Raw genomic sequence first — 56,298 nt, 5'->3', positions numbered from 1 at the left:
GAACAACTCATACTAACGTCACCAACTCCCTAACTTTCTCTATCAAAAAAGAAGTTTCTCGTATATGATGCTCATGTAATTTATTGTATCGCTCTGCCCACGATAGAGTATCATCATCTACAAACTTTGGCACTTTTATCCACTTGTAGGTATTTAATATGATGTCTTTTTCTTCTTCGCTTATCATAATTAAAGATACATGTTAATAAATTCAAATGCCTCTTCTCAAAAGTCTTTGCCCTTCGCGTCCGGGCAGCACGCATCGCCAAAAATTGAATTAAGCAAATCAAATACCGATACTTTGGGTATTTTTAGCCATGCCAACAATAGAGTTTACGGCCTTAGTTAAAGACATTATTAAATCGTCGGGTAAACTGGCGATGCAATATGGGGAAGAATATATTGGTGCGGAACATTTACTATTAGCAATCATTGACGAATCGTTAAAGCAAACCAATAAAAGCGAGCAAATCCTGAAGATTTTCAAGCGATTTAAACTCGATGTATTTGCATTGATAGAAGATATTGAAGCATCTTTTGACCATGACAAACCCGGGCTATATTTAGACCAAGTGCCATTGTCGAGCTCTGCAGAAATTTGCCTCAAGTATTCTTATCTCGAAGCTAAAGCATGTAACAGCGATATGATCGATGCGGAGCACGTACTACTGGCATACTTGCGCCAGGAAAATAGTTTCTATAATCAAGTGCTGCTGCCTAAACATAAACTAGCTTATCAAGATGTAAAAAAGTTTATCGAACAAAAAAATTAAACCCTTTGCGTCTTCGCGCCTTTGTGAGAAAACAAATCGGTGTATCATTAAAATAACAAATTCCTAACCTAATCTTAACCCACACAAACAAATTACAATCCACCTATAAATTACCCCAACATTTTCGCAAAAAATCCGTTTTAAAATTACATTTTTGCCAAAATTTTAATAAATGCAGAGTTACCAGGAATTTCTTGACTTAAGCGTTGGGTTCCCTCAGGATGGTTTCGAGATCATAGAGGACGAACTTTACTTTCAGGACCTAAATTTAATGGAGATGATAGAAACGTACGGCACGCCCTTACGCTTCACTTATCTGCCCATGATTACTAAAAAGATACAGCAGGCAAAACTATTATTTCAGCAGGCCATCATCAAGAATGATTACCGCGGCAGCTATAAATATTGCTATTGTACCAAAAGCTCGCACTTTAAGCACATTGTAGAAGAGGCGCTGAAGAACGAAATCCATCTGGAGACATCATCGGCTTTCGATATGCCGATGATAGATGCGCTGGAGAAAAAGGGCGCGCTCAATAAGGAGGTGACCGTAATTTGTAACGGCTTCAAAACCTTTCAGTACAAGCAGTACATTATAGATATGTTGCACGATGGGTTCACCAATATTATCCCCGTGCTGGATAACAAAGAAGAATTCAACCTGTACGACGACGAAATTGATATAGACACCCCCTGCAACCTGGGTATACGCATAGCGGCCGAGGAACAGCCCGATTCGCAGTTCTACACCTCCCGGCTTGGCGTGCGCATGGAGGATGTGATTGATTTTTACCATAACAAAATTGAAGACAACCCCAATTTCCAGGTAAAATTGCTGCATTTCTTCATCAACTCGGGTATTTCTGATACGCCATACTACTGGAACGAGCTGGAAAAATACGTTACCCTGTACTGCAAGTTCAAAAAGGTGAACCCTGCTCTGGATACGCTGGACATTGGCGGCGGCATGCCTTTTAAAGATTCGCTGGTGTTCGATTTCGATTACGAGTACATGATCAACGAGATCGTGAGCCGTATAAAAGAAATCTGCGCCGAGCACGATACCATGGAGCCGGATATCATCACCGAATTTGGCAAGTACACCGTGGCCGAGGCTTCGGGCATATTATACAAAGTATTGGGCCGCAAGCAGCAGAACGACCGCGAACGCTGGCTGATGCTGGATGGCAGCTTCATTACTAACCTGCCCGATGTTTGGGCATTGAATCAAAAATACATCCTTTTGCCGGTTAACAACTGGGATAGCGAGTACGAGCGCGTAAACCTTGGCGGCATCACCTGCGACGGGCAGGACTACTACAACCAGGAAGCGCACATGAACAGCGTATTTATGCCAAAAACGCGTAAGGTGCAATACCTCGGCTTCTTTAATACTGGTGCCTACCAGGAAGTATTGAGCGGCTACGGCGGCATACACCACTGCCTGCTGCCCTCGCCAAAGCATGTCATCATCCGGCGCAACCGCGACGAAACCTTCAACTTCGAGGTATTCGGCGAGGAGCAGAACAGCAAGCAGGTATTGAAGATACTGGGCTACACAACGTAATAGTTTTCCGTTTAATATTTGGAAAGCACTGCTGCAAGGCGGTGCTTTTTTGTTTTGCATGCGGCAGGTATGCCTTTGGCGACACGAGGGATTACGCCAAAATAGGCTTTAAGTTTAAAGCCCGCCCCGCTTTATATACCGTACCAATAAATTGCGTTTACCTGCATTGATTATTTGCCGGTATAATTATATTTAGGCAAATAAATAATTGATGAAAACTTATAAAAGCCTAACCTTATTAGCGGTATTTATCCTATTGACTATCAGCTTAAAAGCGCAACCACCAGCCTTTCGGGGAGATTTGAACCGCATGTTCGCAAACCAAGACATGCAGATGCGCACGCAGATGCAGATGAATATGGCCATGATGGGCAGGTATTACGACTATATACCGGATAACTTTAAATACGACTTTAAGGTAAGGTTGAAAGATAGCACCACAAAAGAAGTTTCCTCCAAGATTTATTTGGATACCACGCTACACCAAAACTATCTGATGTTCGAAAACAAAAAGCTGCCAAAAAATGATTCGCTGCGTAAGCAACGCATTTACCCCGGGCAAACTATAAGCATTTCAAGGGATGGTATCGAACCTTTTTACAAATCCACCTACACCGCAACCGGCATGGCAACAGATAGCTGCTGGATGTTTAAGGTAATTGGTGGCGCAAGCATCAACGTATTCTCATTTTTGAGCACGCGCGAGGGCGGCGATTTTTCGCCTGTAACGATAGTTGCTATCCAAAAAGGCGACGGGCCTATCGTAAAGCTTAGTGCCGAAAATGTAACCGCCATGGTAGCAGGCGATGCGGATGCTTTAAAGGCCATCGAAAAGAAAAACTACCTAAAGGCGATAAAGGTATATAACAAGAATTTCCTGAAAGCAAATAAAACAGCAGGCAGTGGCGCCCGGCAGTAATATATGTACACCCAGCTAAAGCAATTCCTTGCTCACAACATGGCTGCCGATGAAGCCACTTTAGATGCCTTTTGCCAAAAATTCAGGCTGAAGAAAACGGGGAGGAACGAGCTGCTCCTTTCTGCCGGGGAGGTTTGTCCGTACATCTACTTCGTCAACTCGGGCTGCCTGCGTATTTATATGATGGATGTGAACGGTAAAGAATCTACCCGTTTTTTGGTAACAGAGGGCCGGTTCGGTACGGCGTTTCCTAGTTTTACCTTGCAGGAACCCTCGCTGGCCTATATCCAAAGTATCGAACCAACCGAGGCGCTTTACATCAACCACAAAGATTTTAAGGCTTTGCTGGATGAAGTTCCCGGCTGGGAGCGTGTTTACCGCATCAACCTGGAGCGGGATTATATCGCATCCATCAAGCGTATCGAAAGTCTGATTACTATGGATGCCACGCAGCGTTACCGGCAGCTGATGGAAACCAACCCCACGCTTATCCAAAGGCTGCCTAATAAAATCATCGCTGAGTACCTGGGCATCTCCCAGGAAACCCTGAGCCGACTGAAATCGAAAAAAAGTTAATTATTTGACATTTGTCAAATTTCAGCCGGATACTTATCGCTTGCTTTGCTTTATGAAACATACAGCCTCGCACAAAAACATCATAACCATCCTAGCGCTCCTGTTACCCCTGCTAGCAAGCGCGCAGATAAGAATAGGCCAGCGCACCATCAGGTTTAACGATACCGCCCGGCAACGCCCGCTGGTTACCGAAATTTGGTACCCTACCAATGATAGCCGCGAACCATTCGTTATCCCCCACTACCCTTTTGTACATATCTCCACTATACGTGACGCCAAATTACCGCAGGGCAAACATCCGCTCATTATGCTTTCGCACGGCACGGGCGGCGGCCGCATCACACTGGAATGGCTGGCCGATGCACTGGTGCAGAAAGGCTTCATCGTAGCATCGGTAGACCATTGGGGCAACACCTACGATAATAAGATAGCCATCAACTTCGTAACGCCATGGCAGCGCCCACAGGATATCAGCTTCGTGCTGACGGGTTTATTGAACGATAAAGATTTCGGCGGGGTGATAGATGTCGGCCGTATCGGCGCGGCGGGTTTCTCCATCGGTGGCTACACAGTGATTGCCCTTGCCGGCGGAAAACTTGATCTCGACGCATTAGACAAATTCACCAAGACAACTGAAGGCAAAAAAGAGATAACCTTGCCCGAGTTCCCCAACCTGGCCGACCAAATAGACGATAAAGCAGTGGCAGCATCATTCCGTACCAGTCCCGATTTGATGGACAAGCGTATCAAAGCCTTCTTCGCCGTTTGCCCCGCCATAGGCCAGGGCTTTATCAGCAGGCAGCAGCTAAAACGCGTAACCGCCCCCATGTACATCGTAGGCGCGCAAAGTGATAGCATTGCTCCCGTTATCACCAATGCCAAAACTTTCCATAAACTAATACCTAAAAGCAAGCTGCTCATCATCCCCGGAAAAACCGGCCACTATGTTTTCCTGAACGAAGGCTCGGCAGAGATGAAGCCGACGGGCGGCATATATTTCAACGATGATGCTGCGATTGACCGTGCGGTCATCCATCAGCAGGTTGGGGATGTGGCTGCGAAATTTTTTGTGGGTGCCTTAAATGCCAGCAAATAGCAGCCCCGCACTTTATCTTCCTGCACCTGTTCCGCTGCAAGTATTCCATTAACGCAATATTTGCAGCGGTACATCAAGTTTTTCCTTACATTTACCTCAATACAAACTTTGTAACGCCTTGAGCCATGTAATCGCTTGCCCATAAATTATTTATGGTCTTTCCCATCTCCGGGAAGGAAGCGAGTTTTTATTTTCTAATTTTAATCATGAAAACATGGCTATATCACAAAATATGGTCGTACTTATCATTATCCGTTTTCGCCGGGCACAACCAGCGACGACAGGATAGCGCACGACTATTGGGAACACCTACAGGGCATCACGCAAATAATACATACAGAAAAACTAGACGGCGAGAATAACTGCCTCTCCAAACTGGGCGTTTTTGCCCGCTAGCATACCGCGCCAACAACCTCGCCCTGGACAGAAACCCTGCGCCGTTTTTGGCAGATGGTGAAATACGATCTGGGGGACCTGGAAATATTCGGGGAGAACCTATACGCAATCCGCTCCATTGCATATCGCAAACTGGAGCATCATTTTTATGTTTTCGGCATACGCGAGCACAACCGCTGGCTAAGCTGGGAAGAAATGCAGTTTTACGCCAACATGCTCGAATTGCCTACCGTACCACTGGTTAAAACCGAGGCCGCGCCGCAAGACAGACAGTTGTTCGAGTCCGAATTACTGGCCCTGGTAAAAGGCCCGGGGGCTTTTGAGTCCTACGATGTAGCAACCACTATGGAAAGCATCGTAACCCGTAATGCCAATGGCTGTCCGGTGGATGCATTTGCGCAAAATGTATTCAAATACGTGCGCAAAAGGCACGTAAAAACCGATGAGCACTGGACCCCGCACCTGGAAAAGGGCACCATTATTAAATGAAGGAGGTAACCATGTGGGCCTTTAGCGATGATAAAAATGGGTGTATTTAGCAGAGCGGTTTGAATGGCACCCCGTATGCAGGATGTACAGCAAGAGCTGCGCTATCATGCCGAAGGCAACGTAGCCATACATACCCAAATGGTGCTGGCTGCACTGGAGGGTGAACCAACCTACCTCGCCCTATCCGCGCAGGAGAAGGAAATGCTGTGGGCCGCTGCTTTGCTTCACTACGTGGAGAAATATAGCACCACGGTTTTTGAGCCCGATGGCAGCATCACCTCCAACGGGCATGCACGCAAGGGCGCGCAATTTGCACGGCAGTTGCTTTACATGGTTGAGCCTGCACCCTTTGCTATCCGCGAGCAGATAGTTGGGCTGGTGAGGTATCATGGCTTACCCATATGGCTGTTCGACAAACCCGACCCACTGAAGGCCCTGGTAAAGGCAAGCATGGAGGTAAACACGGCTTGCTGGCCTTGCTGGCTCACGCAGATATGCTTGGCCGCGTTTGTGCTGATTTGGATGATATAGGATAGGTGGTTTGATGATTCGACAATTGGAGGTCAAAGATACCTAGTAGGGATGCTTTTTCCTGAAAAACTGACCTATTCTGAGGGGGATGTCGAACCACTAAAATGAACGAGGCTGCGTCTGTAATATATATGAAAAACAAGGAGTTATAGACAAAAAAAATGGGGCAAAAATCTATTTTAAAGACCTTGCCCCATAAAGGGTAAATGATGGGGCTCGAACCCACGACCCTCGGTACCACAAACCGATGCTCTAACCAACTGAGCTACATCTACCGTGTTGGAGGCTGCAAAAATAGGAATTCAACCGTAATTTGCAAAGCTTTTTTAAAATTACAATTGCCTTACCTTAATTATTTAGAACAATTCTACTTAATGGGTAAATTTGTACATCATGGCAGAGCAACTGGTTGAATTGAACGTTACGGGCATGCATTGCAATAACTGCGCAATGAGCATCCATAAGTTATTGGAAAAGAAAGGGCTGGATAATATCCTGGTGAGCTTTGCTTCCGAAGAAGTAAAATTTTCTACTACCGACCAGTCTGTAGTCCCTGGAATTATCACAGATATCGAAAATTTGGGTTTCCATGTTATTGACGATATTGCTACCCATAAAACGCCTTTTTACGATAAGGTAGAGAATAAATTCATCTTCTGCGCCGCGTTTACGGCCCCGCTCCTGCTGCATATGGTACTGCCATGGCATTTCCTACATCACCCTATGGTGCAATTGTTGCTTTGCCTGCCAGTGTTTTTGGTGGGTTGCCTGCATTTCGGTAAAAGCGCTTACAGCTCCATAAAAGGCGGCGTGCCCAATATGGATGTGCTGATTTTCATCGGTTCGTCGTCTGCGTTTATATACAGCCTGGTGGGCACTATACAAAACCTGGGCGAGCAATACCTTTTTTACGAAACCTGTGCTACCATTATCACCCTGGTACTGCTGGGCAATGTGCTGGAGAAGCGTAGTGTAAACCAAACCACCTCGGCTGTAAAAGATCTGATGAAATTTCAGCAAGTGAACGCTAACCGTGTAATTAAGGATGGTATTGAAGTAATCAGCGCCAAGGATGTAGTAAGCGGCGATATCCTGTTGGTGAATGAAGGCGGGCAGGTACCTGTAGATGGCGAAATACTATCGGGCGAGGCATCTATCAACGAGGCCATGATTACCGGCGAGAGCATCCCGGTACAAAAAAAGAAATACGATACGGTTATAGGCGGTACTATAGTGCAGGAAGGCAATATCAAAATAATGGCCACCAAAGTAGGCAGCAACAGTACCCTCGCCCAAATCATCGATCTGATGAAGAAGGCACAGGCAGCCAAGCCGCCGGTGCAAAAACTGGGCGATAAGGTGGCAGCGATATTTGTGCCGGTTGTGATACTGATTGCACTTATCACCTTTGTGGTAACCTATTTTGCTACCGATACCGGCCTGCAGCGCAGCATGATGCATGCTATAGCTGTGCTGGTAATCTCTTGCCCCTGCGCCATGGGCCTGGCCACCCCTACTGCCGTAATGGTTGGTTTGGGCCGCGCCGCAAAAAATGGCATTTTGATAAAAGGAGGCGACACCATCGAAGCTGTGGCTAACACTAAGTACGTGATATTCGATAAAACGGGCACGCTTACCACCGGCAAATTCAGCATAAAGGATATTAAAGCAGAGCCCGGACACGAACTAGAAAGCATCCGCGGGGCTATCGCAGCTATTGAGGAGCGTTCTAACCACCCTATTGCTAAATCCCTGGTAAAAGGCCTTAATGGCTTATCCAAACAAAAGGTGATACTGAAATCAGTAGTGGAGGAAAAAGGCCTGGGTATGCGCGCGGAGGATGTGCAAGGCAATAACTATTTCCTGGGCACCGCAAAGCTAAGCACCGATAACGACTACAACCTTTCGCTGTATAAAAACCAGGTGCTGGTGGCGCAGATAGCCATTGAAGATACCATAAAACCCGATGCTGCAGGTTTGATAGCTGCACTGATAAAAGCGGGCATAAAGCCGGTGCTATTGAGCGGCGATAAGGCCAGCCGCTGCGCATCTGTAGCCAAAACATTAGGTATTACAGATGTGCACGCTGAGAAGCTGCCCGAAGAGAAACTGAGCGTGGTGGATATTTACCGAAAAAAAGGCAAAACCATTATGATAGGCGATGGCATTAACGATGCCCCTGCCCTCACCCAGGCCGATGTAGGCGTATCTATGAACGATGCCAGCCACATAGCTATCCAATCTGCCAAAGTCATCCTGCTGAATACTGATCTGCAATCCGTAGTGAAATTTCTGCAGATAAGCAGGCACACCTTGCTTACCATCAAACAAAACCTCTTCTGGGCATTCGCCTACAATGTTATTGCTATACCGATTGCTGCTTTTGGCTTTTTAAACCCAATGGTTGGCGCTTTGACAATGGCTTTTAGCGATGTGATTGTGATTGGTAATTCTTTAAGGTTGAAGGTTAAGAAACTGCATTAACGGCTACCGCATATTCATTAATTGAACGCACAGTGGTATCAAGGCCAGCGATACCGCAACAAAAATACCTACACGCAGATAATTAAGGTGCTTCCAGCGTTGCATGCGGGCTAAAAGGTTGTCGCCTTGTGGAGCCTCGCCGTTTACGATCTTCTGAAATTCGATAATATTTGGCGCAAAATAGCTTATCGTCCATACCCGCACGGCAAAATGGATCACGAACAATATCAATAACGCATTCCTTATCCCACCTATCTGCCAGCAAAAACCGATGGCTGCAATAAAAGTAACTTCGTGCAGAGAGTGCATCACAATCCAAAAGGTTTTCAAGTCTGCTGCATACTTACCTTTAAAAATTTGGAGCGACTCGGGCGGATTGGCAGTCCATTTGGGTACCAGTACCATCGTTTCAAACAACTGGGCACCGTTCATTAAAAAATAGAAGAGCGTGGTGGTAAACAGCCAAATTTCGGCCTGAGTAACGTAATCTGAGGATAGCGTTTGCATCAATTTAAATTTTATTTTGGTTAAGGCCTTGCGTAAAATCATTCATCACCTCCATGGCAGCGCGCAAGTATTGCTCAATGAGTTGTTGTTGTTCTACCGTGTAGGAAGCTACTAATTCAACCATTCGGCTTTGCAATAATGCGGAGGTTGGGGCGAGGAGTTTGGCGGCATTATCCAGATGGGGCACCACTACAATTTTGCGGCGGTCGTGCTCGTCAAATGCGCGCTTTACCAATTGCTTGTGTTCCAATCGGTCAATAACGCCCGTTACCGCACCGGTAGTTAAGCCGGTGCGTTTTGCCAGTTCGCCCGCCGTCATGGCACCATACTGCATCAATAACCCGAGGTATTTATGGTCGGTACCGGTTAAGCCCGCCCGCCGGGCAATAGCCTCGTGCATTAATATTGTTGCATCAGAAAACTGCCTGCCCAGTTCACTTATTTGTTTGATTTGGCTGTCGGATAATTTCATAATTAATCTTACACAATAAGTATCTTAGTTGCAAAGATAATATTTCTATTGAATATTAAAACAGAGAAATTGCCCACATTCCGCGCTTTGCCGGATTTTGTTATTTTTGTTCCCCGCTAACCAGCGGGGTAACGGTGGCTTATGATAGAAATTTACACAGACGGTTCATCGAGCGGTAACCCGGGGCCGGGCGGTTACGGGGTCATATTACGCTCGGGGCAGCATTACAAAGAGTTATCGGGCGGGTTTCGCAAAACTACCAATAACCGAATGGAGCTTTTGGCGGTTATCACGGGGCTTGAAGCCATCAAGACCCCTAACCAGCAGGTTACCATCTATTCCGACAGTAAATACGTTATCGATTCTATCGAAAAACGCTGGCTGCAAGGCTGGGTTGCCAAAGGTTTCGCAGGCAAAAAGAACAAGGACTTATGGCTGAGGTATCTCGCCATCAGCAAACTACACCAGATAAAATTCGTGTGGGTACGCGGCCATAACGGCCACCCCGAAAACGAACGCTGCGATGTTTTAGCTGTAGCCGCCGGCAAACAAAAAGATTTACTGATAGATTCCGTTTTTGAGGCAGAGGCGGGAAAATAAGTCCATAGTCGATGGACTAAAAACTACTTCCCTCCCAGCTCAATCACATCCAGGCCATGTATCTTATCGTCGGTGATACTGAAACGGAGCAACGTACGCACCTTTTGCCAGCCTTGTTTGCCTGCCGCGCCGGGGTTTAGGTGCAGGCAGCTTATTTTTTTGTCGTAAATAACTTTGAGGATATGCGAGTGCCCGCTGATGAACAGCATGGGCGGGTTTAGGTAGATATCTTTACGCACGGCCGGGCTATACTTATCCGGGTAACCGCCTATGTGCGTCATCCAAACATCAACTGCCTCGCACTTAAAGCGCAGGTGCTCGGGATATACCGGGCGGATATCTGCCCCATCTATATTGCCGTAAACGCCCTTCAGTGGCTTGAAGGCTGCCAGCTTATCCGCAAGTTCAAGTGTGCCGAAATCTCCCGCGTGCCATATCTCGTCGCAGGCATCAAAATGCTTGAATACGGCATCGTCTAAAAAACTATGAGTATCTGATATAAGGCCTATACGGGTCATACGCTAAACATTGCCCCAGCCGTGTGCCAGTACATCGGCTATATGGATGGTTTTGATGGGCAGGCTGTTCATATCTATATAGCCCTGCAATTGTAGCAGGCAGGAGGCATCGGTAGAGATGATGTAATCAGCATTTGCCTCTAATGCGTTATCGACCTTCTGCTGCGCCATAGCTGCAGATATAGCATCGAACTTTACCGCAAAGGTACCGCCGAAGCCACAGCAGGTTTCGTTATCCTTTAGCTCAACCAATTCCAGGCCATGCACTTGGGCCAGCAATTGACGGGGTTCGCCCTTTATCTTGCATTCGCGTAAACCAGCGCAACTATCGTGATAAACGGCGCGGCCCTCCAATTCGGCGCCGAAGTAATCTACCTGCAATATGTTCACCAGAAAATCGCTGAGTTCGTAGATATTGCTTTGGATATTTCGGCATTTGTTGTGCGAGGTGGTATTGGTAAAAAGGTCGTTATAATAGTTGCGCACCATTCCCGTGCAGGATGCCGATGGCGATACGATAACGCTGTCTTCGCGGAAATCATTCAGGAATTTACTGCCGATGGCTTTGGCATCGTCCCAAAAACCGGCGTTGAATGCGGGCTGCCCGCAGCAGGTTTGCTCGGGATTATAGCTAACCACACAACCTGCTTTCTCCAGCACTTTTACGGTATTAAAGGCCGTTTCGGGGTACAACTGATCTATAAAACAAGGAATAAACAGCTCAACATTCATCGGCACATAGTTAGAGTGCGCTAAATTCCGAATTTTCCCTGAACTTTCTTCTCCGTGCCGAGCAAAGAAAACAAAAACAATAAACCGACCACGAAAAAGCCACATAGTGCCAGGGTTGAATTGCGCATACTGCCGGTAAGCTCCTGTATATAACCAAAGCTGAACAAACCCGCTACGATGGCTAGTTTCTCGGTAACATCGTAAAAGCTAAAAAAGGAAGCCGTATCGGGGATACCCTGCGGCAGGTATTTAGAGTACGTAGAGCGCGAAAGCGATTGTATACCGCCCATTACCAAACCAACCACAACGGCTATGATGTAAAACTCGGTCTTGGTTTTAGTAAAATATGCGGCGATGCACACCCCTATCCATATAAATACCACGAAAATCAATACCCGTATGTTGCCGTATTTATCAGACAGGCGCGACATAACGGTAGCACCGGCAATGGCGATTACTTGTATGATGAGGATAATCTTTATCAACTCGGGCGTGTCCATATGCAACTCCTGTGCCGCAAATGCCGTGGCCACCAGCATAATGGTTTGTACACCCATGGAGTAAAAAAAGAATGCCGGTAGGTAGCCTTTCAACATCGGCATGCCTTTTATCTTGGTCCATACCTTGCCTAGCTCTATAAAGCCGCCTTTGATAATATTGTGCTGGCTGCTATGTGCGTTGGGACTGCCCTTAGGTAAAACTTTAAAAGGTATCATGGCGAAACCAATCCACCAGATGCCCACCATTAAGAAAGATAGTTGTGCCGCGCTGCCCTTGGTCATGCCGAAGGTATCCGGCATCAGCACAAATACGAAACAAATCAGCTGCAGCAATACGCTGCCTACGTAGCCATAAGTGAAACCTTTGGCACTCACCTTGTCCTGCATATCAAGCGTGGCAATTTCGGGCAGGTAAGAGTTATAGAACACGAAACCACCGCTGTAACCTATAGCTGCAACGGCGAAGCAAATGATACCCCATTCCAGATGAGTCTTATCGAAAAAATAGAGGCCGCAGCAGGCCAGCGAGCCCATCAGCGTAAAAAACTGCATGAATACTTTCTTGCTCCCCCTGTAATCGGCAATGGAAGTGAGGATGGGCAGCAGCAGTACCATAATAAGGTAAGCGAACGACAGGGAATAAACCTGCAACGCGGTATTGATGAAGGTATGGCCAAAGAAAGTTACCCGGTTGCCATTGGCTGCATTATCAGTAATAGCCACATAATACGAGGGGAATATGGTGGTAGTAATAACCAGGTTATAGGCAGAGTTTGCCCAATCGAACATGGCCCAGGCCCGGATAGTTTTCTTATTGTTTTTTTCTTGCATTGCGTTTTAAAAGTATGCAAAATAATCAAAGTAAAGCATCAACCCAAAGCAAATTCTACGGCAGCGGCAGAGTGTATAGCCGCAGTATCGAACAGCATCATGTCGGTATCGGCAGGCTGTATCAGAAGGGGGATTTCGGTGCAGCCTAAAATCACGCCCTCGGCACCCTGTTGCCTTAGTTTATCGATAATCTGCAGGTAAGCGGCCTTGGTTTCGGGCCTAAAGATGCCCTTGCCCATTTCCCGCAACAAGGTTTCGTGGATAAAATCGCGGTCGGCTTTATCGGGTGTAAGCGCGGCAATGCCGGCGGCTTGCAGCTTATCCGTAAAGAAATGATGCTCCATGGTAAAACGCGTACCCAACAAAGCTATCGTTTTAAACTCCTGCTTTTTGATGGCCGCAGCGGCGGATTCCGCAATGTGGATAATAGGCAGGCCTATCTGTTGCTGTGCCTCTGCCGCTACCAGATGGGTAGTATTGCCGCACAATACGATGGCTTCCGCGCCGCTGTTCTTAAGCCCCGTGCCTGCATCTACGATCATTTTCAATATGGTCTCCCAGTTGTTGGTATCGAGGTTTTTTACGATGTCGGCGTAATTGAACGAATGCAACAGCAGCCGTGCCGCATTCACGCCGCCAAGCTTGTCATTGATACCCTGGTTGATGAAGCGATAATAATCGATAGTAGATACCCAACTGGTACCGCCGATAAGGCCTAAAGTTTTCATGAACGTAAATGTAGCATAAAACAAAATTACAAGCCTTCGTGCTAAAGTATTTTTTGTTTATTCGCATTAACCCGGTAGGCAAAACATGCCTAAATAAGTGTCGAGGGTGGCGTTTATGTGCCCGTGGCGTGTGGGTATATGGCATTGACGGAGTAACTTGGGGGTCTCCCTAAAACAACCCCAAAAACTTCTTCTTTTTCTTCTTCTTTGGTTTTTCCTGCGGGATGGTTACCGAATCGGTCTTACGTTTAGCAACGGCTATGGCAGCCCTAGCCTTCAGCACCGAATCCCGTAAATGCGCCTCCCTGATTTTTTTTACGCTGTCGAAATTATAGGACTTGACGAATAGTACAGATTTGTATCGCTTTACCGTAGCGTCGGCGGCAATGGGGTCATACGGTTTTTCGGATGTGTTTTTACTCAGCGCCGACCAGGCGAACAGGCCCATAAACAATAGGGCTAAAAACAGCAGGCCATTGAAAACCGACTTTTGCAGATGCACAACGCCTCCATCCATCTTCAGGATGCCTATTTTATCGGGATCGCTGCGCTCTTGTAACTGCGTTTGCAGTTTTTCGTTTTCGTTCAAAAGCGTTGCCGGGCCTACCGAGTTAAGGTCGCCACCGGTTGCAAGGCTACCGGTGATGATGGCGTTATGCAATTCGTTACCGTCGGCAAAACGGCTTTCCGGAGATTTTTGCAGGCATTTGTCAATTAAATTCAGCAACCAGGCTGGCACCTGCATCTCCAATGCCTTTTTATCGGCATCCCAGGCATCGGGCAGGTTGGCTTTGCGCAATTTCATGCCATCGGGAACCGGCGCTTCGGAGTGGCTGATCATTACGTTATTGCGCCCGGTATCGCCATTGCCCTGCAGCGGAAACGGTACCTGTCCAGCGAGCAGTTCGTAAAGGATAATGCCATAGCTATACACGTCGGTCTGCATCAGCATCTTACCTTCATGCTGCTCGGGTGCCATAAATTCTATGGCTCCGGCGTTACGTATGCTGCTTCGGCGCTGCTCCTCGCTCATTATCGCCAGGCCAAAATCCAACAACACATAATTGCCGGTATGTATATTATATTTTACGTTATTGCTTTTAATGTCGCCATGTTTTACGCCGACGGTATGGCAATGGGCAAGCGCGCAGGCCAGCTGGTCGGCAACTTTCAACAGTTCTTTCAGTGTGAAGATTTTTTCGTGCGGAGGTTGCAGCAGCTCGCTCAGGTCGGGTCCATCGATGTATTCCATCTCGATGAACGGGAACGAGCCGCTCTCGGCAATACCGAAGCTGAGTATCTTTACCACATTGGGATTGGGTATCTCGTTTACCTTTTGCAGCTTGGCTACCTCGTTCTGGAAATTGCGGTAGTTTTTATCGTCGCCGTTTTCGGCATAAACAGGCGTGGGTATTAGTTTTACTGCAGAGTAAATTACGCCCGTACGCCGGCCCTTGTACACCGATCCCTGCCCCCCGCTGCGCAGCGCACCCAGGTTCTCCAACCCTTCTGCTATGGTAAAAACTTTGCTCATTTATTTACTTAATGGCTTATAGCTGAATTCCAGCACGGCCGATTCACCTAAAATTACCTGGTCGCCTTCCTCCAGCGGATGGCCGATTGTAGTAGAATGCAGTTTGATTACGTTCTCGCTCTTTTCGGAGCGTATCTTCACTTTATTGCGCGGTGGCACGCCACCTTCATCGGCATACAGCACGAACCGCTGGCTCTCCACGTTCCAGCCAATGTGGGCGTGCTGGCGGCTTACGTATTTATTGGCAGCATCGCCACTTTCCGATGGGAAAGCAATGTGGTTGGTGCGAAAAAAACCATCGTCGCCCTGTGCTTTTTTGTCACGGCCGATGTTTAGCTTTTCGTTGCCCGATGCAAGGGTATATTCTTTTTCCTCCGTTTCGCCGTTCAATACCCGCAGGTAAGCGGTTGCGGTTTGTTTGATGAAATGCTTATTGGTTTTGATGAAGAAAGCTGCATCCAAACTGGGAAGCCGGGCAGCTTCATCGGGCACCTCAGCATCGAAAACCACGTCGAGCGTCCAGCGGTCGGGCAGGCCGAGGTCGAAATCGTCAGCAATCTTTTGTATCTCATCCTTAAACAATTCGGGTTGTTCGGCATACACCGCGGCCTCGTACATGTGCCTGTCGGTGGCCTCGCAGTTGAGGTACAAGCTTAGTCCTTTAATATGGCTACCCTCCCCCCCTTCGGCTTTCTGCAGTTCTTGTTTGGTGAATTGCAACAAAGCATGACGCAGGCTCTTCACATCATCGGGGCGGCCTTTTGCGTCGCTATTGAATAAATTAAATATCATGTTTGTACCCGTATAATTTTATGTGCGATGAACATTGCCGTTTTTTTATCCAACCCCGGCACTATTCGTTTGTTTGCGTAACGATGTTTTTAATGTAGCCCTTTTTCAACAAAAATGGTATTACGTGTTTCCCGGCCAGTTTCACCGCATCTGAGGAGCCCTTTGTTGATTCTATCCGTACGCACACGACGATATTACCAGTACCCTTTTGCTTAGGCGCGAAGAACACGTACCAGCCATCGTTTATCTGTTGTTTTTTCCAGATACGCTCAGGCGTACCGGTTTTACCTGCAACAGTTAGGCCCAGCGTAAAAGCCTTGGGTGCGCTCTGCTCTATCATATATTGCCGCAGCAGCTGTGCATACTTAACATCTTTCACCAGTGCTATGCCCCGCTTAACGGTAGTTGCCGAATCGCTGAACTTAAGCACATATCGGTTATTAGGCATGATGCCGCCGTTGGCTATACCCGCAGCCAGCCGCGCCACAGCAGCCGGCGTGGCAATCAGTTCGCCTTGCCCCCAGGCCATACCCGATATACCTTTGGCACGCGTGCGCCTGATGTTGTTCGGGTCGTACCGGGGTTTGGTGTTGAACTCGGTTTTGCGCCAAAATGCCCGCCATTTATCTTCCTGTACGGGGTTTAACTGCTGGCGACCGTAATAGTAGCCACCCACTCCATGCAAAAACATGCCGGTTTTAAGATAAAGCGTAGCCATTTCTTCCTCCAGGTGTTCCTGGTTGGCCAGTTTGATAAAGTACACGTTGTTCGATTTTACCAGGGCGCGTTCCAGGCTTATCAGGCCGGTTTCATCGGGTTCGATACCTTTTGTACGTATGCGTTCGAAATCACTCACCTGGAATTTCTTGTCTGCTGCCGCAAGCCCCAATTTATTGAATGAGGCCAGCGAGGTGATGAGTTTTGCGGTTGAACCCGGTTGCGAGGCGTAGGTGAAGCCAAGGTCGGTAGTGGTCATCCAGTTGCTGAGTTGGTTTTGGTCGGCAAGGCTCATGGTTAGCCGTTCCCAATCGTGCACAGGCGGCAGCGGGTAAACCGATGAGGCCAGTACATCGCCGGTGTTCGATTCCATCACTACTACCGATACGCGGTTATCCAGCAGCGAGGTATCTGTTTCCATCGACCGTTGTATGCTGGTTTGCAGGCCTGCGTCCAATGTGAGCTGCACATCGCGGTTGCGGTGCTTGAATGAATCTACCGCCATGCTATTAATGCCTGCCAACAGCATGTGCGCCAGCGCACTGTAGTCTTTCTTCACCACCGTCATCTCTTTTACGCCGCGCGGCAAAAAGCGATCTTCGCGATAACGGTTGGCGGTAACGTTATAGTTGGTTGTGGGCAGTTTAAAGCCGCGCAACTCGGCCGCATGTTCATATTCGGCAAAGTAGCCGTTGCTGCCGCCGGTGAATACGCCGGAATTTTCGTCGCCCGTCCAGAAGAACATCTGCTCCTCGAAGGGGTAATACCTGTCGAGCCGTTTATGCATCGCCGAATCGATGTTGTAGCCGCCAACGCCCGCGTCCGCCAGTTTGGCCATTTGTTTCTTTACCATTTCGGGCTTGCTGGTTGCCAGCAGGGTACCGTCGCGATCATATATCGAACCCGCCTGCAGTCTGTTCATCAATATGGCGATGCGTGGGTTATAGCTGAACATACGTGCGCCGCTTTTATCTGCCACCAGGGCAGGTTGCACCACCCATTTTTTATTATCGAACAGGTAACGCGATACGCTTACGGTAAGCAAGGTAACGCCCATCAAGGCCGCAATCAAAGCCGGTACCAGGTTTTTATCCTGTTGATTAGAGATGTATCTCATTTGCACCTGCGTGCCCCTCACCTGCGATGCCGATAACAAAAAGCCCGATGCCAGCAAGTTGGCCACCAGCGATGAGCCACCATAGCTTTGGAAAGGCAGCGACACCCCAGATAAGGGCAAGGCCCCTATTGAGCCGCCCGCTATGAGCAGGAACTGCACGAATGTTGACACCCCCACCCCGGCGCATAAATAAAACAGGAAAGGCGTGCCCGTTCGCCGCCCGATGATGATAGAGCGGTGGAGGAACAGCAGAAAAAGCACGAATATGCAGGTGATGCCCGTCCACCCGAATTCCTCGCCCATGGAAGGGAGTATCATATCGGTATGGGCCTCGGGGATGGTTTTGGCGAAACCCTCGCCTACTCCCTGACCGGATACCCCGCCGCTGCTCATGGCCCAAAGGCCGTTGGCTACCTGGTCGCCGCCGTACACTTCGTTGTTCCAGGGGTCCTGCCAAATGGCTTTCCTATCCACCAAACGCTGCACAGGGCCGGGGAACAGCTTGCCTAAATATGGTATCTGATCTATAGTGAGGAAGGCCGCCATAATTACCAACACCATAATGGCCGATTCGCTGAGTTTGCGGCGTTGGAAAAGCATCAGCAAAGCTACTACTACTGCAGTGGCCAAAGCCGACAACCAAACATTCTTCAATATCCAGGAGCAAAGTACGTAGATAACTACCGCTATGGCCATGAACATAAAATCGCCCCGCGAAAAGGAAAACAAGGCGATAAAGGTGAAGCAAACCACCATGGCGGGGCCCAAATCGCCCAGTAATAAAAACAGCAGCAGCGTAAACAAGATTGCTATTAAGGCAAAAGCGAAGAACGACCAGCGCTTGGTCCAGCTGGTGTATTCGCTGATAAGCTTTTCGTTCGCCGCAAAAAAACCGGCAAGGAAAAGGATGATGAGGTATTTCACAATTTCGCTGGGCTGGAAACCGAAAAGGTTCACCTTTACCCCGCTCCCCTCAGGGCCTGTACCGAATTTGATGGTCATGGCCAGCAAACCTGCGGCAATAACCACCCAAGGCCAGCCGTTTGCGGCACGAGCGTTATTTTTAAAGAAGACGAGCCTGTAAAACCAGGTATCGGCGGTAAAACGGCGCATCTTGATGAACAGCATCACCAGCATGGCTAAGATGCCGATGCCCAGGTAAAACAGCGAATCGCGGGCCAGGAAGCGGTCGCGCAGTGGGTCCTGCAAACTTAAAAGGGTAACAAACGATAAACCCGTCAATATCATCACTACCGGCAGGATAATCTGGTCGGCCATGGGAAAGCGCCAGGACAAAAACAGGTGCACAAAGAGGAATGCGCCCAGGAAACTACCTGCAATTATCCAGAACCAGTTGTTGAACTCAGTCGGCGTACGCACGATAAAAGATTTTTCTTTTTTGAGGATGTTGAAATCGCGCGTAGAAAGCAGCTTGACCGTATGTGGCGCCTGGCTAAAGTTGAACACGGCATCCTCATCCAAATCCTCCGTACCCTGCGATGTACCAAACTGGTAACCCGGCTGCAAGGGTAACACCCTAAAAGCTTTATTATCGGGCAGGTTTTTGAAATGGTACCGGCCGGCCGCATCCGTGCGGGCGTAAGCCGTTAGCTCCTGCAGTTTTGGTTTACCCGCGCTATCGGCATAAAATGTTTTTTTATAGCCATCGCCGCTTTCAGTCCTGGCTTTCACTTCGTCGGTTTCTTCGTCGCTGTACAGGCTATCCTGTGGCAATATCATATCCAGCCTTACCAATACGCCCGGCACACCTTCGCCTTTAGCGGCAATTGACCCACTGATGCTGTAATGGCCGGCCGCGATATCCGTTTCGACGGGGAGTTTCATTTGGGCAGTGCGTTCGCTCAGGAATAACGACGAATCGGCACCTGTGTAGCCCAGCAGTGAACGCGATGCCGCAACCCTGCTCTTGAACGACTCGCCACCTTTTTGGAAAGCATCATCGGCAACGATGTAGTATTTCTTCTTATTCAGCTCGCCTATGTTATCAATTTTTACGCCGGCCCCTATGTTCTTGCCAACGGTAGCGGTAATAAGGGCGATATCGCGCTTATCATCAAAATAATAGCCTTTCGTGAGCAGTTGATGTATCTCGCCTGCCGGGTCCTTATCGTTAAGGTTTACCATGGTGCCATCGGCAAGGCGCTTTTCCACATCGGCAAAGCGCGTTTGCAAAACCGTGTAAAGCCTGTAAAACAATACCGAAAACAGTATAACTACCAGTAGCAGGAACACCCGCTCTTTGGCCCTGCCAGGGATGGTTGCCTGCTCTTTATCGTTTTCCATTTGGTGTTGCTGTGGATTTACTAGCCGAATCGGCGTATAATATGGTTAGCGGGAAGCCCTCATTGATGGGCTTGGCCGCGGGTAGTGTGAAGCTGCGTACAATGGGCTGCCCGCAGTTTAGGAATTGTACATTCTTGAGGCGGAGGTCGGTATTATATGTGCTTATGCCCACCACGAAACCCTGTAGTTTAAGGTTCTCCAGCCCTATAGATTTTGCACCTTTGAACGCAGCGAAAGCAGGCCCTTTATAGGCCGTATCGCATAGCAATGTAATATTACCCTTCGCCCTGATGTACAGCCTGGGCTTGCTGATATCCAGCGTATCGCTGATGATGATGGGCTGTTTGAACAAGCTATCGATAAGCGTCACCGTATCGCCTTTTGCCATATTGATGGCATTCTGCAAAGCTATCTCCTGTGTGTTGCGGGGCGCTTTCTGGCGTAATGTGTCTGCGGCAAGGGTTTGCGGTTTGGCTGCTTTTTTGGCTTCCTTTTGCCATTGCATATAGCAATACGCTGCAGCTCCTAAAGCTACCAGACAAAGTATTGCAAGTATAGCTACGGCAAAACTGCTCTTTTTTTGGGGCATAACTTTCGATTTATCGGGGCTTATGGATGATTTTACGGCCTGGTATTCTTTCTTTGCCTCGGCGGCGGGTTCATCGTTTTTTTTTAACTCTACGGTTGGAGCTATTGCCGTGTGCTGTTGCGAGGCCTTATCGTTTTGTGCCAGTGCTACGGTAACATTATCGTGCCCGCCGTTTTTATTGGCAGCGCGAATAAGGCCTGCGGCCTTATCGTGCAAGGAGGCGGATTGCGTAATGATGGCCGTTATCTCCCGTTTGTCAACCATATCGGTAAGCCCATCGCTGCAGAGCAGCAGCATATCGCCCGGCAAAAATGGCGATTGCCCGGTTTCGATGAAGCTATCATCGGCATCTATATTCGTGCCGAAACCCAAAGCTTTGTTTATCTCGTTGCGTTTGGGGTGATCCATGGCTTCCCGCTCCGTCAGCCTGCCCGAATCCTCCAGGAAACCTACGAAAGAATGGTCCTTGGATATTTTTATCAGCGAGGCATCGCGCAGCAAATACAGGCGGGTATCGCCAACGTGCGCATAGTAGAACTGGTTGTTGGCAACATCAACCAGTGCGATAGTAGCTACGCAAGCCATGCTATCCAGTTCTTTCTCTTCGAGTTTTTTGGCAGCTATGGCATTATTGGCCAGCTTGAAGGCTTCTATCATGGCGGGGATGGGCTCTCCCTGCTTGCTCTCCAGGTAATCCAATATCTGTTCGCGGGCAATGGCTGCTGCCACTTCGCCCCCATTGTAACCGCCAACGCCATCTATAACCCCGGCCAATATAAGGCCACTGCCCAGCCGCTCGGCAATAAAGGTGTCCTCGTTATTGCTGCGTACCTTGCCGGTATCCGTCAGTCCAAAAAAGTTTTCAGCCATTGTTTTTACCGGAGTTTTTAATATCAATAAAATGTGTGGCCAGCAGGCATATTACCAATACCAATAAGCCGATGGATAATATCTGCGACATGCCTTTACGATTTAAACAGGTTTAAGCCAATAATACCATTGAGCAATATGCGCGAGTTTACCGGCAATTCTACCCATTTGGGCGCGTTGATGTCGCTGGTGGGTACGGCCATTTCGTTCAGCGTGGTCATCTCGCCGAAAGAGGCGAGGTAAAACTTGCCGTCCGCTTTGTTGAAACGCACCTGCAAATGAGGCGTGTTTACCCATTCGCTGGGTATCTTGAATATGTTCTGCTCATCGCGTTCCTCGTCGCTGCCCGATACGATGATATCGTCGTCCTTCATCAAATACTCAACCTTTTTGCCGGCGTATTGTTTATCGGGGATGATGGTCTCGAAGCGGGCGAGGCTCTTCTTATCTGTCTTGATAGCTTCTTTCTCGCTGTACTCCAAATCCTCCTGGTAAGGTATCTCAAAATAGCCCTCGCTGTAGTAGATGAAGCCCTTCAGGATATCCTGGTTCACGTCGAAAGTTTGGGCTATACCCGTTTGGCGCGGGATAAAGGTTACGCGCAGGTTTTCTTCTTTTTTGGCTGGCTGGCTGTTATCGGGCAATAGTTTACCCATAAAACCTTTATCTCCACGCTGATAATCGGGGTGCGACACCAGCCTGAACACCCATTTAGAACCTGATGGTTCTACCTTTTTGCCTGCCAGGCGGTATTCCTTCAATATCTCGTAAAACCTCTTTACGGTTTCCTGTACGATGAGGCCGAACAGGCCCTGCTTGTTTTCTACGAATTCCTTATAATCCTCCGCATTGAAGCTGATGATGAACTCATGGTAAAACACCACGCGCTCTCCGAAGGAAAGCTCCTGTATGGATTCCCTGAATTTTTCTACGATGTAAGCGTAAACGCTATTGGGCGTAAGCGGCGGTATCTTGCCCGCCACGCCGCTGCTTTCCTTTGTCAGGAACCAATCCTGTATGCCTATACGTTGCCAAAAATTTGGTTTTGATTCCATTTGTATGTAAGATTCGAATATGATTACTGAACATAAAATGTGTACGGATGTTTTTTATGTGCAGGTATAATTAAATGTTTTGTTTACTACGGTTTGGGCGTGTCTACACGTGGTGTATCCGTTGCTTGAAGCCCCTTATCTATAGTATTTTCAATAGTTGCGTTCCGCACACTGTCTTCAACGTGTTTGATAGAGTCCCTGATACGCTTTCTCTCGTACGCATCATTCGCGGGCAAATCGTTTTGCTGGTTAGTAGGGGTCTGAGAGGGAGTATCGGCAGGCTTTTTCAGCGAATCCTGCGTGGTTGTTTTAGGCAGGCGTGCATCCTTTTTATAAAACGCCGCATATACCGAGAAACCAACGAACAACACCAGCAGGGCCACTAAAGCATTGAAACCGAGTTTCGATACTGTTATTTTCGATTCGTTATCAGGTACTGCTAACGACCCATCCTCCTCCGGCTCGGCAGACAAGGCGGCTTGCAGCTCCGATACTTGTTGCTGAAGCTTTTTGTTCTCGGCCTTCAACGCATCGATATTGGCTTTAGATACACCCCCTATCCCGGTACCTACCGTGCCGGTAGATGCCGAAAGGCTTCCGGCAACGATGGCATCGTGTAGTTCCTGCCCATCGGCAAAGCGGTCTTCGGGTTTCTTTTGCAGACATTTGTTGATCAGTTTTACGAGCCAAGCCGGCACCTGCATTTCCTGCCGCATCTTTGCCTCGGGCCATTCCTCGGGCAGGTTCAGTTTACGGGCACGTATTGCATCGGGTACTTCTGCTTCCATATGGCCCAGCATTACGGCATTACGGCCGCTATCGCCCTCGCCGGTAAGCGGGAAGGGTACTTCGCCGGTCAGCAATTCATAAATAATGACCCCGTAACTGTAAACATCGGTCTGCAACAGCATCTTGCCCTCGTGCTGCTCTGGTGCCATAAACTCCACCGCGCCAGCGTGGCGTATGCTGCTCCGGCGTTGTTCCTCGCTCATAATAGCCAGGCCAAAATCAAGCAGTACGTAGTTGCCTGTGTGGATATTGTATTTTACATTGTTGCTTTTGATGTCGCCATGCTTTACGCCTACTTTATGGCAATGTGCCAGGGCGCAGGCCAGTTGGTCGGCCACTTTGAGCAATTCTTTCAGGGCGAATATCTTTTCGTGCGGCGGGGCCAGGAGTTCGTTGAGGTCGGGGCCATCGATGTATTCCATCTCAATGAAAGGGAAAGAGCCGCTCTCGGTAACGCCCGAGCTTAATATCTTTACGATGTTGGGGTTAGGTATCTCGTTTACCTTTTGCAGCTTAGCTACCTCGTTCTGGAAGTTGCGGTAATTCTTATCGTCGCCGCTTTCGGTGTGGATAGGTGTCGGTATCAGCTTTACTGCCGAATAGATGGTACCCGTTCGCTTGCCTTTATATACGGAGCCCTGCCCCCCGGTGCGCAACGCGCCAAGGTTTTCTAGCCCCTCTGCTATGGTAAATACTTTACTCATTTATGGTGTTAAGATTTCTGCCGACCGTATAACGGCAAGCCTGCTTTGAAATTACAATAAAACAGCCGCTTTGTTGTGTATAATGCAAAATTTTACGCCATGAAGATACGCTTTGGCTAATTACCCCCGCTTTGTTTCGTGCTAAAAAACAACCTGCGGCAAGTTTTTGTAAACTATTTTTTTGAAGCAAAAATGCTTCTTATAATAGTTAATACCAGGTTCATCAATTTAACGGCTGATGGGTTATGCCGGTACACCTGCCACAAAAATATGGTACTGAACAGCAATGCTCCAAGCGCGACCAAAATGCTGTAAAGCGCGCGCCTGGATATGTATATTTTAGATGGGTGCGCCAGCAGCTCGGTGGCCTGTAGCTTATCTATAGCCCCACGTATATCTTCGTTGGCTGTGCTTCGGTTCTTGCCATTGTCTCGCAGCAGGTCGTTAAGGCGGCTGTGGTGCAGTGTCACCTGGTCGTGCAGGTAGTAGGCTTTATTTTCATCGGCAAGGGCTTCGGGCGGGCGGGCATCGTAAAGCAGGATCATTTCAGATATCAACCTGTCCTGCAACTGGTTTTTGATCAGTTGCAGCTTTAATGCCCATTCCAGTTCGGCAGAGCTATCGGTTGCCGCGGCAACCGGCGCAATAGCGTCAACCCTGGTTTGGTGTATAGAGAGGGCATCGTACAGTTCCAGTGCATCGGCATACCTGTCGCTCGGTTTCTTTTGCAGGCATTTCTCTACCAGCTTTAGCAACCAGCCGGGTACCTGCATTTCCGCAGCCTTCTTCGAGTCCGACCATTCCTCCGGTAGGTTTCGTTTCCGTTTATCCAATACATCAGGCACGGGTGCTTCCATATGCATCAACATAATGGCGTTGCGGCCGTTCTCGCTGTTGCCCGATAATACGAATGGCACCTCGCCGGCCAGCAATTCGTACAGGATAATGCCGTAGCTGTAGATATCGCTTTGCAGCAGCATTTTGCCTTCGTACTGCTCTGGTGCCATAAACTCTACCGCACCTGCATTGTGCATGCTGCTGCGGCGCTGTTCTTCAGTCATGATAGCAAGACCAAAATCAAGCAGCACATAGTTGCCGGTATGGATATTATATTTTACGTTATTGCTTTTGAGGTCGCCATGTTTTACGCCAAGGCGATGGCAGTGTGCCAGGGCGCTGGCCAGCTGATCGGCTACTTTGAGTACCTCTTTTAGAGTGAAAAGCTTTGGATGGGGCGGCAACAGCAGTTCACTCAGATCTGGCCCGTCTATAAATTCCATCTCGATGAAGGGGAAGGAGCCGCTTTCGGTAAGGCCCGAGCTTAATATCTTTACGATATTGGGATTGGGTATCTCGTTTACCTTTTGCAGCTTGGCCACCTCGTTGCGGAAGTTGCGGTAATTCTTATCGTCTTCGTTTTCGGCATAGATGGGCGTTGGGATGAGCTTCACGGCCGAATAAATGGTACCCTGCCGCCGCCCCTTATAAACCGAGCCCTGCCCGCCGGTACGCAAGGCACCCAGATTCTCTAAACCCTCGGCAATGGTAAATACTTTGCTCATTTATGGTGCTAATATACTGAACGGATGGCTGTCTGAATCAGGATTTACAGAATTAGAGAATTTTCAGAATTAAAATTGCAATGTGGCTTTTCTCGACGTTTAGAGATGCTTAGTTATATTCTGTTCATTCTGAAATCCGGAAAACGGCGAAGCCTTCTTGAGCACCAATAAAAATCGATTACAGCGAAAACTTCTGATTCAGACAATTTATATTTGCCCCAATGAAGATACTGTTGATAGAAGACGAGGCCAGGCTGGTATCCATCATCCAACGCGATTTAAGCGCCGAGGGGCACGAACTGAGCGTTGCGCTCGACGGCACAACCGGCCTGCAAATGGCGCTAAAAGCAGATTTTCAACTCATCATATTGGATATTATGCTGCCCGGCATCAACGGTATCGAAGTTTGCCGGCAGCTACGACAGGCCAACACGCAGGCAGCTATTTTGATGCTTACCGCACTAGGTACTACCGAAAATATCGTAATCGGCCTGGATAGCGGTGCCGACGACTACATGGTAAAACCCTTTAGCCTGGCCGAACTGAACGCCCGCATACGCACCCTTGCCCGTCGTAACGGTGGCAACGCCCCCGCCCCCAACCTGCTGCAGGTGGACGATCTGGTTATCAATACCGACGAACGCTCGGTAACGCGCGCCGGTAAAACCATCGAACTCACGGCTACCGAATACCGCCTGCTGGAATTTCTGGTGAAGAATCGCAACCACATGCTGTCGCGCATTGAGATACTCGAGAACGTTTGGAACATCGATTTCAACATGGGTACCAACGTGGTAGATGTGTATATCAATTACCTGCGCAAAAAGGTGGATAAAGATCGTGAACCCAAACTGATACATACCGTGGTTGGCATGGGATATATCTTAAAATAACGTAAATGAGCATCCAACGGAAAGTAGCCCTTTTATTCCTGGCCCTTACGGTGGCCATCATATCCATACTGAGCGGGGCTATATTCTACTTCGCGCACCAATTTACCTTCGAGGATTTTTACAAGCGGTTGGAAGCGAGGGTAAACATCTCGGCGCAAATATACCGCCTTAACGACAAGGACAGCATCGGCGTTTATAAAGAAGTACGGCAACGTTACCTGGAAAAACTCACCTCCGAAAAACACTACATGCTAAAGCCCGCCGATTATACAAACGGCCATTCACTAAAAGGCGTACCAGCCGAACTGGTGAAGAGCATCATCGGCGATGGCCAAACCCGCTACAAAACCGACAATGTTTTTTACGCGGGTAACATCTTTAAATTTGCCGATGGGGATGTGATGATCATTGTATCGGCGACAGACCCCTATGGCTTAAATGAGCTGAACAACCTGGAACATGTATTACTAATAGGCTTCGTGTTATCGGTTGTTGTGGCCTATCTTATCGGCAAGCGTTTCTCTTACCTTACCTTTCAGCCGGTACGCAAGATCATCAAACGGGTAAATACCATTACGGCCAGCAACCTTCACCTGCGGCTGGAAGATTACGACGGCAAGGACGAGGTAGCCGAGCTTACCCAAACCTTCAATAACATGCTCGACCGGCTGGAGACCGCCTTCGAAACGCAGAATAACTTCGTCAGCAATGCTTCGCACGAATTACGCACGCCCCTGGCCGTGATAAAAGGCGAGGCAGAACTTGCCCTGAAAAGCCTGGAGAAACCCGGTGCCGACACCCGCAACACCCTAAGCGCGATACTCACCGGGGCGCAAAGCCTGCAGGATATCATTACCAGCCTGCTTGGCCTGGCCCAAACCGGTTTCGACGGTAAGAAGCAAAACTGGGAACTGATACGTGCCGATGAACTCATCTGGCTGATAAAAGAAGCCGTGGACCATATCATCCCCGATAATAAGCTTACCATCGATTTATCTGCGCTACCGGAAGAGGAAGAACGCCTTCTATTGATGGGCAACCCCAACCTGCTCAAGCTGGCCCTGAGCAATATTGCACTTAATGCTTGCAAATACTCCGAAAACAAACCCGTAAGCCTGAAACTAATCGCAGAGAACAAAAGCGTTGTCTTCAGCATACAGGATGAAGGTATCGGCATCCCTGAGGGTGACGTGCAGCATATCTTCGAGCCATTTTTCAGGGCCTCCAATACCGGCAAATTCGAAGGGCATGGTGTGGGGCTTCCTCTAGCCCTCAACATCGTGCGCCTGCATAAAGGCAGTATTGCTATCGCCTCTAAGGTTGATAAAGGCACGACCATCAGGGTGATGCTGCCGATGAATGTGGCCTAAAAAAACGTAGAGACGCAAAATTTTGCGTCTCTACAAGACTTTTTTTAAACTCTAATCAGTTTCTAATCCTCCTCTTAAACGGTTCTAATACCCGGTGCCGACTATTGTATCAAACAATAAAAAACATCGCTATGAAAACCACGAACATCCTAATCCCAACTGATTTCAGTTTAACATCGTTGCAAGCCATACCCGCTTTGATGCAGCGCCAGCCCGGCAAAAAGTTCAACATACTGCTGGTGAATTTTTTGGGACTGTCTGACTCCATCTCCGATTTGCTCATGCTATCGCGCCGCAGCCGCGAGTACGAACACATTACGCAAGAGTTTATGGACGAGTGCAACCGCCTGGCTGCTCAATACCCCAACCAAATAGACAGCCTGCAAACCGAGTTCTTTTACGGCAATACGGTAGCAGTATTCAAGAATTACCTGGAAGCAAGGGAGATTGACCAGATAGCCAAACTGAAAGATTATAACTGCACGCTGCTCACCTCAAACAGCTACGAGCCCACTCAACTGCTGGAGCGCAGCAAATACCCTGTATTAACCGTGCAGCCGTTTACGCCCTCGCCGCAGCGCGCCAAAGCAAAGGCCCTCCACACCATTGAAGAGCTGGAATGGCAGGAGTTTTAAGTCAGTCCAAACATTTATACATCATCTAACAAAAAACATTATGCTATTAAAAGATAATATCCCCGTTACCTACCTGGTAGGCAAAATAAAAAACGAATTACTGCTGATAGCGGCCTATGCCGTGGCTATCGCGGCATTCCACTACTTTTTTCCGCAGTTCCGTATCTCCATACCTATTGCGGTGCCGGCCATACTGGCTACTATAATATCGCTGCTACTGGCCTTCCGCTCTAACCAGGCTTATGACCGCTGGTGGGAAGCCCGTGGCCTGTGGGGTGCCATCGTGAATGACTCTCGCTCGCTTACGCGCCAGCTGATAACCTTTTTAGATGCCGGCAACGAGGAAGAAGAAAACTTCAAAACGCGTTTCGTGCGCAGACAGATAGCCTGGTGCTATGCGCTGAGCCAATCACTGCGCGGGCAAAACTGTTATATCCGCAGCATCGATTTTTTGGTGGATGAGGAGGTAAAATTCAGCCGACGCTATACCAACGTGCCCAACAGCCTGCTTAAGCTGCATGGCATGGATACCCAACTGGCCCATAAAAATGGCTGGCTGAACGATTATCAGCAGGTAGAGATAGACCGCACGCTCACCCGCCTGTGCGATGCCATGGGCAAATGCGAGCGGATAAAGAACACCATCTTCCCATCTACCTACAGCCTGTACATCCATTTTTGCCTGTACCTGTTTATTACGCTGCTGCCTTTCGGGCTTATCGAGTTCTTCGGCATATTCGAGGTGCCGTTGATTATCGCCATAGCCGCCGCGTTTTTACTGGTAGAGAAAATGGCCATCCACCTGCAGGATCCTTTCGAGAACAAGCCTACCGATACGCCCACCACGGCCATATCGCAAACCATTGAGCGCGACCTGAAAGAAATGCTGAACGACAGCCAAAAAGAAACTGTACCGCATCTGAAGCCCGCACGTGCCGAAGAGAAGGTGTTTTATATTTTGTAAATACCCTTCAGTAGTGACAGCTCTGCCGGCATCGGCGGGGCTGTTATTGTTTTATCTGCGTTTCGGCTTTAAGGGCATCACCTTTTTTGACGGTTTTAAAGTCGAAATTCATGAAGTCGCTGTCTTGCGGAATCTGTATATCGATGCCTTGCAGCACGGCAATCTCTACCTTTACTTTAGTGACTGCCATATCCGTCATGTGGCCGCCCTTTTTCATATCGGCAGATAGGAAATGGAAGTGGTAATCGGCAATGGTAACGCTGCTGAGGTATTGCGGCAGCTTAAAGCCGATGAGTGTTCCGCTAATATTAGGCATGGTAAAGAAGTGCTGCCGGTCTAAAATACTCGCGAGCGGCAAAAAAGGTTCTTTATCGGCTTTTGGAAAAGCACGCGTTTTCACCACGCTGAAATCTCCGCTAATGCGGATGGCGTAAAGGCCGTTGGTCTTGTGAAGATATTGGTCTATCTGGCCGAACACCGTTTTCTTATCCGCAGGCGAGTTGATGTAGAATGCCGTATCTGGCTTAAAATTGGTAGATAGCACCAGTGGTATGCGCGCGGTATCGGCCATCAGGGTAGTCTCGCCGGTGGCACGGGTTTGGTAGGCTTTGCACTTGTATATGATTAGTTCGCCATCCAGCACATCCGGTGCGCCAAGGCCGAAATCGCCATGAGGCAGCATCTCTTTTACGGGTAATGTTCCATGGTAAAGCCCGGCCAAAAAAGCATCGGCAATACCGTATTGATACATATAATTGTATTTTTTTTGCTGCGCGGAAACTTGCAGGGTAAGCAAAGCGCAAAACAAGAGGAAAAGGATTTTCATGGGCGGGTTTTTATGATTGCCCAATATATCCAAAATAGGTAAGGTTACGAAACGGTAAAAGGCCGGTGCGGAAGACTGTTTTTTTTTAAGTGTTCCACTTTAAATGTGAAACACTTATTTTTTAATTACAATGATAGTCAGCACTTTACGGTTTTTCATGGAACACTTTGGAACACCCATGCTCTTTAGATAAACTACACAATTATCTTATTATTAATAGGTTATAAATTTAGCATAAAAAATACATTTTAATGAAAGTGGAACACCTATAATTGACACACCCTATGCCGTCCTGTATCGGGTTTACCCTTCGGGTACTTAGTCCCATTACGGGTTTACATCCGGCGCCGCTGCCGGCTATCTCAAAAAAATCCATTTAAAACCTCCCTCTCTATTTCAGCCAGGCAGCCCTCCTGCCCAAAAAATCCTCTCAACTATCTTAATTAAGTAAGCCGAAAATATATTACTTTTGTTAAACCCTGCATGAGCGAGCACAACTACAAATACACCGACGAGCAACTTAACCTTAGCGAGGCTGCTGATTACAATTTGTTGTTACAGATTGACCCGCATAGTTTCAGCTATGCCATTGCCCACGATAAAAAATTACTGGCCTGGGCCGAAAACTGCCCGCTGGCCGAACTCGCCACGCCGCAGCGGTTACGCGAAGTGCTTACTGCCGACTATAAAAAAGTTGTAACCGGCTTAACCGCGGGCGGCTTTACGCTGATGCCCGAAAGCTTATTCGATAATGAATACGCCGCCAACGTTGCCCGCCTGCTGGATGTGCAGGAGAACGATATGGTGTACGCCCAACCACTGGACAGCAAGAACACCATTATTTATAAAGTAGAGGAAGCCGCAGCAGCATCTCGGGGTACTTTCAAAAACGAAACCATTGTTTACCGCGCCAAGGGATGGATTCAGGCTATTGCCAGCAACTACCCCACCAGTACAGATTTGTACCTGAACATAGAGAATGGCGTGGTCGAGATTTTGAACTTTACCTACAACGGGTTGCGTTTTTATAACACCTTTGCCTACAAGAGCCACGAGGAACTGGCGTACTTTGCCGCATTCGTTGCCGATGAACTGGGTCTGACGCCCGAAAAGCTAACCTTAGTGCTCAGCGGCGACATCAACGACTCCGACAAGAGCTTCACTTACCTGGCCGAATTTTTCGGCATTGTGCGCATCAATGATATCAAGGTGCTTGTGTTACCACAGCAGGTGATCCCGCATAAAATACTGAGCCTTGCCGCTTTATCGCTATGCGCATCATAGGCGGCCGATTAAAGGGCTTGCGGCTTAACCCGCCAAATAATCTGCCCGTACGCCCTACCACCGACCTGGCTAAAGAGGCGCTTTTCAACATCCTGCTTAATCAAATTGAATTTGAAGATATCACCGTGCTGGATCTTTTCAGCGGCACCGGCAATATATCTCTCGAGTTTGCTTCGCGAGGCGCAGCGCAGGTTACCAGTGTGGACCGCAGCCAGCAATGCGTTTTTTATTTAAAGGATACCAGCCGCCAACACGGCCTTACCCAGATACAGACTTTTAAGGCCGACGTATTCAAATATCTGGATATGGAGACCGAGCAGTACGACCTGGTATTTGCCGACCCACCTTACGACCTCAACAAAATCCCCGAGATACCCAAAATCGTTTTCGATAAGCAACTGCTGAAACCAGGCGGCCTGCTGATAGTAGAGCACCAGTCGCTGCAGAACCTAAGTAACCACCCCGCTTTTGTGGAGCAAAGAAAATACGGGCATTCCTCGTTTTCGTTTTTTAGGGCGGCGGAAGAATAAACTTATCCGTCATGCCGAACTTGTTTCGGTACCCCACACGGCAGGTAGCCATTATGCAAAATGGCTGTGCAAGGTCGCTACTTTTATGATGGGGTGTTGAAACGAGTTCAACATGACGTCTGACTATTACGCCGTCCGCAGCACCTTTACCCCTTGCTCTTCATACCCTTGCATCGCCTCTTCACCGGCGTTAGTAATAATGGCATCCACCATATCCAAACTGCCAAAGTTCAAGTATGTTTCGCGGCCTATCTTGCCGGCATCGCAAAGCAGGTAGGTGTATGCGCTATTGGCGGCAAAGGCGGTAGTAATGCCTGCTTCTTTTTCGCTGTTGGCGAACAGCCCGTTGAGGGAAATGCCATCTACCCCTAAAAAAGCTTTGGTGGCCCGGTAGCGGGCAATATGCTCGTTGGCTATGGTGCCATGCATGGCCCGGCGGGCATCGTCCAGTTCGCCGCCGATAATGTTGAGGCTAACCCCGCTATCCTGAAGTTCATAAATAACAGGCAGCGAATTTGTTATCACCTTTATCCTCTTGTTCCTGATGAACTGGCACAGCCGGAAAACCGTGCTGCCGCAATCCATAAAAATAATATCGCCGTCCTCTATCTGCGCGGCGGCTACCCGGCAAATGGCGTCTTTGACTTCAGCGTTCTGCGCGGCTTTATTGACGAAGGCATGCGGCCGCTCCTGCGGGTTAACCTTTACGGCCCCGCCGTGGGTACGGTACAACAGGCCATCGGCAGCGAGTTGGTTAAGGTCGCGCCGGGCGGTAATTTCGGATATGCCTAATTCGGTAGCCAGCTTTTTGATGTCTACCTCGCCCTGGGCATCCAGTTCTTCAAAAATTTTTTGCTTCCTTTTTTGAAAGTTCATTTTATTATTCGGTAATTTGTTCAAATATAATCATTATCAATCAAATTCGTTCAAATTAAAAATGGACAATATCAACATCCTTAAAACCGAGATACTCTCCAACAATTGGTACACCCTTAAAAAGGTAACCTTTGAAGGTACGCAAAAAGACGGCAGCGCCATAACCCAGGTACGCGAGGCTTACGACCGCGGCAATGGTTCGGTTATACTGCTATACAACCCTAAACAAGGCTCGGTAATACTTACCAGGCAGTTTAGGCTACCTACATATATCAATGGCAATGAGGATGGTATGCTGATAGAATGCTGTGCCGGCCTGCTGGACGATGACAACCCCGAGGAATGCATCCGCCGCGAAACGGAGGAGGAAACGGGCTACCAGATCCGGTCTGTACAAAAGGCATTCGAGCTGTACATGTCGCCCGGTTCGGTAACCGAAATTCTTTATTTTTTTGTGGCCGAGTACGATAGCGACATGAAAGTGAATGAAGGCGGCGGCGCGGCAGACGAGCATGAGAACATCGAAGTGATGGAACTACCCTTCTCCGATGCAATGGCTATGATTGCCAACGGCGAGATACGCGATGCCAAAACCGTTATCCTTTTACAATACGCACAAATCAATAAGCTCTTATCATGAAGAAAGCCTTAACCATCCTCATCGCCGGGCCATACCGCTCGGGCACTAACGACGACCCCATCCTGATGGCTCAAAACCTGCAGCGTATGGAAGAACCTGCATTGGCATTGTTCCGCGCCGGGCATATCCCAATCATTGGCGAGTGGTTCGCGCTGCCGCTTTTGAAACAGGCGGGCTGCAAATACGCTGGTGACGAAATTTACGAGGAGATATCCTACCCCATTGCCCGCCGGCTGATCACCCGATGCGATGCCATCCTAAGGATTGAAGGTGCATCAAAAGGTGCCGACGGCGACGTAGCCTTTGCAGAAAACCTGGGACTGAAAGTTTATTATGATTTGGAAGAATTGCTGTTGGATATAGAGAAAAATATCGAACACTGAATTTCGAATGATGAATAATGAAGGGGAAGGAGAGCTAAAAATGCTTCACGATTTGCCTGTTAAAGTTTTGACTGATAATATTTTATAAGGTTTATCTAAACATAGATACAGCGTCATACCGAACTTGTTTCGGCACCCCACGCGGCAGGTTACCACCATACAAGGCGACTTAGCATTTGGCTACTTTTGTGATGGGGTTCTGAAAAAAATTCAGAATGACGTTTCTATTAAAATTCAATACACCAATCGTCATGCCGAACTTGTTTCGGCACCCCACACGGCAAGTCAACGGCATGCAAGTGGGCTAGCCCAGTGGCCACTTTTATGATGGGGTTTTGAAACAAGTTCAAAATGACGTTTCCATTAAAATTCAATACACCGATCGTCATACCGAACTTGTTTCGGCACCCCACGCGGCAGGTGGGCGGCATACATAGCGGATAGGCATAGTGGCGACTTTTATGATGGGGTGCTGAAAAAATTTCAGCATGACGGGTGTTTTATTTTCCGTAACCCAAGCTCGAATCTTCATCATTCAAAATTCAGCGTTCGGTATTCGATATTCAAATAACCCTTCTACATCTCTATCGTCCCATCTGCCCGATGGCCGGTTATGCCTGCCTTTAGCATGGTGAACAGCACCACCATGCTGCTGCTATCGCTGTCCCAATACTCGGCATCGGTTGGCGTAATTTTCAGGAGGATGAGTGCCGGGTCGTCGAGTCCGCCCGGAAAGAAGGCGCTTACGAAGGGATTCCATAATTTTCCCATCAGTGGCCTATCGTCCACAAATTCGGCTTCGCCTATGATGCTGAGGTAGGTGTGGTTCTTCGGGTCGGAGTACGTAAGGGATATGGAGTTTTCTACGGATATCTCGCTGGCTTTCTCGGAGTGCTCGTTGGTGAAGAACCAGATATTGCCTTCGACATCTACATCTGCCGTGCCCATAGGGCGGCTATTGAAACCACGCCCCGCACTGTATGTGGTCAGCATGGCGATTTTGACTTCGTTGATCTCGTCGCGGAAGTACTTCAGGTTTTCGGTAGTAGGGTGTGTGCTCATCTCATTCAGCAATTGGATGAGGTATATACGCAGGAATGAGGTATTTGTTAGGGTTGTTCGTGAAAAATATCGGATTGCTGGTTTGCAGGGGTTTCCAACGGCCAAGGACTAAGCCCCCGCGCACCTGTACAGGCCCACAAAACGCCACCTAAGGCATCAAAAATCATTTAACAGCCACGAACACACCCGAACCACTTCCGCCCGCCACAGGCCTTAATTCACCACCTGGAGGAAATCTTATTTATTGGGCTTGCTCACAAAAGCATTCCCGCGCAAATAAAACCTGTACGGCAGCAGCGCATCATCCCCGGCGTAATCCACGCCGATACGGGGCCCTGCGGCCACCTCAGAGGTATCAAAATGCAATCCGCGATCTTCGACCCATATCATATCACTTTGTAGGCTACAGGCGTTTATTTTGCGCGATATACCCAGAGCCTTCGCAACAGAGCCGGGGCCGCGGGTGATATTGGGTTTCAGGTTATCCATATTGCGGCGTTGCATCATCTCATCCAGCCCGTCGGTAGGTACGATGGCACGGATGAGGATGGCATGGGGCTGGCCCGCTACCGAGGTTACGATGTTGAACATCTCGTGGATGCCGTAGCAAAGGTACACGTAAGCAATGCCGCCTTGCTCGAACATCGTTTTGGTGCGAGGCGTAATGCGGTTTCCGTACGAATGGGAAGCTTTATCTATGATGCCGTTATAGGCTTCTGTTTCAACAATGTATCCGCCGGTAGTTACACCATCGATACACGTGAAAAGATATTTGCCGATAAGGTCGCGGCTGAGGGCCACAACGTCGCTGCTTAAGTAATATTCCTCTGGTAGCTTCATGGTTTTTTCAGGATACCGGCCAGCAATTGGTTTATCTCATCCGCCCTATCAAACACCATGATGTGTGTGCCGCCCTTGATGATAGCCGTTGGGTTTTTGATTTTCTCCCAGGGGAACACCTGGTCCTTGTCGCCGATGATGTGGTATAAGTTGGCAATCGGCTCGGTATTGTTGAAATACAAGACCGCATGCATGGCCCATTTCAAAAAAACGGGCGAGGATTTACTCAGCATGCTGTTGAACAAACTCCGTTCATCGGCAGACATCTTGCCGAATATCGGCCCCGCCAAAAAACCAAGCTTATTGAACAGGGTGCCGGGGATGGGTTTGTAAATGGGCACATAGCGCAGGAAGTTAAAATACCAGGGCGCTTCATCGGCGGTCTTGATACTTGATATCAGGATCACCTTGGCGAGCTTTACCTCCTTGGCAATTTCCACTGCGATCATCCCACCCAGCGAATCGCCGATAACAATCGAGTCATCAGCGATAGCGTAGTGGCTTACAAGCTTTTGTGCGTAGGTGGTTAAAGTATCCATTTCCGCAGGCGCTATCCAATCGGCGGGTACAGCCTCGTAACCTTCGGGCAAAATAATATTTTGGTACAGGCGCGTATCCGCACCCAGGCCGGCAATCAAAAACACCTTCGCCATTAAAATTTAATCAGCTTTACAATTTCAGCCAGGTACTGCGCGTCGGTCTCGTCAAACTCCGCAAGTTCCGAACTATCCACGTCCAGCACCCCTACTACCTCGCCATCTTTAAACAGCGGTAACACGATCTCCGAGCGGGACAGCGAACTGCAGGCAATATGCCCGGGGAACTCCTCCACGTCGGGCACGATCAGCGTTTCAGCCTGTGCCCATGCCGCACCGCACACGCCCCTGCCCTTGCCTATCCGCGTACAGGCCACCGGCCCCTGGAACGGGCCAAGCACCAACTCATCGCCCTTCACCAAATAGAAGCCCACCCAAAACCATTTGAACTGTTCCTTTAGCGCGGCGCAAACATTCGCCAGGTTGGCCACCAGATCAGGCTCGCCAAAAAGCAAAGCTTCAATCTGCGGAATGAGCGATTTATATTGTTCGGCCTTATCTGCCGAGGCGGTTATTTTAAGGTCTTCTGCCATGGTGTAAAAGTAAGTAGCAAGGTGCAAAACTAAATAAGCCTAATCTCATATTTAATATTTTATTTCGCGGTAGATGATCGTTAGCCTCACCATTATACGTTACCGAAAAAGCTTCGTGCCCTTTGCCCTGCTGGCCATGGCCGTACATCGCCTGCCTATGGCTATGCAGGCCGGCTGCAGCTTTTGGAAACTGCTTGGCTCGGGCCGCAACGGCACCTTCGACCTGCAACCCGACTGGCAGCAATGGGGCCTTTTAGCCGTATGGGACACCCGCGAAGATTACGAGCAGTTCCGCCGAGAATCCTTCGTTTGCAAGTGGTGGAAAGTGCTGGGACGGGAACAATGGACGGTACTTTGCCGACCGGTGATGAGCCATGGAAAATGGGATGGCAAGGAGCCCTTCGGCAAACCGGACGCTAAACCAGGCACGGGGCCAATGGCCGTGCTTACCCGGGCTACCATCAAAACCAGTAGGCTGAAAAACTTCTGGAGCCATGTGGATGAGGTAGCACAACTGATGACGAAAGCACCAGGTTACATCACGTCCATCGGCGTGGGCGAGGCGCCTGTTTACCGGCAAGCTACCTTCTCTGTTTGGGAGAGCATGGAGCACATGAAGACCTTTGCCTATGGCAGCCAGCAGCACGCAGAGGTCATCAAAAAAACGCGCAGCGAGGGCTGGTACAGCGAAGAACTTTTTGCCCGTTTCGCCATCATGGAAAGTAACGGAACATTGAATGGGAGGAACCCGCTGGAAGGAATTGCGGATTGCGGAATTTCGATTTCGGATTTGCCACAAGAAAGAAAATTAGACCTAGAAAACAAAGAATGACTTTACAAAAAATCAACAATAAATATTCGCTTAAATCCGAAATCTCACATCCGAAATCCGAAATAAAAAAATGAGAATAATAGCAGAACTACCGCACCCCGAATTCAAGATATCCATCCTGAACATGAACCAAAAGTTCATCGTGAAGATTGAGAAGGGGAGCATGGAGCAGAGTTACAAGATACCCGAAATGGACCTGACCGATGGCGTGAACAGCGTGTTCGAATTGCTCGACGAGGAATTTTTAAAGACCGTTGCCGCCCGTTTTGCCGATATGCTGAAAGATTATCGCGAAGCATTCTATAGGTACAATTACTAATCAGACAAACGCACTTAAATTGCTGTAAATTAACACTTTAATTTTGTAAAAACAGTGAAACAGAATTTAATTTGGCAAAATAGCTCGTTTTTACCGTCAGAAGTCGCCGTTATTTAAATAATATATTTATCTAAGTTTATATAAAGTGCTGGTAAATAAATAATTTATCAATTACACGATAATTAAATTTGGCACTTAAAATTGCCAAATAAATGGGAGGTTAAGCGGGTAAAAGGTCGATATACCAGAAACCGGAGGTTTTTTTATCAGTATCCTTCACGCAGCTATCGCTGGTATTTTCAGGGGCTTTGTATTCCTTAAAAACCCGCTCTCCTGTTTTGTAGCCTATCGCCTCTTTGAAGATCGGCCCCTTAAAAGTAAAGGTATGGAACTCGCCATTTTCGCCGCAAACGTCTACCCCATCGGGCAAATCGGCGATGAGCCCTTCCCCCATTTCCTGCCCCAAAAATACCTCCAGCCGCTCTTGCACGCAGGCGATAACCGTACCAAAACCGAGGCCTAAAAACTCGTCGATAAGCTCGCGTGTATCGCGTTTCCAGAGGGGGTAAATACCGGTTAGGCCCACCTCGGCAAGACGCGCATCGCGGTAGTTTTTGAGGTCCTCCAGGAAGATATCGCCGAAGATGGAGTGGGTTATCCCCTCGCTTTTCAGGTGCTCCAGGTGGCCGCGCATGATGTTGTCATAGGCCTCCATACCCGGCATTTCGGGCAGGCGGATGGGGTACAAAGGGATGCCGATTTGGGCGGCCTGCTGCTCCAAAAGTTCGTTCCGAACGCCGTGCATAGACACCCTATCAACGGCATCATTAATGGTGGTGACGAGATAGCGGATGTCGATTTCGGGGTTGTTAAGACAATGGTAAAGGGCCAGTGTGCTGTCTTTACCGCCGCTCCAATTGAAGATGCATTTTTGGTTCATAGTTGATGGTTCATAGTTCATGGTAGCTCCGGTTATTGGTTCATAAATGATGGTTCATAGTGCTTGGATAATGGTCCATTCGGATGATTAATAGGCAATAAAAATGGCCTAAATCGGGTGCGGATATTCGAAAATCAAAGTCATTTTTCGCAACAATCCTCCTTCAACTTAACACTTCCAACGGCCACATCTTACCATGAACTATCATCCATGAACCATGAACCATCATCTATGAACTACTCATCAATTCCTCCACCAGCATGGGCACGCCTACCGTTGCTTTGTAAGGCATTTCTACCACCCGACTGCCCGATGATACCGGGATATTCGGATCGATGATGTAACGGGTTACCTGGCGCGGAACGTAGTTGATAAGGCCTGCCGCAGGGTACACGGCAAGGGATGTACCCACCAAAATGAAGATATCCGCATCGCTGCAAATGCGTGCTGCGGTCTCTATCATAGGCACTGCTTCACCAAACCAAACCACATGCGCCCGCAGTTGCGAACCTAGCTCGCAGGTCTCCCCCATCTTAATTTCCCAGCCATTTATGGGGTACGTAAGCTTCGGATTCAGGCTCGATTGCGAGCGTGTGATTACGCCATGCAGGTGTACTATATTGGTAGATCCGGCGCGCTCGTGGAGGTCGTCTATGTTCTGGGTAATGATGGTTACGTGGTACTTTTCCTCTAGTTTTGCCAAAGCAAAATGGGCCGCATTGGGCTGGGCCTCCAGCACCGATTTGCGGCGTTCGTTGTAGAATTGCTGCACCATTTGAGGGTTGCGGGCCCAGGCTTCGGGGGTGGCAACGTCTTCGATATTGTACCCTTCCCACAGGCCGTCGCTGTCGCGGAAGGTCTTCAAACCGCTCTCTGCGCTGATACCCGAGCCGGTAAGGATGACGATGTTTTCCATAATTTGGTGTTATTTTTCTCTTAAAAAACCTTTGAATTTCTTCAAAAATCTTTAGAAATCTTACAAAAAAAGGGCGGTTTTGCACAAACAAAACCGCCCCTAAAATATCGAAAATAAACGCTAAAGCGCCAGTTGTTTTTTGTCTTGCAATATGGTGTATTTGCTTTTAGCCAATTCGAAACCGCCGAAAAGGATGGTGCCGAAAAGCAGGTCGCCGTAAACCATGTTCATTTCAAAAGGGATAGCAGCCGCCAAAGAGGTGCCATAACCTGCCAGTGTGTGCGGGTAAAAAGTGCCGTACAACCAAGGTAGGTCCATCACTAACCAATGGATAAGAACCGACACGATGCCGGCCAATGCAACGTTCAACACGTTCACCTTTTTAATCAGGCTGCCCACAAATATCATCAGCGCAAAGCATCCGTACATATAAACATCGCTGCCGCTAAACAAGGTTATTTGGCCGGTAGGAGAATACAAATAGTTGATTGGGATATTGCTCAGGAATATCGATACCAATACCACCGCGTAGGCTTTCCACTTATCGGTAAAGTAGGCACCGCCAAACAGCGCGATGGCACCCAGCGGGGTAAAATTGCTCAGCCATTGGAATTTGAACGTAAGCAAACGCATAGCTACCGATGCGATAATCATCAGGATAAGCACGGTATTGCGGGTATTGGTTTTTTGTAATGACATAGCTTTGTATATGAAGCAAATTTATTGATTATCCATTGTAAAATGAAAACTATTTAAACCGGTAGTTTGCACCCAACATAAAGTTGGCGCGGCGCGTGTTGTAACCCAACCAATCTACATATTTGGTATCGAGCAGGTTGTACACGTCGCCAAAAAGGCTAAGCTCTTTAGTGGCGCTGTATTGCAGGTGCAGGTCTAAAAGGTTGTAGTTTTTAAGCGTTACGATAGTCGCCGGGAAGGTAGCAAAATCCTGCTCGGTGCGGCTGCCGGTGTACTTGTACACTACGCCGAAAAGGAAATCGGCGGTTACCTGGTACGATACGTTGGCACCGAAAGTGCTCTTAGGCCTGCGGTACAGGTTGTTGGTCATAGCGCCGTCGGCATCGGTTAGTTTACCGGTTACATAGGCATACCATGCCGATGCGCTAAGCTTTTTGTCGTGGTATTTCAGCTCGGTTTCGAAGCCTTTATCCTTTTGCAAAGCGCCGTTTTTATAGATACCGAAAGGAGGTGTAGCGGTGTCTGCAAAGTATATCACATCCTTAGCGTTACGTTTGAAAAATGAAGTATTGAATGATAAGGTGTTTTTCAATACCTCCCAATCAAACCCTGCCTCGTAGCTGTGAGTGTATTCTGGCTTCAACCGGCTGTCGCCGTATTCCGATGAAAGCTGATAAAGAGATGGTGCTTTAAAGGCAGACGCAATGGTACCGAACACTTTAAACTGATCGGCAAGCAATAACGATGGATTGATGGTATAGGTAAACTTATCGCCAAATGCGCTGTGGTGATTATACCTGCCACCTAACTCCATGTGGAAGATATCCGACTTGAAAAACAACGAGGTGTACACGCTGCCGATGCCACTATGGGCGGCTGTATCGCTAGGGCCCGGGTTATAACCCGGCACTTCAAACAGGCTATGCTGATTAGTATAGCTGTACTTATAACCTGCGCCGCTGGTGATATCAAAATACTTGCCCAGGCTATAATTTAAAACTGCTTCAGCATTGGTAATACGGCCATAGTTTTTTGTTTCCTGGTGGGTGCCGCCGTTATCGGGCGGCAAGTTGATGAAGTTATTGTGTACCGTGTTTTGGCTTACGTTAAAGTTCAGCAAGCCTTTTGGCAGTTGTATTTTTGCGCCTAAGCCGCCAAATACGAATGTGTGTTTATAATCAAAATTCTTATCGTCCTTAAACCCTCCATACGGCAGGTTACCGTTGTTGCGGCTAACTTGCAGGTTGCCGTTCAGCACAAATTTGTTGGTGATCTGCTGATCCACATTCACGCTGGCCGACCGTTGGTGGAAGCCGTCCTTCTTGAAATCGCCTGCTCCCGTTGCATCCGTAGCGGCGGCAAAACCTTTAGAATCGGTGTTAGACAGATTGATGGCGATGCCGGTATTCTTCAATTTGCCGTTCAATCCCGCCGCTTCTTTAAAGGTGCCGTAGCTGCCACCCACAAACTGCAGGTTACCTTTCAGCCCCTGCCCTTGCGGGTGTTTGGTGATGATGTTGATAACGCCTGCAACCGCGTCAGAGCCGTAAAGCGTAGAGCCGCTGCCTTTCAGTATCTCGATATGGTCTATCTGGTCTAAAGGGAAAGCATTCAAATCGTAACTACCATCGATGGATGAGGCATTATTGGCCGGGAAACCATCTATCAATATCAGCGTATTGCCCGACGATGCGCCTCTTAAGAACACCGAAGTACCGACACCCGGCGCATTTTGCGCACCCGAAAAGGTGATACCCGGCACCGTATTCAACAGTTGCGGCAGGCTCCTACCCTGCGATTGGGCAATTTGCTGCGCGCTGATGGTAGTAACCACCCTGCCTATTTCGCTTTGTTTTTTTGGTGAGCGGGTAGCGGTAACTACCACTTGGTTGAGTGCCCGGGTGGTGTCCTGGGCGCGGGCTGCAGTACTGTGCAGCGCCAGTTGCGCAAGCCCCAGGCCTGCAGCAACGATTACGTAATTTTTTTTCATGTTGTTGTGAGTAACCCCACAGCATACAAGAAATGAACAGAATGGAAATACACTGTAATGAAGAGCATTCACACTCAAGCTTCAATCCCCGAAAGCTATGAATAATATAATGCTGAGGCAGGTATTCTGACTTGCTCCCCTTTGCCCTGCCTTCCCGTTCGCTGGTTAGCGAACAGTGGCTTTAAAGAATGGACATTAGTTACGGAGCTTACAGCTGCGGGACAGTTACAGATTCTCACTGTATTCCCTTTTAATCCCGGTTATAACGCCGGGAACCTTAAGCGGCGTAAAAGTACGACAAGGTTTAGCATCCGCAAACAAAAGCTTGTATATTTATCCTATGGCAAGTATCTGAATCAGAATTTACAGAATTTTAGAATGAACAGAATTCATGTTGCCAACACGCCGCGACAAGCGTCCTAAATTATCTTTTATATGACAGTTTTTGTTAGATGTTTTCTATTAGTAATTTCACTTTCCAGCGTAAGCATCGATAGCAAATGTCAGAAGAAGGATAGTGACGGATATAAAAAGGTAATTGTTTTTAATGAGATTTATCAATCACACTTAGTGGAGTTGGGTGGCAATTATTACGACAATATTTATCTCCTTACCTCAGATAAGCCGATTGACAGCCTATTGTTTACCTTAAGCCATAAGCATTATGGGGCAATGCAAGGCCTTTTAGATACGCTTAAAAATCATTTTAAAGTGTTTGTTATAAAAAGAAATGTATCAAAAGCGAATACTGATAAGGTAACTGAAATATTGAAAGATGCAAATCATTATATGCAAGGCTATTTGTTTTTCATGGATGACAAGTCGAATGAAAGAGGGGTTGTGAGGTACTACATCATTAAACAACACGCTTTTCGCAATATTCAATATACGGCACTTAACCGAAAAGGCGGCGATTACAATCGAGAGGATGCGGCAATAATAAACAAAATTGAATGTTGCCCATAACGTGGAAACTATCCGCCAGGCTTGCAGGCTTGGCGCAATTCCATCGTCGATATAAGCTATTTATCTGAACTCGAATTTTAAGAAATTTTTAGAATGCACAGAATGATTAAGCTACCTTTTTAAATTCTGAAAATTCCCTTAATTCCTTAAAACGGCGTAGCCCTCTTGAGTGCCATTTTAAATCAATTAAACACGAAAAATTCGAGTTCAGACATTATGCAGAATATAATTAATACGCACATATGATAACTCGCTTACTCCTTTTTTTCACCCTTATCACAAGCTTCGCCTCGGCCCAGCAAACCGATACCGTATTCTTAAAAACGCTGTTAGAGGCGCATCCCGAGCTTTTCAGCGGCATCCTTAAACACCCCACCCAAAACGAGGTGCAGATACTGTACACGCAAATAGACCGCGATAAGGACAACGTACCGCACTTTACCACCTACAGTTACCGCCTTAATGCCAACCGTTATTTTTATCCGGCCAGCACGGTAAAACTGCCAACGGCCATCTTCGCGCTGGAGAAAGTGAACGAACTGGGCCTTAAAAAACTAAAGAAAGCCGCCATGCTTACCGATAGCGCCTACGCGGGGCAAAGTCGGGTGCTTGCCGATACCTCGGCTGGCAACGGACTGCCATCCATAGATAACTATATCAAAAAGATACTGCTGGTGAGCGATAACGATGCCTATAACCGGCTGTATGAGTTCATCGGCAGGGCCGAAATCAATAAAAAGCTGAAGAAATACGGCCTGAACAACACCCGTATTATAGGCAGGCTTGCTGTGGGCGATGGCGGCGAAAGCGCACGCAATACCAACCCCGTTGGTTTTTACGACGGCACAAAACTGCTCTATAGCAAAGCCGCCATGCGCGACAGCCTCAACTACCCCATGACGCTGGAGAACATGATACAGGGTAAAGGCTACCTCAACCGCAAGGACAGCCTCATTATGCAGCCTTTCAGCTTTGCTAATTTGAATGTTTACACCATCGAAAACCAGCAAATGGTGCTCCGCCGCTTGCTTTTCCCGGAGACCTTCCCTGTAGAACAGCGCTTCAATCTAACTTCTGATGATTACAAATTCATCTATAAATACATGAGTATGCTGCCTACCGAAAGCAGCAAACCCGGATATCCTACGCCCGAATTTTACCCCGCCTACTGCAAATTCCTGTATTACGGGAGCGATAGTTTGGCAACCATCAACCCCGATGTGCGGATATTCAACAAAATCGGCGACTCGTACGGGTACGATATCGACAACGCCTACATCGTAGATTTTAAGAATAAGGTGGAATTTATGCTGACGGCTGTAGTACAATCTAACGAAGACGGTATCCTGAACGATAATAAATACGAGTACAAAACCGTGTGCCTCCCCTTCATGAAAAACCTTGGCCAGTTAATTATGCAATACGAGCTAGCCCGTCCTAAAAAACAGCTGCCCGACCTTAAGAAATTTAAATTTTCTTACCGCAATTGAATATTATTTAACTAAAAGAAAACTTCGGGATGCTACAACTGTTAAAAAAGGGTAAACCATTATTTACCCAACATGACAACAGTAAGCATAAACAGATATCGCGGCCCGGCAAAAGACCAGGGCGAAAGCATAAATTTATCCGTTGCCGAACGCACCATATCTATAGCAACCGGCACTAAACTGGCCCTTTCCGGCCTAAAAAGGATTTTTAAAAGTCCCTTTTCCAGCATCATCAAAATTGGCGCAGGCGGTTACCTGCTTAACCGCGGCATCACCGGGCATTGCGCATTGTACTCGAGCATGGGCCGCAACTCCACCGAACCGGTCAACGTGAACATCCGTTCAGCCTACTTTATCAACAAACCAAGGCAGGAAGTTTATAATTTCTGGCGTAAGCTGGATAACCTGCCCCTGTTTATGAAACACCTGAAAAGCGTTGAACTGATTGACGATACCCGCTCGCACTGGGTGTTGAAACTGCCCCTCGGCGTACCGGCCGTTAGCTGGGATGCCGAAATAGTACACGACCACCCGGGTTATATGATTGGCTGGAGCTCGCTGCCCGGTTCGTTGATTGATAACGCCGGCAAAGTGCGTTTCCGGGACGGCGAAGATGGCGCGGGCACTTTAGTAGATATTACCATCTCGTACCGCCCACCGGCAGGCGGCTTTGGCGGCGGCATAGCGCATGTGCTGAACCCCGTTTTCAAGAACATGGTTGATAACGATGTGCGCAACTTTAAGCAATATATGGATATTGAAGGCGGCAGCACTCCTTATGCCGAAGCTTTCGAAGAACCGCAAGCCTATGTAATTGAGAGTATTGTTATTGAGGAGGAAGAGCCTGCTTACCAGGAAGCTGCGCAACAGGAAGAGCAGATTACTCAAAACAACACCAATACTTCGGCAGGTGATGAAGTTGAACAGCAAAGGCGATGGCCGAATGCAGAGGGGAATAATTATTAGGTTTAACATCCTGGATAAAACCTTAACCACCGCGTCATTGAGGAACGAAGCAAGCCTCGGCAAGCAGAGCGGACCTGCAAAGCTGCTCTGCTTGCCGAGGGTTGCCACGCTATCGCTCGCAATGACGAAGGGGTAGCAAGCAACAATGGCCGCCGATTATCCGGAGGCCATTGTTGCTTAAATACTCATCGTCAGCATTGTTATTGCGGCAAAATTACAAGCCCCAACCGTATCTTATCCTCGAAACGCCGGAAGCATTCGTGGTTGTCATGGTGATACTGGTGCCCGAGCCGCCACGCCGTTGAATGCTGTAGGTATCATCATCGCGCAAACCAGGCCAGTAAACGCTGGCAACCCCATCGTTTCTGAACACGTTGCAGGAGCCTACGATGTAAGCCACTTCATTATCTGACTGCGAACCGTTGTAATTTTTACCGGTTGTCATGGTCGCCCCATATTCGGTTACTACCGTGCGGTTTTTATAGGTGCCCATCCGGCTGCGCCAATCAGCCTCCCAGCCGGCGGTGGTGCGGGTTGCCCAATAGGCATAGTTATGCAAGGCTAACAGGCAACTGGTGAAACGGCTATCGGCGCCCACGCCGGTTACGTTTTCCGAATAACCCGTACCGGATAATATAATCCTTCCTTTCGGCACACTTGGATAACGCGATAAAAACTCGGCATATATGGTGGTAAGCTGTGCCAATGTATAACCGTGCGGCTCGTTAAATACCTCAAAATACACGTTGTTATTGCTTCCATATTTGTTTACTACCGTTTGCCACATCGACCAAAACTGCGTGGTGTTATCAATAATACCATTTTTAGAGGATGCACTTTCCCAGCAGCCTAAGATTACTTTCATGTTTTTGCTGAGCGCGCGGTCGATGGCACCCGTGTACGCGCCCCACCAGGATTCGAGCACACTGGGTGGGTTTATGGGCAGCCTTACTGTATTGACGCCCGCGATATTGGTTTGGAAACCGCTCAATACCGCATTGGCTTTAGCCGAAACTGTGGTGTAGGTATCTGAGGCCGTTAGTCCCGAAGGGATTACCCAGCCGTCTACAAAATTGTCACGTCCATCGGCCCAGTTTACCCCGGCAATACCCGCCGCGCCCACGGCATTAACTGCTACGGCCTCCTTCACCGGCGGCTCGATTGTGGCAGCGGCAGGTAAAACATTGTCTTTTTTGGAACATCCGGCCAGCAAATAGCACAACGCAGACGCCGACAGGATCAGAATTTGTTTTTTCATAAAATTTGGTGTTATTGGTTTATAATGCTGTAAAAGTCGCGTTATAACCACCTGGCAGTGAGTGGTAAAACCACAATAAGAAAGGGGCAGATAGGGCGGGTTGGTTTAGGGTTTGGCTATAATTGGGGGTTATGAAAGTCGGCTGCCGCTGCCGCAAGCGTCCCCGCTTGTGGCCCGCGTGCAAAGTACACACCATGCAAAGCAGCCCAGGCTATCGCTGCCGCAAGCGTCCTCGCTTGTGGCCCGCGTGCAAAGTACACACCATGCAAAGCAGCCCAGGCTATCGCTGCCGCAAGCGTCCTCGCTTGTGGTCCGCATGCAAAGTGTACGTCACGCAAAGCCCCCCTTATGCAAGATAACCCTATGCCATGTAACCGATATCTATTATTTTTAGGCATGAGCCGCAATTACAAGTTCCGCAATCCTGAGGGTTTATATTTTGTAAGTTTTGCCACAGTTTTTTGGGTGGATGTTTTTGTACGACGGTTGTACTTCGATTGCATAGTAGAAAACCTTAATTATTGCGTCGACAATAAAGGAATGGAAGTTTACGCATGGTGCATTATGCCAAGCCACATTCATTTGGTTTTTAAGTCGACTATCGAAAAGCCCGAAACTTTGATAGGCGGGTTCAAATCGGTTACATCCAGATCCCTCACTAAGCTAATCGAAGGTAATATGCAGGAAAGCCGCCGCGAATGGCTTTTGAACTCCTTTAAAAAAGCGGGAGCAGCAAACTCAAACAATACCAATTACCAGTTTTGGCAACAGCATAATCAGCCCATCGAACTGTGGAGCAACGAGGTTATACAGCAAAAGATGGACTATACGCATAACAACCCGGTAGAAGCCGGCTTTGTTGAAAATGACTACGAATATTTATACAGTAGCGCACGCGACTACGCTGGTATTAAAGGCCTGGTAAAAGTAATCGTCGATTAGGACGACATCCGCTGATTTGCATGCGGGCCACAAGCGGGGACGCTTGCGGCAGCGACGGGAATGGAAATTTATGCGTGGTGTATTATGCCAAGCCACATTCATTTGGTTTTTAAATCGACTATCGAAAAGCCCGAAACTCTGATAGGCGGGTTCAAATCGGTTACTTCCAGAGCCCTCACTAAGCTAATCGAAGGCAATATGCAGGAAAGCCGCCGCGAATGGCTTTTGAACTCCTTTAAAAAAGCCGGTGCAGCAAACTCAAACAATACCAATTACCAGTTTTGGCAACAGCATAACCAGCCCATAGAACTTTGGAGCAACGAGGTTATACAGCAAAAGATAGATTATACGCACAACAATCCGGTAGAAGCCGGCTTTGTTGAAAATGACTACGAATATTTATACAGTAGCGCACGCGACTACGCTGGTATTAAAGGTATGGTAAAAGTAATTGTTGATTAGACAACATCCGCTGACTTGCATGCGGGCCACAAGCGGGGACGCTTGCAGCAGCGACGGGGTAAAAGTAATTGTTGATTAGACATCATCCGCTGATTTGCATGCGGGCCACAAGCGAGGACGCTTGCGGCCAATGTCATTAAGTTAGTGACTCAACTACCTGTAAGTCAATAATTTAACTTGATATATTAGATTGTTTTCTGTATATTTAATTCATAATCAATTAGTTAAAGTGCAAAAAAAACCTCATTTTTAATTATAGAAAAATTGAGGGAGACAGTTTTCAGTAAAGAACTTGCTCTGAAATTCAAAATGAAGGATCAAGACTTTACCAGGAACAGAAAGCAGCCATTTAGTGCAACTTTGTTATTCATGGTCAATTTATTAAGGCGAAGCCTTGCTGTTGAAATAGATGGCTTTGTACGTTATTTAAACGAGCATTTCTCTTTGGGTAGCGCCAGCTTTTTTACCACAAGTGCGTTCATCCAAAACAGGAAAAAGATCGACCCTACTGTTTTCAGCCACCTTTCGGGAGTGATTATTGAGAACTTCTATACTGCTGAAAATGATTCGCTAAACTATTTGAATGGTATGCGAGTACTTGCTGTTGATGCCTCTAAACTTACACTGCCTTATACTGCGGAATTGAAGAAATGCTACGGCGTAATGAAAAACCAATCCAAAGTAGAAGTCGTGCAAGCAAGAGCATCTGTTTTATACGACGTGTTAAACGGCTTGGCCCTGGATGCTGTTTTAGATAATTTAAATAAGGGCGAAAGGGAACTCGCTTTAAGGCACGCCCACAGATGGAAAAAGAAAGATCTAATTATATACGACAGGGGATATCCTTCATATGACTTTATAAACGAGCATGTTAAGTTAGGTGTTGAATGCTTGATACGTGTAACGATAGCCAACTTTTCATACGCAGCCAACTTTGTGGCCGGAGGTAAAAAGTCTATAGTTACAGAAATATACCCCGCACAAAATCATTTACTTAAGGACAAGGATTATGATAAAAGCACTCCCTTAAAGGTGCGTTTATTGAGGGTTGACCTTCCTGGTGGAGAAGTAGAAGTACTGATAACTACTTTGTTGGACAGTATCAAATACCCTGCTAAAATGTTTAAAGAGTTATATTTCCTAAGATGGGGAGTTGAGACCTTTTATGATGAATTGAAGAATAAGCTTAAAGTCGAACATTTCACGGGTTATTCACAAGTAAGCATATTACAGGACTTTTTCTGTGCCATCTTTATCAGTAACATTCAATCTGTTATGATAAATGATTTGGAACAGGAACTGACCGTTCAAAACCAAGGTAAAAAATACGATTATAAGGTAAATGCTAATTTATCCTACGGATTCTTAAAAAACAGGATATTAGAACTGCTTTGCCAACAGATGCCCTTGGAAACAGTATTCCAAGAATTGGAAGCGTTGTTCCTTAAACATACAGTTCCCATACGCAACAATCGGACCTATCCGAGGAATCCTGGTAAATACAGAGCCAGAATTAGACCAAAAGTTACTAAAAACCAGAAAGATGCGATATGAAAAAGCCTTAACTTAATGACATTGCGCTTGCGGCAGCATGGGTATTTGGTAAATTTAAATACATCCGGGAAGGAAATTACATACAGAAAGTAGCAGTAAATCGGCGCTCATTTCATGCATCGAATTAGGTTCGGCTTTTGTTGGTAGATGTATTATTTTTTTAGCTTTATCTCCTTAAATAACCGATCCCTGTCTTCTTCAATAAGTTTTTGATAGTCATTCTTATCGACGATTACGATTTCATTTTCGAAACTTTTCAATTCAAGAGCAATTATTTTGCAATAACCCTCTTGATCCAAATCTTTTTTACTTATATCCAACCTCGCCGAGCAAATAAAATTTATCTCCGGACAATACTTTACCAATCTCGAGGCTAAATTTATACAAGGTCCAATAAAATCCTGACTACCATCTTCCTCAATTAATCGATAGACAGTTCCTTGAGCAATGCCTATTTTGATCGTCTTTGGTAAATCGCCAATTGGGATATCATCATATAACTTTTCATTAACTGTTTGAAAATATCTTTGTAGGTTCCATAATCTATTTAATAGCTCCAGCTTGAAGTAAGGGTCTCCCGAAATTTTGTTGTCGCTATCCTCCCAAATATATAACATACCATCTCCTAAAAATTTACGTAAAGATGGTTTAAGTGGCAATGGGGGTAATTCCTCTGGTGTATCAGTCCAATAGTCGAAACCGCCATATATAGTTGTTTCTACGCATTCAATGATTTCGTTTATGTATTTAGTTATATAGGACTGCAAATCTGGTTTATTAAAAAAATTGGTAAAGCCAGAAATATCAAAAACAAGTGCTAATCCAGTTGTTGGTCTGTCCGCAGCCTTGAAACCCTGAAATTTCTCCTTTTCATGTTTTTTTTCCAATTTGGCCATTTTAAAGTTTTTTGAAAGATAGTGATTTGTAATAAAATAGCCCTAATACAATATATAACAAAAAACGGCCTCCGATTTCTCGAAGGCCGTTTTCATATATCTAAGAATTCTATTCTTATTTCACTGCATCAATAACTGCTTTAAAAGCGTCTGGATGGTTCATAGCTAAATCGGCTAATACTTTACGGTTCAAACCGATTTCTTTAGCGGCTAATTTGCCTATTAATTGTGAGTAAGAAATACCGTGCTGACGGGCACCTGCGTTGATACGTTGTATCCACAAAGCGCGGAACTCTCTTTTCTTGGTTTTACGGTCGCGGTATGCGTACTGTAAGCCTTTTTCTACTGTGTTTTTGGCAACGGTGTAAACCTTGCTGCGTGATCCCCAATAACCCTTGGCGAGGATCATGATCCTTTTCCGGCGTCTTCTCGACGCGACTGCGTTAACTGAACGTGGCATGTGTTGTTGTTTTTGGTAGTGAGTGTCCCTCTCGGAAACTTTTGTACTCTAATACCTGGTTAAAAAATTTGTGTAATTACTTTCCGATACAAAGCATACGTTTTACGTTACCAAGGTCAGCATTAGAAACTAAGCTGGTGTGACCTAAGTTACGCTTACGTTTTGTCGACATCTTGGTTAAGATGTGGCTTTTGTATGCGTTTTTACGGGCAATTTTACCGGTTCCAGTAAGCTTAAAGCGCTTTTTAGCACTGGAATTGGTTTTCATTTTTGGCATAACTCTATTATATATATTTAATTTATTCTCTTTTGGAACCAAGAGTTAAGAGCCAGGAATCAAGACAAAACTCTTGGTTCTTGATTCTAACAATCTTGCCTCTTATTTCTTCGCTGCCTTAGGCGCTACGGTTAAAAACATCCGCTTGCCTTCCAGCTTTGGTAATTGCTCTACCTTGCCTACTTCTTCTAAAGCCTGTGCAAAACGCAGTAGCAATATCTCGCCGTGCTCTTTGTACACAATTGCGCGGCCTTTAAAGTGCACGTATGCCCTCACCTTTTCGCCGGCCTCCAAAAAATTGGTAGCATGTTTCAGCTTAAAGTTGAAATCGTGGTCGTCCGTGTTCGGCCCGAAGCGGATTTCTTTGATAACGGTTTGCTTGGCATTGCTTTTTATCTCTTTAAGCTTCTTCTTTTGCTCGTAAATGAACTTGTTATAGTCCGTTACTTTACAAACCGGCGGATTAGCGTTCGGGGAGATCTCAACTAAGTCGAGTTCCTGCTCCTGCGCTATAGCCAAAGCATCTCTTAACGAGAAGATACCCTGCTCAACGTTGTCACCTACAAGGCGCACTTCCTGAGCCCTAATGAACTGATTGATATTATGTTCGGCTTCTTTTTTCTTGAAAGGAAGCCTTGGTCCTCTGTTGAAAGGTTTGTTTAATGCCAAGTTATACTGTTATTTCTTTAATTATTTGTTGTTTTAATTCTTCTATGCTCATGCTTCCCAAATCGCCTTGCCCGTGCCTGCGAACCGAAACCTGCCCTTCGGCTTCTTCTTTTTCGCCCACTATAAGCATGTATGGGATTTTTTTGACCTCAGCATCGCGTATTTTGCGACCGATTTTCTCGTCCCTGAAATCAATTAGCCCGCAAATATCGGAATTCTTTAACTCATCTGAAAGTTTTTTCGCATAATCTTCATATTTTTCCGATATCGGCAAAATAATGAATTGCTCTGGCGATAACCACAGCGGGAAATTGCCTGCGCAATGCTCTATCAGCACGGCAATAAAGCGCTCCATCGAACCGAATGGGGCACGGTGAATCATTACCGGACGGTGCTTTTGATTGTCGCTACCAGTGTATTCCAGCTCGAAACGCTCGGGCAGGTTATAATCTACCTGGATGGTACCCAACTGCCATTTACGGCCGAGGGCATCCTTCACCATAAAATCGAGCTTAGGGCCGTAAAAGGCAGCCTCGCCCAATTCCACAACAGTAGTTAAGCCTTTTTCGGCAGCAGCTTCTATGATGGAAGACTCGGCCAGGGCCCAGTTCTCATCAGTACCGATGTATTTGGTTTTATTCTCCGGGTCGCGCAGGGAAACCTGTGCGGTATAATTCTCGAAACCCAGGGCACCGAATACGTATAATACCAGGTCGATCACCTTCTTGAACTCTTCCTTCACCTGGTCGGGGCGGCAGAACAAGTGGGCATCATCCTGTGTAAAGCCACGCACGCGGGTTAAGCCATGCAGCTCGCCGCTTTGCTCGTAGCGGTACACGGTACCAAATTCGGCCAAACGAACGGGCAGGTCCTTGTACGACCGTGGTTTTGTTTTATATATCTCGCAGTGATGCGGGCAGTTCATCGGTTTCAGGAAGAACTCCTCCCCTTCCTGCGGGGTACGTATCGGCTGGAACGAATCCGCGCCGTATTTTTCATAGTGACCCGAAGTTACATACAGGTTTTTATGCCCTATGTGCGGGGTCATCACTTGCTCGTAACCGGCTTTTACCTGTGCGCGCTGCAAAAAGTTCTGCAGGCGTTCGCGCAGGGCGGTGCCTTTAGGCAACCATAACGGCAAACCCATACCTACCTTTTCGCTGAAGGCGAACAATTCCAGTTCCTTGCCCAACTTGCGGTGGTCGCGTTTTTTGGCTTCCTCTATCAGGTGCAGGTACTCAGTAAGCTCGCTGGCCTTGGGGAAAGTAACCCCGTAGATGCGTGTAAGCTGTTTACGGCTCTCATCGCCGCGCCAGTAGGCACCGGCAAGGCTCATGAGCTTGGCTGCCTTTACAAAGCCTGTGTTGGGGATATGCGGCCCGCGGCAAAGGTCGGTAAAGTTGCCTTGTGAATAAAAAGTGATGCTGCCATCGGGCAGGTCCTTAATCAGGTCCAGCTTGTATTCGTCGTCTTTCTCGGTAAAATAAGCAATCGCATCGGCTTTGCTCACCGGCTTGCGGATGTATTCGTTCTTGGCCTTGGCCAGTTCGATCATCTTATCCTCTATTTTCTTGAAATCGTCGGACGAGAGGGTTTTGTCGCCAAAATCCACATCGTAATAAAAACCGGTTTCTATGGCAGGGCCTATACCGAACTTAGTACCCGGATACAATGCTTCCAAAGCCTCGGCCAGTAAGTGCGCGGATGAGTGCCAATAGGTTGATTTACCTTTGGGGTCGTTCCAGGTTAATAATTTTACGGCTGAATCTTCATCAATCGGGCGGCTGGCATCCCAAACTTCGCCGTTTACTTCGGCGGCTAATACGTTTCGTGCCAAACCTTCGGAGATAGACTGCGCTATCTGCATGGAAGTGATTCCCTTGTCGTACTGACGGACGGAACCATCGGGGAGTGTAATACTAATCATCTACAACTATGATTTAAAAGTTAATAAATAATGGACGATAAAAATCACATACTAACGTGATTTGTCATTTGGCGCAAAGTTAGGATTAATTTTATAGGTAGGAAGTCAATTTTAATTTAGGCGGTAGAAATGTATCTTAGTCCTACCATGAACCGCCGGAAAGAACCACTATACCGTAAAGAGAATAAGGCATCCTTAAGTACCAAATACTACGTTAATAAAGGCGGCGATTTCCGCCACAGCCGTAACACCAAAGCCTTTCTGAACGATGAACGAACGCATCAGCCCATGCATGGTGGACAGTTCCAGTACGATTATACGCCATTGTTTATGTTCCTGCTATCGCGGGTGGGTAAAAATTGGAACGAGACCTACAGCGAAGCAAAAGCCAGGCTGGATAAGGAAGAGCCTATCTTTTACCTGGTTGCCCTGCACGAGGCGGACAAAAAAGACACCATACGATGCGGGCAAAGCGCCTACTACTCTGGCTTGTATGTGGATGATGCCGGCTTGCTGCAAAAGGTTGACCCCGATGCAACGGTGCCTGCCGATTATGCCTATCCCGGCGAAACGTTGAGCTTTAACGGCAAGCCCCTAACATGATGATTTCACGTTTTGATAATTTTGGATTATCAAATTTATGCGTACTTTTCAACCTCGAAAAAACTATAAACCTCACATTACAATAACCAATGATTGTCTACGGAACCAGGGCCAAAGTGCTCGCAACCGAACAAGTAGTAGATGCCTGCCCCAACTGCAACTCGCGAAACACTGTACACATCAGTGTGCTACAGAAATGGGCGCACATTTTTTGGATACCCATCTTCCCTATCGGGAAAACCGGCGTATCGCAATGCACCAATTGCAAACAGGTATTAAAATTAAAAGAGATGCCTGCCGGCCTGCGCCTGAGCTACGATAACATCAAAGCGCAAACCAAAACCCCGGTGTGGACCTTCGCGGGACTGGTGCTAATTGCTGCCCTGGCCATATTCCTAACCATAGATAGCAAGCAAAAAGCCGAAAAGGTAACCAAAATGATCCCCGCCCTGCAAAAAGGCGACGTGCTGCACTTGAGACTATCGGACACCAGTTACAGCCTGGCAAAAGTAACCCGCGTAAACGGCGATTCCGTGATGATCGTAAACAGCCAATACCAAACCAACAGCATCCCTGATTTGGACAACCTTAAAAGCAAAGGATACGATACGGAGGAACGCTTCTTTTCCGTTGGCGACTTAAAGGCCATGGATAAAAAAGAAGAAATACTGGATATAGACAGGAATTAGGATAAATACCCAGGGCAAACGCATTAAAATAATTCACAAATCCTGGCTTTAGTAAACAGCTGATTATTAGACATTTAAGTTGTTTTTTCTATTTATTTTTTGTATATTTATCTGACAATCAGATGGATACAAAAAACAGCACAAGCAGCATTTTTGCTTATTTCAGCGAGATGCAGGATTTTCGGATAGACAGGAAGAAGCGGCACCTACTTACGGATATCATCACGATAACAATCGCGGCAGCTTTATGCGGCATTGA

56 protein-coding genes, 1 tRNA gene, 1 pseudogene and 1 riboswitch are annotated in these 56,298 nt (G+C 47.5%); of the genes and pseudogenes, 28 read left to right on the top strand and 30 right to left on the bottom strand.

Translation table 11 applies throughout. The features are described 5' to 3' along the window. Positions 1 to 317: 317 nt before the first annotated feature. The 7 genes from AC1DXC_RS08795 (at position 318) to AC1DXC_RS08765 (ending at position 6,347) form a co-directional block, all read left to right on the top strand. Positions 318 to 773: a Clp protease N-terminal domain-containing protein gene (locus AC1DXC_RS08795; protein ID WP_477458778.1), complete on the top strand. Its 456-nt coding sequence runs from the start codon at positions 318 to 320 to the stop codon at positions 771 to 773. Positions 774 to 945: 172 nt separating this feature from the next. Next, complete coding sequence (locus tag AC1DXC_RS08790) at positions 946 to 2,340, top strand: arginine decarboxylase (RefSeq protein ID WP_477458777.1); 1,395 nt, start codon at positions 946 to 948, stop codon at positions 2,338 to 2,340. Positions 2,341 to 2,650: 310 nt separating this feature from the next. Beyond that, positions 2,651 to 3,259 (top strand): hypothetical protein, encoded by a 609-nt coding sequence (locus tag AC1DXC_RS08785; RefSeq protein ID WP_477458776.1) that lies wholly within the window; start codon positions 2,651 to 2,653, stop codon positions 3,257 to 3,259. 3 nt (positions 3,260 to 3,262) lie between these two features. Next, positions 3,263 to 3,835, top strand: a complete 573-nt coding sequence (locus AC1DXC_RS08780) for a Crp/Fnr family transcriptional regulator (RefSeq protein WP_477458775.1) — start codon at positions 3,263 to 3,265, stop codon at positions 3,833 to 3,835. A gap of 52 nt (positions 3,836 to 3,887) precedes the next feature. Beyond that, positions 3,888 to 4,931, top strand: a complete 1,044-nt coding sequence (locus tag AC1DXC_RS08775) for an alpha/beta hydrolase family protein (RefSeq protein WP_477458774.1) — start codon at positions 3,888 to 3,890, stop codon at positions 4,929 to 4,931. Between the two features lie 450 nt (positions 4,932 to 5,381). Beyond that, positions 5,382 to 5,816 carry an RNA ligase family protein gene (locus AC1DXC_RS08770; protein WP_477458773.1) on the top strand — a complete coding sequence of 145 codons (435 nt, stop codon included), beginning with the start codon at positions 5,382 to 5,384 and terminating at the stop codon, positions 5,814 to 5,816. Positions 5,817 to 5,879: 63 nt separating this feature from the next. Continuing rightward, positions 5,880 to 6,347, top strand: coding sequence for an HD domain-containing protein (locus AC1DXC_RS08765; RefSeq protein ID WP_477458772.1), 468 nt, complete (start codon positions 5,880 to 5,882; stop codon positions 6,345 to 6,347). A gap of 201 nt (positions 6,348 to 6,548) precedes the next feature. Here the strand turns inward: AC1DXC_RS08765 and AC1DXC_RS08760 are convergent. Further along, a tRNA-His gene (locus AC1DXC_RS08760) sits at positions 6,549 to 6,622 on the bottom strand. A gap of 118 nt (positions 6,623 to 6,740) precedes the next feature. Between AC1DXC_RS08760 and AC1DXC_RS08755 the strand changes: the two genes are divergently transcribed. Continuing rightward, positions 6,741 to 8,831: a heavy metal translocating P-type ATPase gene (locus AC1DXC_RS08755; RefSeq protein WP_477458771.1), complete on the top strand. Its 2,091-nt coding sequence runs from the start codon at positions 6,741 to 6,743 to the stop codon at positions 8,829 to 8,831. A gap of 3 nt (positions 8,832 to 8,834) precedes the next feature. Here AC1DXC_RS08755 and AC1DXC_RS08750 read toward each other — a convergent pair whose 3' ends face one another. After that, positions 8,835 to 9,338 (bottom strand): transposase, encoded by a 504-nt coding sequence (locus AC1DXC_RS08750; protein WP_477458770.1) that lies wholly within the window; start codon positions 9,336 to 9,338, stop codon positions 8,835 to 8,837. 4 nt (positions 9,339 to 9,342) lie between these two features. Beyond that, positions 9,343 to 9,810, bottom strand: coding sequence for a MarR family winged helix-turn-helix transcriptional regulator (locus tag AC1DXC_RS08745; protein ID WP_477458769.1), 468 nt, complete (start codon positions 9,808 to 9,810; stop codon positions 9,343 to 9,345). A gap of 141 nt (positions 9,811 to 9,951) precedes the next feature. On the opposite strand from AC1DXC_RS08745, the gene rnhA reads away from it, so the two are divergent. Next, positions 9,952 to 10,410, top strand: coding sequence for a ribonuclease HI (gene rnhA, locus AC1DXC_RS08740; RefSeq protein WP_477458768.1), 459 nt, complete (start codon positions 9,952 to 9,954; stop codon positions 10,408 to 10,410). Positions 10,411 to 10,433: 23 nt separating this feature from the next. Here the strand turns inward: rnhA and AC1DXC_RS08735 are convergent, their stop codons facing one another. From AC1DXC_RS08735 to AC1DXC_RS08685, 11 genes are all read right to left on the bottom strand, one after another. Beyond that, positions 10,434 to 10,928 carry a metallophosphoesterase family protein gene (locus AC1DXC_RS08735; RefSeq protein ID WP_477458767.1) on the bottom strand — a complete coding sequence of 165 codons (495 nt, stop codon included), beginning with the start codon at positions 10,926 to 10,928 and terminating at the stop codon, positions 10,434 to 10,436. Between the two features lie 3 nt (positions 10,929 to 10,931). Further along, positions 10,932 to 11,660, bottom strand: a complete 729-nt coding sequence (locus tag AC1DXC_RS08730; RefSeq protein ID WP_477458766.1) for a (Fe-S)-binding protein — start codon at positions 11,658 to 11,660, stop codon at positions 10,932 to 10,934. Positions 11,661 to 11,680: 20 nt separating this feature from the next. After that, positions 11,681 to 12,991, bottom strand: a complete 1,311-nt coding sequence (locus AC1DXC_RS08725; protein ID WP_477458765.1) for an MFS transporter — start codon at positions 12,989 to 12,991, stop codon at positions 11,681 to 11,683. 38 nt (positions 12,992 to 13,029) lie between these two features. After that, positions 13,030 to 13,719, bottom strand: coding sequence for an aspartate/glutamate racemase family protein (locus tag AC1DXC_RS08720; protein ID WP_477458764.1), 690 nt, complete (start codon positions 13,717 to 13,719; stop codon positions 13,030 to 13,032). Between the two features lie 169 nt (positions 13,720 to 13,888). Next, on the bottom strand, positions 13,889 to 15,253 hold the full coding sequence (locus tag AC1DXC_RS08715; protein ID WP_477458763.1) for a serine/threonine protein kinase: 1,365 nt from the start codon (positions 15,251 to 15,253) through the stop codon (positions 13,889 to 13,891). Beyond that, positions 15,254 to 16,045, bottom strand: coding sequence for an FHA domain-containing protein (locus AC1DXC_RS08710; RefSeq protein ID WP_477458762.1), 792 nt, complete (start codon positions 16,043 to 16,045; stop codon positions 15,254 to 15,256). Positions 16,046 to 16,106: 61 nt separating this feature from the next. Next, complete coding sequence (locus AC1DXC_RS08705) at positions 16,107 to 20,183, bottom strand: FtsW/RodA/SpoVE family cell cycle protein (protein ID WP_477458761.1); 4,077 nt, start codon at positions 20,181 to 20,183, stop codon at positions 16,107 to 16,109. Beyond that, entirely contained in the window at positions 20,170 to 21,642 is a 1,473-nt protein-coding gene (locus AC1DXC_RS08700; protein WP_477458760.1) for a PP2C family protein-serine/threonine phosphatase, read from the bottom strand. Before AC1DXC_RS08700 ends, AC1DXC_RS08705 begins: the two co-directional genes overlap by 14 nt. A 95-nt stretch (positions 21,643 to 21,737) precedes the next feature. Further along, complete coding sequence (locus AC1DXC_RS08695; protein ID WP_477458759.1) at positions 21,738 to 22,697, bottom strand: hypothetical protein; 960 nt, start codon at positions 22,695 to 22,697, stop codon at positions 21,738 to 21,740. Between the two features lie 86 nt (positions 22,698 to 22,783). Next, positions 22,784 to 24,190, bottom strand: coding sequence for a serine/threonine protein kinase (locus tag AC1DXC_RS08690; protein ID WP_477458758.1), 1,407 nt, complete (start codon positions 24,188 to 24,190; stop codon positions 22,784 to 22,786). A 173-nt stretch (positions 24,191 to 24,363) separates the two neighbouring features. After that, positions 24,364 to 25,752 carry a serine/threonine protein kinase gene (locus AC1DXC_RS08685; RefSeq protein ID WP_477458757.1) on the bottom strand — a complete coding sequence of 463 codons (1,389 nt, stop codon included), beginning with the start codon at positions 25,750 to 25,752 and terminating at the stop codon, positions 24,364 to 24,366. A gap of 221 nt (positions 25,753 to 25,973) precedes the next feature. On the opposite strand from AC1DXC_RS08685, the gene AC1DXC_RS08680 reads away from it, so the two are divergent. The 4 genes from AC1DXC_RS08680 to AC1DXC_RS08665 all read left to right on the top strand — a co-directional run bounded on the left by AC1DXC_RS08680 (position 25,974) and on the right by AC1DXC_RS08665 (position 29,614). Continuing rightward, the gene (locus AC1DXC_RS08680; protein ID WP_477458756.1) at positions 25,974 to 26,645 is read left to right on the top strand and encodes a response regulator transcription factor; all 672 of its coding nucleotides are present in this window, start codon (positions 25,974 to 25,976) and stop codon (positions 26,643 to 26,645) included. Between the two features lie 5 nt (positions 26,646 to 26,650). Continuing rightward, positions 26,651 to 28,015, top strand: coding sequence for a HAMP domain-containing sensor histidine kinase (locus AC1DXC_RS08675; RefSeq protein ID WP_477458755.1), 1,365 nt, complete (start codon positions 26,651 to 26,653; stop codon positions 28,013 to 28,015). A gap of 131 nt (positions 28,016 to 28,146) precedes the next feature. Continuing rightward, positions 28,147 to 28,650 carry a hypothetical protein gene (locus tag AC1DXC_RS08670; protein WP_477458754.1) on the top strand — a complete coding sequence of 168 codons (504 nt, stop codon included), beginning with the start codon at positions 28,147 to 28,149 and terminating at the stop codon, positions 28,648 to 28,650. Positions 28,651 to 28,690: 40 nt separating this feature from the next. Then, complete coding sequence (locus tag AC1DXC_RS08665; protein WP_477458753.1) at positions 28,691 to 29,614, top strand: bestrophin family protein; 924 nt, start codon at positions 28,691 to 28,693, stop codon at positions 29,612 to 29,614. 43 nt (positions 29,615 to 29,657) lie between these two features. Here the strand turns inward: AC1DXC_RS08665 and budA are convergent, their stop codons facing one another. After that, the gene (budA, locus tag AC1DXC_RS08660; RefSeq protein WP_477458752.1) at positions 29,658 to 30,440 is read right to left on the bottom strand and encodes an acetolactate decarboxylase; all 783 of its coding nucleotides are present in this window, start codon (positions 30,438 to 30,440) and stop codon (positions 29,658 to 29,660) included. A gap of 483 nt (positions 30,441 to 30,923) precedes the next feature. On the opposite strand from budA, the gene AC1DXC_RS08655 reads away from it, so the two are divergent. Beyond that, positions 30,924 to 31,724: a DUF3822 family protein gene (locus AC1DXC_RS08655; RefSeq protein WP_477458750.1), complete on the top strand. Its 801-nt coding sequence runs from the start codon at positions 30,924 to 30,926 to the stop codon at positions 31,722 to 31,724. Next, positions 31,712 to 32,254, top strand: coding sequence for a 16S rRNA (guanine(966)-N(2))-methyltransferase RsmD (rsmD, locus tag AC1DXC_RS08650; RefSeq protein ID WP_477458749.1), 543 nt, complete (start codon positions 31,712 to 31,714; stop codon positions 32,252 to 32,254). Before AC1DXC_RS08655 ends, rsmD begins: the two co-directional genes overlap by 13 nt. A gap of 126 nt (positions 32,255 to 32,380) precedes the next feature. Here the strand turns inward: rsmD and AC1DXC_RS08645 are convergent, their stop codons facing one another. After that, positions 32,381 to 33,130, bottom strand: coding sequence for a DeoR/GlpR family DNA-binding transcription regulator (locus AC1DXC_RS08645; protein ID WP_477458748.1), 750 nt, complete (start codon positions 33,128 to 33,130; stop codon positions 32,381 to 32,383). A 61-nt stretch (positions 33,131 to 33,191) separates the two neighbouring features. Between AC1DXC_RS08645 and nudK the strand changes: the two genes are divergently transcribed. Both nudK and AC1DXC_RS08635 read left to right on the top strand, forming a co-directional pair. Further along, on the top strand, positions 33,192 to 33,770 hold the full coding sequence (nudK, locus tag AC1DXC_RS08640) for a GDP-mannose pyrophosphatase NudK (protein WP_477458747.1): 579 nt from the start codon (positions 33,192 to 33,194) through the stop codon (positions 33,768 to 33,770). Beyond that, positions 33,767 to 34,153: a DUF4406 domain-containing protein gene (locus AC1DXC_RS08635; RefSeq protein WP_477458746.1), complete on the top strand. Its 387-nt coding sequence runs from the start codon at positions 33,767 to 33,769 to the stop codon at positions 34,151 to 34,153. Before nudK ends, AC1DXC_RS08635 begins: the two co-directional genes overlap by 4 nt. Positions 34,154 to 34,729: 576 nt before the next feature. Here AC1DXC_RS08635 and AC1DXC_RS08630 read toward each other — a convergent pair. The 4 genes from AC1DXC_RS08630 to AC1DXC_RS08615 form a co-directional block, all read right to left on the bottom strand. Beyond that, a complete protein-coding gene (locus AC1DXC_RS08630; protein WP_477458745.1) occupies positions 34,730 to 35,215 on the bottom strand; it encodes a pyridoxamine 5'-phosphate oxidase family protein in 486 nt (161 codons plus the stop codon). Positions 35,216 to 35,452: 237 nt separating this feature from the next. Further along, entirely contained in the window at positions 35,453 to 36,055 is a 603-nt protein-coding gene (locus AC1DXC_RS08625) for a DNA-3-methyladenine glycosylase (protein WP_477458744.1), read from the bottom strand. Continuing rightward, on the bottom strand, positions 36,052 to 36,708 hold the full coding sequence (locus tag AC1DXC_RS08620; RefSeq protein WP_477458743.1) for an alpha/beta fold hydrolase: 657 nt from the start codon (positions 36,706 to 36,708) through the stop codon (positions 36,052 to 36,054). Before AC1DXC_RS08620 ends, AC1DXC_RS08625 begins: the two co-directional genes overlap by 4 nt. Further along, positions 36,708 to 37,184, bottom strand: a complete 477-nt coding sequence (locus AC1DXC_RS08615) for a GAF domain-containing protein (protein ID WP_477458742.1) — start codon at positions 37,182 to 37,184, stop codon at positions 36,708 to 36,710. The genes AC1DXC_RS08620 and AC1DXC_RS08615 overlap by 1 nt, the downstream gene beginning before the upstream one ends. 73 nt (positions 37,185 to 37,257) lie before the next feature. Here AC1DXC_RS08615 and AC1DXC_RS08610 point away from each other — a divergent pair, with 73 nt between their 5' ends. Further along, positions 37,258 to 38,016 (top strand): DUF3291 domain-containing protein, encoded by a 759-nt coding sequence (locus AC1DXC_RS08610; protein WP_477458741.1) that lies wholly within the window; start codon positions 37,258 to 37,260, stop codon positions 38,014 to 38,016. 70 nt (positions 38,017 to 38,086) lie between these two features. Beyond that, complete coding sequence (locus AC1DXC_RS08605) at positions 38,087 to 38,335, top strand: hypothetical protein (RefSeq protein ID WP_477458740.1); 249 nt, start codon at positions 38,087 to 38,089, stop codon at positions 38,333 to 38,335. A 220-nt stretch (positions 38,336 to 38,555) separates the two neighbouring features. Here AC1DXC_RS08605 and AC1DXC_RS08600 read toward each other — a convergent pair whose 3' ends face one another. The 4 genes from AC1DXC_RS08600 to AC1DXC_RS08585 all read right to left on the bottom strand — a co-directional run bounded on the left by AC1DXC_RS08600 (position 38,556) and on the right by AC1DXC_RS08585 (position 42,880). Then, positions 38,556 to 39,296 carry a Dph6-related ATP pyrophosphatase gene (locus tag AC1DXC_RS08600; protein ID WP_477458739.1) on the bottom strand — a complete coding sequence of 247 codons (741 nt, stop codon included), beginning with the start codon at positions 39,294 to 39,296 and terminating at the stop codon, positions 38,556 to 38,558. 208 nt (positions 39,297 to 39,504) lie between these two features. Further along, positions 39,505 to 40,191 (bottom strand): SIR2 family NAD-dependent protein deacylase, encoded by a 687-nt coding sequence (locus AC1DXC_RS08595; RefSeq protein ID WP_477458738.1) that lies wholly within the window; start codon positions 40,189 to 40,191, stop codon positions 39,505 to 39,507. 120 nt (positions 40,192 to 40,311) lie between these two features. Beyond that, positions 40,312 to 40,890: a DUF6580 family putative transport protein gene (locus AC1DXC_RS08590; RefSeq protein WP_477458737.1), complete on the bottom strand. Its 579-nt coding sequence runs from the start codon at positions 40,888 to 40,890 to the stop codon at positions 40,312 to 40,314. A 49-nt stretch (positions 40,891 to 40,939) separates the two neighbouring features. After that, entirely contained in the window at positions 40,940 to 42,880 is a 1,941-nt protein-coding gene (locus tag AC1DXC_RS08585) for a TonB-dependent receptor plug domain-containing protein (RefSeq protein ID WP_477458736.1), read from the bottom strand. A 99-nt stretch (positions 42,881 to 42,979) separates the two neighbouring features. Then, positions 42,980 to 43,175, bottom strand: a riboswitch (cobalamin riboswitch). Between the two features lie 140 nt (positions 43,176 to 43,315). On the opposite strand from AC1DXC_RS08585, the gene AC1DXC_RS08580 reads away from it, so the two are divergent. From AC1DXC_RS08580 to AC1DXC_RS08570, 3 genes are all read left to right on the top strand, one after another. After that, positions 43,316 to 43,846, top strand: coding sequence for a hypothetical protein (locus AC1DXC_RS08580; protein ID WP_477458735.1), 531 nt, complete (start codon positions 43,316 to 43,318; stop codon positions 43,844 to 43,846). Between the two features lie 242 nt (positions 43,847 to 44,088). Further along, positions 44,089 to 45,336: a serine hydrolase gene (locus AC1DXC_RS08575; RefSeq protein WP_477458734.1), complete on the top strand. Its 1,248-nt coding sequence runs from the start codon at positions 44,089 to 44,091 to the stop codon at positions 45,334 to 45,336. Positions 45,337 to 45,408: 72 nt separating this feature from the next. Further along, positions 45,409 to 46,302, top strand: coding sequence for an SRPBCC family protein (locus tag AC1DXC_RS08570; RefSeq protein ID WP_477458732.1), 894 nt, complete (start codon positions 45,409 to 45,411; stop codon positions 46,300 to 46,302). 214 nt (positions 46,303 to 46,516) lie between these two features. On the opposite strand, the gene AC1DXC_RS08565 is transcribed toward AC1DXC_RS08570, so the two are convergent. Next, the gene (locus AC1DXC_RS08565) at positions 46,517 to 47,560 is read right to left on the bottom strand and encodes a cellulase family glycosylhydrolase (RefSeq protein WP_477458731.1); all 1,044 of its coding nucleotides are present in this window, start codon (positions 47,558 to 47,560) and stop codon (positions 46,517 to 46,519) included. A 396-nt stretch (positions 47,561 to 47,956) separates the two neighbouring features. Between AC1DXC_RS08565 and AC1DXC_RS08560 the strand changes: the two genes are divergently transcribed. The 3 genes and pseudogenes from AC1DXC_RS08560 to AC1DXC_RS08550 all read left to right on the top strand — a co-directional run bounded on the left by AC1DXC_RS08560 (position 47,957) and on the right by AC1DXC_RS08550 (position 50,518). After that, a complete protein-coding gene (locus AC1DXC_RS08560) occupies positions 47,957 to 48,502 on the top strand; it encodes an REP-associated tyrosine transposase (protein ID WP_477458730.1) in 546 nt (181 codons plus the stop codon). A gap of 57 nt (positions 48,503 to 48,559) precedes the next feature. After that, positions 48,560 to 48,964 (top strand): annotated as a pseudogene (locus AC1DXC_RS08555) (transposase); the annotation flags it as partial. Between the two features lie 309 nt (positions 48,965 to 49,273). Then, positions 49,274 to 50,518: an IS4 family transposase gene (locus tag AC1DXC_RS08550; protein ID WP_477458729.1), complete on the top strand. Its 1,245-nt coding sequence runs from the start codon at positions 49,274 to 49,276 to the stop codon at positions 50,516 to 50,518. 152 nt (positions 50,519 to 50,670) lie between these two features. Here AC1DXC_RS08550 and AC1DXC_RS08545 read toward each other — a convergent pair whose 3' ends face one another. From AC1DXC_RS08545 to thrS, 5 genes are all read right to left on the bottom strand, one after another. Continuing rightward, on the bottom strand, positions 50,671 to 51,414 hold the full coding sequence (locus tag AC1DXC_RS08545) for a hypothetical protein (protein WP_477458728.1): 744 nt from the start codon (positions 51,412 to 51,414) through the stop codon (positions 50,671 to 50,673). Positions 51,415 to 51,529: 115 nt separating this feature from the next. After that, positions 51,530 to 51,874, bottom strand: a complete 345-nt coding sequence (rplT, locus tag AC1DXC_RS08540; protein WP_128535117.1) for a 50S ribosomal protein L20 — start codon at positions 51,872 to 51,874, stop codon at positions 51,530 to 51,532. Between the two features lie 76 nt (positions 51,875 to 51,950). Further along, the gene (gene rpmI, locus AC1DXC_RS08535; protein WP_294942011.1) at positions 51,951 to 52,151 is read right to left on the bottom strand and encodes a 50S ribosomal protein L35; all 201 of its coding nucleotides are present in this window, start codon (positions 52,149 to 52,151) and stop codon (positions 51,951 to 51,953) included. Between the two features lie 102 nt (positions 52,152 to 52,253). Continuing rightward, a complete protein-coding gene (gene infC, locus AC1DXC_RS08530; protein WP_477458727.1) occupies positions 52,254 to 52,820 on the bottom strand; it encodes a translation initiation factor IF-3 in 567 nt (188 codons plus the stop codon). A gap of 1 nt (position 52,821) precedes the next feature. After that, on the bottom strand, positions 52,822 to 54,747 hold the full coding sequence (gene thrS / locus AC1DXC_RS08525; RefSeq protein WP_477458726.1) for a threonine--tRNA ligase: 1,926 nt from the start codon (positions 54,745 to 54,747) through the stop codon (positions 52,822 to 52,824). A gap of 147 nt (positions 54,748 to 54,894) precedes the next feature. Here thrS and AC1DXC_RS08520 point away from each other — a divergent pair, with 147 nt between their 5' ends. The 3 genes from AC1DXC_RS08520 to AC1DXC_RS08510 form a co-directional block, all read left to right on the top strand. Further along, complete coding sequence (locus AC1DXC_RS08520) at positions 54,895 to 55,350, top strand: hypothetical protein (protein WP_477458725.1); 456 nt, start codon at positions 54,895 to 54,897, stop codon at positions 55,348 to 55,350. Positions 55,351 to 55,439: 89 nt separating this feature from the next. Next, positions 55,440 to 56,039: a zinc-ribbon domain-containing protein gene (locus AC1DXC_RS08515; RefSeq protein WP_477458724.1), complete on the top strand. Its 600-nt coding sequence runs from the start codon at positions 55,440 to 55,442 to the stop codon at positions 56,037 to 56,039. Positions 56,040 to 56,161: 122 nt separating this feature from the next. After that, the coding region (locus tag AC1DXC_RS08510) for a transposase family protein (RefSeq protein WP_477459078.1) at positions 56,162 to 56,298 on the top strand (137 nt) is incomplete at its 3' end.

The organism is Mucilaginibacter sp. P2_D11 (genome assembly GCF_056404435.1).
This window is presented reverse-complemented; position numbering and strand designations above follow the sequence as displayed.

What these genes read in the sequence shown, in the direction of transcription:
- AC1DXC_RS08735 (WP_477458767.1), bottom strand. Translation starts at nt 10,928, where the DNA reads ATGACCCGTATAGGCCTTATATCAGATACTCATAGTTTTTTAGACGAT.
- AC1DXC_RS08695 (WP_477458759.1), bottom strand. Translation starts at nt 22,697, where the DNA reads ATGGAATCAAAACCAAATTTTTGGCAACGTATAGGCATACAGGATTGG.
- AC1DXC_RS08715 (WP_477458763.1), bottom strand. Translation starts at nt 15,253, where the DNA reads ATGAGCAAAGTTTTTACCATAGCAGAAGGGTTGGAGAACCTGGGTGCG.
- AC1DXC_RS08775 (WP_477458774.1), top strand. Translation starts at nt 3,888, where the DNA reads ATGAAACATACAGCCTCGCACAAAAACATCATAACCATCCTAGCGCTC.
- AC1DXC_RS08630 (WP_477458745.1), bottom strand. Translation starts at nt 35,215, where the DNA reads ATGAGCACACACCCTACTACCGAAAACCTGAAGTACTTCCGCGACGAG.
- AC1DXC_RS08745 (WP_477458769.1), bottom strand. Translation starts at nt 9,810, where the DNA reads ATGAAATTATCCGACAGCCAAATCAAACAAATAAGTGAACTGGGCAGG.
- AC1DXC_RS08690 (WP_477458758.1), bottom strand. Translation starts at nt 24,190, where the DNA reads ATGAGTAAAGTATTTACCATAGCAGAGGGGCTAGAAAACCTTGGCGCG.
- rpmI (WP_294942011.1), bottom strand. Translation starts at nt 52,151, where the DNA reads ATGCCAAAAATGAAAACCAATTCCAGTGCTAAAAAGCGCTTTAAGCTT.
- rnhA (WP_477458768.1), top strand. Translation starts at nt 9,952, where the DNA reads ATGATAGAAATTTACACAGACGGTTCATCGAGCGGTAACCCGGGGCCG.
- AC1DXC_RS08550 (WP_477458729.1), top strand. Translation starts at nt 49,274, where the DNA reads ATGAAGGATCAAGACTTTACCAGGAACAGAAAGCAGCCATTTAGTGCA.
- AC1DXC_RS08655 (WP_477458750.1), top strand. Translation starts at nt 30,924, where the DNA reads ATGAGCGAGCACAACTACAAATACACCGACGAGCAACTTAACCTTAGC.
- AC1DXC_RS08635 (WP_477458746.1), top strand. Translation starts at nt 33,767, where the DNA reads ATGAAGAAAGCCTTAACCATCCTCATCGCCGGGCCATACCGCTCGGGC.
- AC1DXC_RS08600 (WP_477458739.1), bottom strand. Translation starts at nt 39,296, where the DNA reads ATGAACTATGAACCATCAACTATGAACCAAAAATGCATCTTCAATTGG.
- AC1DXC_RS08750 (WP_477458770.1), bottom strand. Translation starts at nt 9,338, where the DNA reads ATGCAAACGCTATCCTCAGATTACGTTACTCAGGCCGAAATTTGGCTG.
- AC1DXC_RS08515 (WP_477458724.1), top strand. Translation starts at nt 55,440, where the DNA reads ATGATTGTCTACGGAACCAGGGCCAAAGTGCTCGCAACCGAACAAGTA.
- AC1DXC_RS08765 (WP_477458772.1), top strand. Translation starts at nt 5,880, where the DNA reads ATGGCACCCCGTATGCAGGATGTACAGCAAGAGCTGCGCTATCATGCC.
- AC1DXC_RS08565 (WP_477458731.1), bottom strand. Translation starts at nt 47,560, where the DNA reads ATGAAAAAACAAATTCTGATCCTGTCGGCGTCTGCGTTGTGCTATTTG.
- AC1DXC_RS08575 (WP_477458734.1), top strand. Translation starts at nt 44,089, where the DNA reads ATGATAACTCGCTTACTCCTTTTTTTCACCCTTATCACAAGCTTCGCC.
- AC1DXC_RS08795 (WP_477458778.1), top strand. Translation starts at nt 318, where the DNA reads ATGCCAACAATAGAGTTTACGGCCTTAGTTAAAGACATTATTAAATCG.
- AC1DXC_RS08615 (WP_477458742.1), bottom strand. Translation starts at nt 37,184, where the DNA reads ATGGCAGAAGACCTTAAAATAACCGCCTCGGCAGATAAGGCCGAACAA.
- AC1DXC_RS08755 (WP_477458771.1), top strand. Translation starts at nt 6,741, where the DNA reads ATGGCAGAGCAACTGGTTGAATTGAACGTTACGGGCATGCATTGCAAT.
- AC1DXC_RS08680 (WP_477458756.1), top strand. Translation starts at nt 25,974, where the DNA reads ATGAAGATACTGTTGATAGAAGACGAGGCCAGGCTGGTATCCATCATC.
- AC1DXC_RS08580 (WP_477458735.1), top strand. Translation starts at nt 43,316, where the DNA reads ATGACAGTTTTTGTTAGATGTTTTCTATTAGTAATTTCACTTTCCAGC.
- AC1DXC_RS08645 (WP_477458748.1), bottom strand. Translation starts at nt 33,130, where the DNA reads ATGAACTTTCAAAAAAGGAAGCAAAAAATTTTTGAAGAACTGGATGCC.
- budA (WP_477458752.1), bottom strand. Translation starts at nt 30,440, where the DNA reads ATGAAAATCCTTTTCCTCTTGTTTTGCGCTTTGCTTACCCTGCAAGTT.
- AC1DXC_RS08730 (WP_477458766.1), bottom strand. Translation starts at nt 11,660, where the DNA reads ATGAATGTTGAGCTGTTTATTCCTTGTTTTATAGATCAGTTGTACCCC.
- AC1DXC_RS08605 (WP_477458740.1), top strand. Translation starts at nt 38,087, where the DNA reads ATGAGAATAATAGCAGAACTACCGCACCCCGAATTCAAGATATCCATC.
- AC1DXC_RS08585 (WP_477458736.1), bottom strand. Translation starts at nt 42,880, where the DNA reads ATGAAAAAAAATTACGTAATCGTTGCTGCAGGCCTGGGGCTTGCGCAA.
- AC1DXC_RS08520 (WP_477458725.1), top strand. Translation starts at nt 54,895, where the DNA reads ATGAACCGCCGGAAAGAACCACTATACCGTAAAGAGAATAAGGCATCC.
- rsmD (WP_477458749.1), top strand. Translation starts at nt 31,712, where the DNA reads ATGCGCATCATAGGCGGCCGATTAAAGGGCTTGCGGCTTAACCCGCCA.
- nudK (WP_477458747.1), top strand. Translation starts at nt 33,192, where the DNA reads ATGGACAATATCAACATCCTTAAAACCGAGATACTCTCCAACAATTGG.
- rplT (WP_128535117.1), bottom strand. Translation starts at nt 51,874, where the DNA reads ATGCCACGTTCAGTTAACGCAGTCGCGTCGAGAAGACGCCGGAAAAGG.
- AC1DXC_RS08595 (WP_477458738.1), bottom strand. Translation starts at nt 40,191, where the DNA reads ATGGAAAACATCGTCATCCTTACCGGCTCGGGTATCAGCGCAGAGAGC.
- AC1DXC_RS08785 (WP_477458776.1), top strand. Translation starts at nt 2,651, where the DNA reads ATGTTCGCAAACCAAGACATGCAGATGCGCACGCAGATGCAGATGAAT.
- AC1DXC_RS08610 (WP_477458741.1), top strand. Translation starts at nt 37,258, where the DNA reads ATGATCGTTAGCCTCACCATTATACGTTACCGAAAAAGCTTCGTGCCC.
- AC1DXC_RS08705 (WP_477458761.1), bottom strand. Translation starts at nt 20,183, where the DNA reads ATGGAAAACGATAAAGAGCAGGCAACCATCCCTGGCAGGGCCAAAGAG.
- AC1DXC_RS08620 (WP_477458743.1), bottom strand. Translation starts at nt 36,708, where the DNA reads ATGGCGAAGGTGTTTTTGATTGCCGGCCTGGGTGCGGATACGCGCCTG.
- thrS (WP_477458726.1), bottom strand. Translation starts at nt 54,747, where the DNA reads ATGATTAGTATTACACTCCCCGATGGTTCCGTCCGTCAGTACGACAAG.
- AC1DXC_RS08770 (WP_477458773.1), top strand. Translation starts at nt 5,382, where the DNA reads ATGGTGAAATACGATCTGGGGGACCTGGAAATATTCGGGGAGAACCTA.
- AC1DXC_RS08570 (WP_477458732.1), top strand. Translation starts at nt 45,409, where the DNA reads ATGACAACAGTAAGCATAAACAGATATCGCGGCCCGGCAAAAGACCAG.
- AC1DXC_RS08720 (WP_477458764.1), bottom strand. Translation starts at nt 13,719, where the DNA reads ATGAAAACTTTAGGCCTTATCGGCGGTACCAGTTGGGTATCTACTATC.
- AC1DXC_RS08725 (WP_477458765.1), bottom strand. Translation starts at nt 12,991, where the DNA reads ATGCAAGAAAAAAACAATAAGAAAACTATCCGGGCCTGGGCCATGTTC.
- AC1DXC_RS08590 (WP_477458737.1), bottom strand. Translation starts at nt 40,890, where the DNA reads ATGTCATTACAAAAAACCAATACCCGCAATACCGTGCTTATCCTGATG.
- AC1DXC_RS08780 (WP_477458775.1), top strand. Translation starts at nt 3,263, where the DNA reads ATGTACACCCAGCTAAAGCAATTCCTTGCTCACAACATGGCTGCCGAT.
- AC1DXC_RS08675 (WP_477458755.1), top strand. Translation starts at nt 26,651, where the DNA reads ATGAGCATCCAACGGAAAGTAGCCCTTTTATTCCTGGCCCTTACGGTG.
- AC1DXC_RS08545 (WP_477458728.1), bottom strand. Translation starts at nt 51,414, where the DNA reads ATGGCCAAATTGGAAAAAAAACATGAAAAGGAGAAATTTCAGGGTTTC.
- AC1DXC_RS08670 (WP_477458754.1), top strand. Translation starts at nt 28,147, where the DNA reads ATGAAAACCACGAACATCCTAATCCCAACTGATTTCAGTTTAACATCG.
- AC1DXC_RS08790 (WP_477458777.1), top strand. Translation starts at nt 946, where the DNA reads ATGCAGAGTTACCAGGAATTTCTTGACTTAAGCGTTGGGTTCCCTCAG.
- AC1DXC_RS08700 (WP_477458760.1), bottom strand. Translation starts at nt 21,642, where the DNA reads ATGGCTGAAAACTTTTTTGGACTGACGGATACCGGCAAGGTACGCAGC.
- AC1DXC_RS08685 (WP_477458757.1), bottom strand. Translation starts at nt 25,752, where the DNA reads ATGAGCAAAGTATTTACCATTGCCGAGGGTTTAGAGAATCTGGGTGCC.
- AC1DXC_RS08625 (WP_477458744.1), bottom strand. Translation starts at nt 36,055, where the DNA reads ATGAAGCTACCAGAGGAATATTACTTAAGCAGCGACGTTGTGGCCCTC.
- AC1DXC_RS08665 (WP_477458753.1), top strand. Translation starts at nt 28,691, where the DNA reads ATGCTATTAAAAGATAATATCCCCGTTACCTACCTGGTAGGCAAAATA.
- AC1DXC_RS08560 (WP_477458730.1), top strand. Translation starts at nt 47,957, where the DNA reads ATGAGCCGCAATTACAAGTTCCGCAATCCTGAGGGTTTATATTTTGTA.
- AC1DXC_RS08710 (WP_477458762.1), bottom strand. Translation starts at nt 16,045, where the DNA reads ATGATATTTAATTTATTCAATAGCGACGCAAAAGGCCGCCCCGATGAT.